A 57,671-nucleotide genomic window follows, 5' to 3' on the forward strand; every position below is an offset into this window, starting at 1 on the left:
GGCTGCCCTGGTCCTCGCGGATGGTGTAGTGGTAGTCGCCGGGCTGGTCCAGGGTCAGGTCGTTGAAGGCGATCCTGCCCTGGGCGTCGTTGGATGCCGAGCCCGCTTCATGGCCGGTCTGCCCGTCGTACAGGTGGAAGGTGAACTCCCCGGCTTTCAGGTCCCGGCCCTGCAGGTGCTTGGTGGCGGTGATGACGGGCTTGGCCGGCTTGGCCTGGTAGGTGTTGGTGAAGGTGGGGTTGTTGCCGTCGATGGTGGCTTGGAGCTGGCCTTGCTGGTCGTCGGTGACGTGGACGGTGATCCGGTGCGTCTTCTGGTCGTAGGTGATGCCGGGCAGGCTGCCCTGGGCCTCGCTCACGGAGTACGTGTAGTCGCCGGCCTCGGTCAGGGTCTGGTCGGGGAATGCGACGGTCCCGTCGGCCTTGTTGGATGCCTGGGCCGGCTTCCCGCCCTTGGTGTTCTGCAGGAGGAAGTCGAACTCCCCGGCTTTCAGGCCCCGGCCTTCCAGGTGCTTGAAGGCGGTGAGCCTGACCGTGGCCGGCTTGGCCTGGTAGGTGTTGGTGAAGGTGGTGTCCTTGCTGGTGACGGTGGCCTGGAGCTGGCCGTTGAGGTCGTCGGTGACGTGGACGTCGACCGTGGCCGCGTGCCGGTCGTAGGTGATGCCGGGCAGGCTGCCCTGGTCCTCGCGGATGGTGTAGTGGTAGTCGCCGGGCTGGTCCAGGGTCAGGTCGTTGAAGGCGATCCTGCCCTGGGCGTCGTTGGATGCCGAGCCCGCTTCATGGCCGGTCTGCCCGTCGTACAGGTGGAAGGTGAACTCCCCGGCTTTCAGGTCCCGGCCCTGCAGGTGCTTGGTGGCGGTGATGACGGGCTTGGCCGGCTTGGCCTGGTAGGTGTTGGTGAAGGTGGGGTTGTTGCCGTCGATGGTGGCTTGGAGCTGGCCTTGCTGGTCGTCGGTGACGTGGACGGTGATCCGGTGCGTCTTCTGGTCGTAGGTGATGCCGGGCAGGCTGCCCTGGGCCTCGCTCACGGAGTACGTGTAGTCGCCGGCCTCGGTCAGGGTCTGGTCGGGGAATGCGACGGTCCCGTCGGCCTTGTTGGATGCCTGGGCCGGCTTCCCGCCCTTGGTGTTCTGCAGGAGGAAGTCGAACTCCCCGGCTTTCAGGCCCCGGCCTTCCAGGTGCTTGAAGGCGGTGAGCCTGACCGTGGCCGGCTTGGCCTGGTAGGTGTTGGTGAAGGTGGTGTCCTTGCTGGTGACGGTGGCCTGGAGCTGGCCGTTGAGGTCGTCGGTGACGTGGACGTCGACCGTGGCCGCGTGCCGGTCGTAGGTGATGCCGGGCAGGCTGCCCTGGTCCTCGCGGATGGTGTAGTGGTAGTCGCCGGGCTGGTCCAGGGTCAGGTCGTTGAAGGCGATCCTGCCCTGGGCGTCGTTGGATGCCGAGCCCGCTTCATGGCCGGTCTGCCCGTCGTACAGGTGGAAGGTGAACTCCCCGGCTTTCAGGTCCCGGCCCTGCAGGTGCTTGGTGGCGGTGATGACGGGCTTGGCCGGCTTGGCCTGGTAGGTGTTGGTGAAGGCCGCCGTGTCTATCTTCTTGCCCTTGCTGTCAGTCCACTGCGCCTTGGCGGTACGTTGTAACTGAGCTGCATCGGTTGTCAAAGTGATGGTCAGGATTGCAGTGCTCTGATCATACGTCAGGCCAGGAATGGAGCCGGTTTCCTGGTGTATACGATACTCGTAGCTGCCATCGTCGGGCAGAGCAGACACGTTGACAGGCACCTGGGCATTTTTGTTGTCAGCGTCTATGGTGATTTGGCTGGGCAACGCTGCGGACGGTGCGCCATTCAGGGGCTCGGCAGTTAACGTGAATGAGTCTGAGTTGAGCCAGTTCCTGCCTTGGATCTGTACTTTGACTCCTGCAGACACTTCATTGGTGTCCATTGTTCCTGTCAAGCCACAGTTGTTGAAATCCAGGGATTGGCTGGCTGTGTCCACCATATCCTCGGCCTTCTGGAACTTAATATCCTTGATGACGGCGCCTTTCATGGCTCCGTCCTCCAGTATGTCGCTGGCTGAGGAGTTTTCGCTCGGGCTGGCTCCGCTGGCCTTTTGGATTGTCGTAGACAGGTGGGTCCAGTTCGTATTCGGAGCGGGGTCGAACCGCAGGTGAAATTGACCTGCCGGTATATTGGTCAGTTCGTACTTGCCCTGGGAATCAGATTTTGTGCTCAGATCATCATGTGGGGTGATGACCGACTTGGCGGGCTTGTCGTCAGTATCGTTGAGCAGGGTCACTTTGACATCTTTAAGCAGGATATCGTCCGAAGAGCGGGTGCCGTCCCCATCGACGTCGTACCATACGATGCCACTGATGGAACGTTGAACAACCATGGCCTGAGCTGGCATTTGGTTCAGTGCATTGCCCCAGCGATTCCGATAGAGGTCGCCGGAGGAGTTGTTTCCGGGATTTATATGGAAAGCAATGTCATAGCGGAATTGGTTGGGCTGCCCATCGATGATGAAGGCCCAGGCCACCACGTTTGCAGGCATTTTCACTTCGCCACTTGTTGTGTTGAAGTCAGCCTCGTCCCAAGAGAGGTATTCCTGGGATTGTATGGAACTCGTGTCATTGACCCGCCATCGAGAATCTGTGGTGTAGCGGATGGTGATTCCGCTCAGACTAGCCCCCGCCGAAGCTTTTACGTTCATATCGGCAAAAGTAGGTTCCCCGTGGAAGTCGGGTTTACCGCTTGTCTGTTTGTACGGCATGATGTCGATGGCATAGTGATGCTGCTTGCCACTGCCTGAGGTGCTGCTCAGCATGTTGGTGAAGCCGATTGGTGCACCGACTTCATTAGTGTCCTGTACGGCCGAGGTGGAAAGGGTGGTTGTGTTGGTCCGCCAAGCGTGGATGGTGAAGGAGTCGGCAGTCTTCAAGTATGTGTTGGGCTGGGACATATTCTGTTTTGACTGAACTGTGGCAGAGGTCGTCAGGTCTTCGTTGGAGCCGATGTCTTTGTTAGGGTCAGTCAGGTCACCCAGGGAGGTGGAGAAGTGGATGACGCGGTTGTTGCCGTCCACAGGGATGTTGGTCAATGTCCAGGACAGAGTGGTGATTCCGGTTCCGGGGTCCGTGCTCACTGATGGCTCACAGGCGGTTCCGCCCTCTATGTGGCCCATTTCAGGCGTGGCTTCCGTATATGTGCCACCCAATCGGGCGCTGCCGGGGATGTAGTGGAGCTTTGCCGGCAGTTTGTCGGTGATGTAGAGTTCGGTTTTGGCGCCCTTGTTGGCTTGGGAAGCTGAAGTGCCGGTGTTGATGGTTAGCCGCCAGTCAACGAACCGTTGATCGCTGTCTATGTCAAAGTATTCTTTGGGTTTGGAATTGGTGCTTGTTTGTGCCACGGCGTTGGAGATGGTGTTGGTTTCGCCGGCTACATAGAGGCTGTCCCCGTGTTCATTGCCGCCGGTGTCTCCGCCCAGGTAACCGTTTATTTGGTCATAGCTGGCCTTGGTATAGCCTCCGACCGACGTGGCTAAGACGGGAGGTTTGATTTTGGCCAGCTCGTAGGGGTTCTGCTGCTTGGCCCAGTCCTCCCATTCCTGATCGCTGGAGTTCTCGGGGCTTAACCCGGCCATAGCTGCTAATTGGCTGCGGGTGAAAGTGCGCGAAACTGATGTCAGCTGGGCTACCGAACTTACTTTGGCATCGGGGAGGACGTTGATCACAAATCCGCCGAAGCCGAATCGGGAATTCTCTTCGGCAAACTTGGAGGGCGCGGCGGTGTGCCCGCCCAGCAGCATGCCTACAACCGTGCCATGCTCCTTTGCATCCTTCTGCGTGCTATAAAAGTTCAGATCCTCTATGTCGGCATTGGCTTGCTCAGTGTCGTTTTTCCAGTCCTTTCCGTCGGGTTTGGTGGCGTACATGACCAGTTCCTGTGACGGGTGTTGATCGCTCGTTGGCTCGTATTTATCGTATTTGCCGTTCTGCCAGATGCCATTGACCCAGGGAATATTCAGACCTGCGGGGTCCGGCAGTCTAATGACCTTTGGGTCGATCTTGACCAAGGACATTCCCAGCAGAGGCAGATCGGCCTTACTGGTTTTGAAGTTGAAGCCGGCCGTTACCCGCACTTGGGTCCCTGCGACTGCTGAGTCGGTCCCCCGTCGGTTGTCAGGAGCATTCCACCACCCGCAGTCCACGCCGTCATCAAAATAGTTAGGAGCCGTCATGCAACTGTACTGAATGATGTTGCTGATGCCTGCCTTTATTGTGCTGGAGCCTAGCGTGAAGATGACGTTGTGCCACATGTCATCGTACTGGTCTGGTTGGTTTGACGTGTCCGTGGGGCCGGTGGCAGAGGGTAAAGACTGGTTTGATAGCGATTTCGCACTCAGGTTGCCGTCGTCGACCTTGCTCTGCAGGCTGAGACCGGTCTGTCCATAGTAGTTGGCCACGTCCTTGCCGCCGACAGTGGAGGGGTTGAAGACATACAGGTAACCAGTGGAGATTTCGGCCACTTCCTGTCGCGTGCAGTCAGTCGAGGCCAGGGCAGGCGTGCACTTGGCGTCTAGTGCATAGGTGTGTCCTAGGTAGGGGAAGGGGTCGTTGGTTTTATAGTCCTTCAAAGTCAGGTCCAGCCTGAGGCCCTGGCTGTTGCGCTGTTCAGCCACGGTGTATTGACCATTGCCTTGGACTTGGTCCTTCCCAGCCGTGCCACCCGTGGATCGGGCATAGCCATAGTTGCTGAGAGTGGGTCTCCAGCCCTGATCGCCGGTGTTGCGTCCGCTGTTGTTGAAGTCGCCGTCGATGGTGCCGATGTCCCAGAAGTAGGGTTGCAGATCCGCTATCTTCGGGTAGGCATCTCCGCCAGCGGTCTGCCACAAATTGCTCAGTGACAGGGAAAAGGTAATGGGGCCAGTGGGAACATCCAGACCCTTGAGGCCCTTGGTCCGATCGGGCCAACGCATGTCAACGGCCCAGTTGAACTTGCTGATGATCCCCTTGCGCTTACCCAGCTCATGGTTGGGGTAATTGCTGGCGGCTGGGGTGTTGAAGTCGAATGTTTGGTTGCCGGAGCCTTCATTGGTCCCGCCAGTGATTCGCAGGTTCAGATTAAGCTTGGCCGACACGGTGACCTGATCGGATGTGGCTGAAGCAGGATCGGTCTTGGTGGTGGTATTCGGAGCGCCCCAGGCTTGGACCTCGGGGGCGAATTTGCTGCCATTGGGCATGCTTCGGACCCGAAGGACCAGAGTGACGCTGGAGGATCCCGGAATAACGGTAGGCACATTCTGTGGGGCGGTGAGTAGCCTGTAAACGGTAAGCACCTGTGTCGGATGACCGTCGATAGTCTCTGTAGTTTGCTTTGGCTGGTATTCCGGTGTAGTGTCCACCCAGCCCATGGAATTCACATCAAAGGTGACCTGGTCCTCAGGCTGGCTCAGTCTGAATTGGAAGCCTATTCGGCCTCGGCGATAGCTGGTTGTCTCGCTTCGGGTATTTACGGCAAAAGAGTAGGTGTAGGACACCTTATCGAAAGTGCGCACTATGTCATTGTCTGCATCGTGGTCGTCGCCGGGATTGTTGTCGTTGTCGAAAGGAGCCGTGCCAGTGGAGCGGGATGCTTGGGACAGTGTGGTGACCACGGCGTCGTCGGTGTCCAGCATGTCCTTGATTGCCGATTTGGTGGTCGGCCCTGTGCTGGGTTGTATGGGCGCGGCCTGGTTCGGGGTGGTCGACTCCGACTTCTGAGTGGTTTGGGCTGCCCCGGACGCGGCGGTGCCTGACTGTGGAGTCGAGGTTTGGGTCGACGTGGACGATGTCTGCTGTGCTTGTGTCGTTGCAGATGTTGATGTGGAGGCGGTGGTCTGGGCATCAGCTGTCTGTCCACCATTGGCTATGGCCATAGTGGGTATTAACGTGGCCATAGCCAACAGGCCGGCCAGGACTTTTCCGCTCAAATTACCCTTTGCCACGTTTCTCCTTTTGAGCGCTGACGACCGACTGGGGCGTCGGGCCGGGGCATCCCCTTCAGATCATCCGGTCGACTGTCTACGATGGTTCTCGAGTCATTCGATACTAGCTTTACAGAATAGTATACAAAGTCATTGATTATAATTCCGCTATTGATATGCGCCTCCGGAGTAAAGGGTCAACTATGGACAGAACAGGGAGGTCTGCATGAGTGAACGGGATCATCGCGGGCGCTCGGTTGCCGATTTTCCGGGTCACGGAATGCGCGAGCGGTTGGCTGTCTACGGGTTCTTCATCATCATGGGCATCGGTACCTCGGCTTGGATTTCTCGACTGCCAACAGTCAAGGCCAGCCTCGGTCTGCAGCCCTCGGGCCTGGCTCTGATGACCATTCTGGGTGGCTGCGGCGCTCTGGTCGGCATGCTGATCTCGGGTGTATTGACTGATCGGCTGGGCGTGCGCCGGGCCATGCTGCTGGCAGCCTCCACCTGGTGCCTGGGCATGGTAATCGCGGCACTGGCTGTCACTCTGCGCTCAGTGCCCGGGGTGGTTTTGGGACTGCTCTTCAATTCGGCGGGGATCAGCCTCTGGGGAACGGTCAACACGGTCGAGGCGGGTGCAGTGGAGCGCTTCTCCTCTCGGTCCATAATGCCGCGGTTTCATGCCTCATATAGTTTGGGCATGTTTCTTGCCTTGGGACTGGGCTCGCTCCTGTCTCATCTGGGTGTGGCCATAGGTACGCACCTAGCAGTCAATGCGCTAGTCAGCCTGGCTCTGGTGATCGCCTGCGTTCTGCTCTGCCCGGCTCAGCCTCTAGGGGATTACAAGGGCGGCGCTGACGACCAACGTTCGGATCAGCAGGCGGGGTCGGAGTCAAAGCAATCGTCCGCCTTCGGCAAGCAGTTGGCTGCTTGGGGCGATGCACTGGTTCTTATGCTTGCTCTGATTAATGTGGCCCTGGAGGCCAGCGAGGGTGCTGTCAATGATTGGACTGGGATCGGCCTGGTCGATGCCTTCGGCGTCCCTGAGTCCCAAGCCGGTCTTGCTCCCACGATCTTCGCTGCAGCCATGATCGTCTCAAGGTTGCTGGGTACGCATCTGATCGAACGACTGGGGAACATGCGTTCGCTGGTCCTGACCCTTCTGGTCTCGGCTCTGGGCATCCTGGTCTATGCTCTTGCTCCCTCTTTCGTGTTGAGCCTTGTGGGCACTGGAATTTGGGGCGTCGGAGCTGCTCTGGGTGTACCTATCGTCACCACGCTGGCAACCAAGGATCCAGCTGTGGCAGCCCAGCGTGCTTCGGTCATCTCCACTGCCTACTACGGGGTCTCTTGGATCATTCCCCCGGCTATCGGGTTTCTGGCCGACCATACCGGTGTCAGGCCTGCTCTGTTGCCCTTGGCGCTCTTGCTGGCGGCGGTTACCCTCATGGTGCCCACGGTGTCCAGGCTCACTCGGGAATAACACCCTTTGGTTGGCAAAACTCTGCCAACCGGTTGTCGGGCGAAGCACAATCTTTGGGCAGATACTCGGATTCAAACAGCCGTTCCCAGATATTGCCGTACACGTCTGTGAATTTTATGGCCACAGCAGCCAGTCGACACCGGCCCTGAGGGTCGTCATCAGGTCAAATGGATGCCCTTCCCTGCTAGATTCTCCAGGCATTCCTGCAGATAGGCTACATCGTGTTCGGGGTAGATGGGATCTGTCAGCGGCTCTGCAGTTAAATCCTTATATGGCGGGCAATGCCTGCCGCGGTAGAGCGGGTCATACCAGGCAGGATCAGGATGGTAGCCGCGCTCGCGCATCGTTGCCATGACCAGCAGATGAAATTGAAAGAGCTTGTATGGAGAGTGGAGAAAGACATAGTCAACGGTGGCATGCCGTCGACCCCAGCCCAGTCCACGCAGGGCGGTGATCTCCCGATGCTGACCCAGCAGCTGCTGTCTGGGAAGCAGCCGAATCAGATCCTGATGCCACAGTCGCATGACGCCCCCCTCGTTGAGGGCATAAGTGAACCCCTCCTTCAGCCTAGCCGTTTGCATTGCTGTGAGGCGGACTGGCAGAAGAAGGGGGTTGGGCAATTCCTTACTGGAATTCCTTACTGGGCGATGAATCCACCGTCCACAACGAATTCGGCACCCAGCGCGAACTTGGATTCGTCGCTGGCCAGGTAGACGCAGATCTCGCCGATGTCCTGGGGCTCGCCGATGTGGCCCAGAGGTGTCAGCTTGCTCATCCTGTCTTCAAGGCTCTGGCTGATCAGAGGGGTCTTGATGAATCCAGGATGGACCGAGTTGATGCGAACACCGTAGTTGTTGTTGGCAGAATCCAGAGCGGCAGACTTGGTCAGCAGCCTGGTGCCGCCCTTGCTGGCGTTGTAGGCTCCAGCCCGGCTCAGGCCCACGAAGCCCTCGATGGAGGAGATGTTGATAATGGATCCGCCACGGCCTTTCATGACCCGCATGCCATGCTTGGTGCCCAGGAAGGTTCCGTTCAGGTTGATAGCGATGATCTTCTTCCAGTCATCGTAGCTTTCCTCGTCCATGGTGACGCCCTTGTCGCCGACGCCGGCGTTGTTGACCACGGTGGTCAGCTGGCCCAGCTCCTTTTCAACGGTGTCGATGGTGGAGACCCACTGGTCCTCGTCCGTCACGTCCAAGGTGTGGAAGACGACCTGCCCGGGGTGCTCCTGCATGAAGCTGCGGGAGGCATCGGTCTCCTTGATGTCGGTAAGGGCCACCTTGGCTCCCTCGCGGACGAAGCATTCGGCGATGCCTACGCCCATGCCGCCGGTTCCTCCGGTGATGATGGCTACCTTACCTTGTAGACGATCAGTCATATCCACTCCTTTATAGAGATGTGCTGTCATATTCCATCTTATGGGATGCCATGCCCATACTGATGGCTGCTGAATGTGCAATCTCAGGATGACACGTCTTCTACGCTAGGTATGTGGATCTGTGTTATTGCTTCGTTAAGTCTGCGGCCTGTATCTCGATGAGATTTTTTGACTACAAAGTGATGATTTATGACGCAAATCAAAATAATGGCAATTGTATTGTTCGCGAATTAGTTAAGAAAAAGGGCAGATATGTTTAGTTAATAATATATCAGCACCTATCTGCCTTTGTAGCTGTGAGCCATATGCTTGAAAACCGGCAATACGGAAATTACTAAAAATGGTTTCATGCGTACAGGCTGCCTTTCCTACGGCCATCAACCAATGGAAGAGAGCCAGTTGCCAGAGCTACTACCATGATCAGCGCGCTTAAGGTGAACAGTATGGCATATCCATGTGGCCGGTCAATAATTATTCCCCAGAGGATCGCTGCGACGGCTGAGGCTGCGGAACCGGCCATCTGTATGCGGGCATAAATCTCCGTATAATCCAAGGTGCCGAAGACCGATCGCGCCAACAGAGGTGTTTCGACCGTCGTGCAGGCATATACGAATCCAAATCCGAAAGAACCGAGCAGCAGCAGGATGCGGTGGGTGGGGAAAGCCCACATCAAAAAGATGCCTATTAGTCCGCTACTGATCCCAACTCCTAAACCAAGGACCACATTCCGGTCGTTGATGAATCCAAGTGTGATCTTGCCAATTGCTTGTCCGATCATGCAGGAGGAGGCGATCAGACCTGCCATGGCTGCCATGGAGGGAATGGATGCCGCATAGGAGGGCAGGAATTGGTAGACAGTCTGGTTCATGGTGATAAGTGCGCAGAATATCACCAAGGACCAGAAAGCCGGGGTACGCAGGGCCTGATGTGCTGTTATGCCCTTGTCCGTGGGTTTGGCTGCAGACTTATCTTCTTCTTCTTTGTTAATCGCCTTATCCGTTTGAGTATTGACTGGGGAGCGATCAGCCCCATATGGTTGCAGACCCAGATCCGATGGGTGTGAGCGAACGATGAATATGGTAAATGGAAGAGTGACGACCAGGATAATAATTCCAAAGGTCAAGTATCCACGTCGCCAACCGTCAGGTGCGGATTGGATGATCGAGTTGCCTAATTGGTTGAAAATAGCACCGCCTATACCTGTGAAGGCCATGCACAAACCTATATTGAATCCGATGCGCTTGCAGAACCATGCGTTGATCAAGGTGGGCACGGCTAGGTAAAGTACGGCCGGCATGCCCACGCCCATGACGAATCCACAGACGTAGAACTGCCAGATGGCTGTGGTACGGGACATTGCCAGACAGCCTAGACCCACCAAAAGAATGCTTGCGCTTAGCACAGCGCGCAGGTCAAATTTGCTCATCAGCCGTCCTGCTATAGGCAGGAAGAACACCATAGTGATGCTAAACAGGCTGAAGTAACCGGTGAACACAGCTTTAGGCACGTGGAAATATTGGCTGACAGGTGTGAAATATATTCCTGCGCAACTGCAAATCAGCGAGACTGGTACAGCGTTGAGTATGATGCCGGTCAAAACGATGAAGTACGGGTAGACGGCCTGCATCCGGGCAGATGATCGTGATGGTCGAGGCATGACCGCTGACCTTTCTTTCGCAGATAAGGGAAGAACAAATTACCAGGGATGATACCAGTATGTTGTTGCGGAATCTGCGATGAGGATGCCAATATGGGCACGAATTATCCTAATAGGATTTGTGGATGTCGAAGAGTGGCGAGAACTCAATAATCACCGTTTTGACGGCGGTATTGTATAGGAGTCATACCTACTTGATGTTTGAAGGTGTTGCATAGGATTGATATCGAGGAGAATCCGCACTGTTTGCGGATTTCGTCCAGGGAAAGATCGCTGTTCACAAGTAGGAATTTGGCCACATCGATACGTGAAGCCGTGATATATGCGTGAGGTGTCAGACCTGTTTGTTTTTTGAAGATACGGATGAAGTGGTACTCGCTCATATATGCCCGTTCGGCCAGTGAGCTCACCGTGAGCGACTGATTGAGATTATCGGCGATGTATGCTATCGAGTCATCGATGGTATGTGAGCGCTTTGCTGTGACTCCGGGCTTGTTCTCTACAGCAAATTCCGTAAGCAGATCAGTAATATGACGAGCCATCTCCGGTTCGGAGTATCCACCCTGATCCGTGGCCATATCGTGGATCTCACGCAACTGAGTCCGAGCATATGAAGGGTTGCGAAGGGTGATTACATTTCCAAGTTTAGCTGTAATCAAGTCATAATACGGTCGTGCTGTTATTCCGTCGAAGTGCATCCACAATACATCCGTTTTGGTGTCAGTCCCATAACGATGACGGGAATAGCAGTCAACGAGAACGAATTGATCAGCCACGGCCCGCAAATGACCTACAGGCAGATCCAAATCCATGGATCCTGAGAGCACTAGCATGACGAGAAAACTGTCAAAGGAGCGGCGATCAAGGCGATAGCCGGGCTGGTAGCTGAATAGGCCAGACCTAAGCAGGTAAAGAAATGTACGCCGAGCTGTGGCCGAAGGAATCCGCATGACGAAGTCCGACTTGGCCAAGTCGATGAAGTGCTCGGCGGGTTTCATGATTACTGTTCCTCTTTGTCCATATTCCTTAACGATATGCTATAAGTCCAGCCGCTAGGTGGGTAAGGATGATGGCAGGAACCGTGCGGCATGGTCCCTGCCATCGTCAAAATGCCCGTGTAGGGTCCCAGTTTCAGTTCTCGCTCATGTCTTCTAGCGCCACGCCACTGGTCTCAGGCAGGGCCTTGGTGACCAGAAGGAAACCTACGACGCCGAAAAGGGCGAAGATCACATAGGACCAGCCCAAGCCAATCCCGTCACGCATGGAGGGGAACACCCAGTTGCAGGCGGCTGAAGCTATCCAGCAGAAGAAAGTCGCCACTGACACTCCTATGGCACGGATAGAGTTTGGCAGCACTTCGGAGATGACGACCCACATGCCTGGTGCCCAGGTAGCGGAATAGCAGAACCAGAATACATTGGCTACGATCAGCAAGAACCAGGCCCAGCCCGTGGTCACATTCACTTCACCGTTGACCACCTTGCCGGTGAAGAACCCTACGGCCATAAGCGCCAGACCAATGGTCATGGTTACGGAGCCAATGGTTAGCAGCTTGCGCCGACCGATCTTGTCGATGTAGGCCATGCCGATCATGGTGGCAATCAGAGCGAAGATCGTGCGAATGAACGACATATGCAATGCGCTTTGCTCGGAGAATCCGACCATCTGCCACATGGACGAATCGTAGAACATGATAACGTTCGTCCCTTGGAGTTGCTGTAGCATGGCTACTCCGATTGCCACCCACATAACCTTGCGCAATCCGAAGCAATCGCCCCTCAGATCAGACAAGCGTGCCGGACGTTCGAGCATGGTTCCACGTATTTCCCGAACCTTGTCGTCGGGATCGGGCTCGCCTGTGATTTCGGAGAGGATAGTCCTGGCTTTCTCGTTCTGCCCTTTCATCACCAGATATCTCGGGGACTCCGGGAGCATCAGTGCCACCACGAACATAAGTATGCCCGGCAGAGCCATAGTCATCAGCATCCATCGCCAAGCCGCCAGACCCAGCCACCAGGTCTTTTCGGCACCGCCTGCGCCCATGGCATACAGATCATTGAGGCCTAAAGCTGCAATTTGTCCAAGAACGATGGCGAACTGTTGCATGGAACCTAGCATGCCGCGCAGATTCTGAGGAGCGATTTCCGAGATGTACGAAGGGCCGATGACAGAGGTGAAGCCGACTCCGATTCCTCCTAGGAATCTGAATATGAAGAACACCCAAACGTTGCTTGTCAGGCCCGATACCAGGGCGCAGGCCACGAAAAGTATGGATGCGCCGATAAGAACCTTGGTGCGACCGTAGCGATCGGCGAGTTTGCCGGCAAACCAAGCTCCTACAGCGCAGCCGACGAGCGCCGATGAAACAGTGAATCCGGACATGAAGCCTGTGACGCCGAATCCGGAATCCGGACTGGTCAGTGCCTTGACGGCGCTGTTGATGACGGATGTGTCGTAGCCGAACATAAATCCGCCGACGGCAGCGGCAGCGCAAACGATAATGAGTTTGATCTTATTGCCGTTGGATAAGCCTTTTGCCGGCGGTATACCGGTTTTAGTTGGATGAGACATGTGAGAAACTTCTTTCTATCTTGTTGACGGGTCTCTGTTGTTTCAGGAGATGATGCTCGTTCGGTAGCAGATCCTGGCGGCAAAAATGTCGCCTGCTCTTAAGATGGGTTTTATGGGGTTGTCGCTGTTGATGGCGTTGGGTACAAATTCGCATTCAAGCGCTATGCCCTCCCTGGGCCCATAGCAGTGGCCATCCCTAGCTCGGGTGTTGCTCAGATAGTCACCGGTGTACATCTGGATTGCGGGCAGATCGGAAAAGACGTCGAGCCGAATGCCGGTTTTCGCGCTGGTTAGCGTGGCCATATGGTCGAACTCTCGAGGGCTTTTGTTGATCGGGTAGGCATGGTTGTAGCCGTGCCCAAGCCTGATCTGATCGAAAGTCGGATCGCGACGCTTACCGATGTTGCAGGATTTCCTGAAATCCATCGGAGTATCGGCCACGGCCTGTCGAGAGCCTGTTGGGATGGCATCCTCACTGATGATGGGGCAGAACGTATCTGCATTTATCTGCAGTGTGTGATCCAGAATATTGCCAGATCCGTCGCCATCCAGGTTGAAGTAGGCATGATTGGTGAGATTGCATATGGTGTCTGCATCCGTGGCGCCTTCGAAGGTTATTTCGAGTCCGTCATCCTGAAGCCTGTAGCATACCGTGATCGACATGGCTCCTGGAAAGCCTTGATCGCCGTCTGGGGTATCCATCCTCAAGGTGACATGCCGGTCGTCGTACGAATCAGTCGTCCAAAGTCGGTGCTCGTAACCATCGGGGCCGCTGTGGTTGTTATTTTTGCCGTCGTTCGCTGCTAATCGGTATGTGCGTCCATTCAGCTGGAACTGAGCATTAGATATCCTGTTGGCATTGCGTCCGATGATGGCACCCAGACAACAGGTGTCAGCGCAATAGCTCGCTAAATCCGAGCACCCCAAGACGATTTGTCTAAGATCTCCGGCACTGTCCGGGGTGAGGAAAGAGACAAGCCGCGCTCCGTAATCGGTGATTGTTGCCGATTGTCCCTGTCCATTTTGGAGCCTAAATAGGTGTGCGGCTCTATCATCGTCTAATCTGCCGAATTCGTCGGCCGACATGTCCGCTGCCTTCATGCTGTCGCCTTAGTTGCAGCAGAACTGTTCATCAATATATGCCGATGGGACAGTTCGTCGCTAAATAGGTTGACCTGGATGTGGCTAGGATCTTCGGACATAGCTTTGGCAAGCAGATCCGACGCCTTTTGCGCCTTGCCCAATCCGATGTTGGCTAAAGCCATGACATACAAGCAATGAATGTGGTTCATTCTTGTGTAATCTTTGTCATAGATTACGAAGTCGGGAAGGGATACTGCGAAGTATTCTATAGCTGCTTGATCGTTCAGGTGCTGTTCGCCGAAGTCCAGCAGGCGGTAGAACCTGGCATTGGCAGGTCCGTGTTCACCCAGTGCATCATGTGCCAGACCCTGGTACAGGATCATTTCTGCAGGCTGGTCGTTATAGAACATTGCCCCCTTGACTTCGTCCGGTCCGATGGTCGCCTGACGGAATTGAGCCTTTGCCGCTTCATCATGACCCATGTGTGCTTCGACCAGGCCCAAGAGATAATGCAGATCGTTGTCTTTCTGCCCTTCGAGCTTGCCCTCGCCCAGATTTTCTGGATAGGACTGGGCCTTGGTCAGCAGATCCTTAGCTGTTTGCCAGTCTTTGGCGTTCATTGCGTCCTTTGCCATGAGCATCAGACTGATGCGGTATTGAGCTGTGATCTTTCCTTCTCCGCCTTCCCAAGGATGGAAATGCCGTTTGCCCATCAGTTCATAGGCTTCGCGATAATTGCCGGTCATGTTGAGCACTGTCAGATACTCGATGTACAAGTCATCGCGCTCCTGAACGGCGTTGAGATTGCGGCGGTATTCGACCAGACGCTGGCTGTAGGTCCATCCAAGCATCCGGCGGAGTTGATCCAGTTCCAGGAAGATGCTGGAATCGGTCGGATCGAGGCTGAAGGCCTTTTCCATCTGCTCTAGGGCGCCGGCTTCATCATGTCGCTTGTTATAGTATGCCAAGGATAAATTGCGGTGGACAGTGGGGAAGTTCGGATCGTTCTGAGCACTGGTCTGCCATAGCTCGATAGCCCTGTCTGATTGGAGCTTGTCGTAATAAAGGCATCCCAGATAGTAAGGTGCCTTGGCGTTAGCGCCCATCTTCATCGCGGCCTGAAGGACCTGAATATCGTCCAAGGTGTTAGGGAAGCAGCAGTAGCTGTCGTCTTCCTCGCCTTTCAGAACAGCTTCCTTGGCTTGGTCGGGACGATCCATGGCTGCCAGATAATAGCCTTTGTAGTAGTCCAGCATCGGATCCTGGCCTTTGGCTTGGTTCAGCATGGCCAAGGCTTCATCATAGGCTCCGAAAGACGCATATTCGCGAGCTGCCTTGATGTGGTTCTTTGTGAATCCTCGGGTCAGATCCAAATCGTGTTTATTGCCTGTGGTCAGGTAGTGTTCGTAGCGTGAGACGAAGTCGAATGCATCCAAGGTGAGGTTCTTCTCCACCTGGCTGGCGGCCTCGTCTGTTCTGCCCAACTTGCGCAACAAGTAGGCTTTGAGCCCTCTAGCCCTGATGTTCTCAGAGTTCTTCACCAGGCTTCTATTGACGAAGTCCAAGGATTGAGACCAGTTGCCGCGGCGTGCGCTGATTGCGGCGAGATAGAAGAAGCCCATTTCTTGTTGGGAATCATCCCAGGTCGACTTGTAAAAGGCATCGTAGGCCTGATCTTCCAGTCCCAGATACCAATTAGCCAGGCCGAGATTGAAGTACGGTTCTGAATCATAGGGGTTGGGGTTACGGCTGGTTATGCGGTCGATGGCCTTTTGGAAATGTTCCTTTGCTTTTTCGAACACGCCGCGTCGTAGCAGAAGCAGGCCATAGGCATTGTTGATCCTGGCATCGCCGGGATCGCGTTGCAGTCCTTCCAGATAGTAGGGATCGGGACGATATGTGGCATGGCGGTATTGTTCAAGATGGGTGCCGATGAGGAATAGCTCCTCATTGGTGGCGACATCGCTCGGTTTGGGTGCAGCTTTTGCGGGGCTGGGCAGTTTGTCGATAGTATCCGGTTCCGGAGTGTAAGAGACGAGTTCCTTACCGGTGTCTTGGTCGGTGACCGATACGGTCATGTCTGTGGGAGCCGTCCCGTGAGTGTCGAACTCTTCAGTGAGGATATTGACGGGGCTCAGTAGAGTGGTTCGTTCGAGTAGGGTTTCGCCTTTACGATTCGTGACCTTGACCAGACCATGATCTATACGGTGCGTGGCGTACACGGTTACCCGGCCCTGCCCATCCGACAAGCCGCTGCCGTCGACGCCTTCGGTTTCTCCCGCGGCTTTCGCAGGATCAACAGGGCCAAACTCCATGTTCACAGCAGCATCTAATGTGGCGTTTTTAACCAGACCACAGGCTTTATACGGCATGAAATACTGGGTGAAACGTTTGGTTTCGAAAGGCTTGAGCCAGCTGAAATCCGGCTGGTTGTCAGTGAATACACCGGTCATGAGTTCGGCATAGGGCCCATTGTCATCGGTCAGGTTCCGATCCCAGGCATGTCCAAAATCACCGCTACCCCAGACCCACTGCTTCTTGCCGGGACTGATGTGGTGGTCGGCATAATGCAGGATGCCGGCTTGAGCTGCGTAATCGTATCCGCCAACGAAGTCGTACTTGCTTCCAGCAGCCATGTAGGAGGTAGGAACGGGGACGTTCTTGTACCTACCAATGTCCACGCCTTCCGAATAGTCATGCTTGTAATAAGTGCCCGTGGCGATAGGATATCTGCTCACGTCGCGTTTGCCGTGATCCATCACCGCTGTTACATCCGGAGGCATGACCGTCTTGGTGTGGGCGTTGACAGATACGGCCGGGTTAGCCCACCAAAGGAAAGTCTGGGGAAGGCTTGTGCCATTGTAGAGATCTCCTGTGATGGCTATGTACGCCTTACCTGGATAGAGGGCGATTGTAGTGACGACCTCGGTGCCGTACATCTGGTCGACATCATGGCATTGGACTCCCTTGCCGCCATTGGCGAGGTCGACAAGACGGTAATCGACTGGACTGAAAGTAGTGGGGCGATGGTGCTGAGGCCAGTTAAATTCGATGCCTCCCGAGATCCACGGTCCCGTAAGGCCGACCAGTGCAGGCTTTATAACATCGTTTCGGTAGACGAAATCGTACCCGTTGGTCTTATCCTGGGCATATTGGATTCTGCCCCCTAGTTCGGGGAGCACCGTTACCTTGATATATTCATTCTCAATGATGACAGCTTTGTATGACTTGTCTTCCTTGGTGTCTTTGATAGAAGTGATTACCGGGTATGGATAGACCTTGCCCGAGGATCCCTGATAGACGCGTTTTTCAATAAATTGAGGATTCTTATCCGGTTTGCCGACTCCGTAGGTGGGAATGACCAAGGTGGTGTCCGAAATTTTGACCTGTCCGGTTGACGACATTACCTGCTCCTTTGTCTTTTAAGGTTATGTCTGGGGGAGTCGAGCGGCCCGAAGCAGCTCCGATGCTGTCTCCTTACGTCTCACACTAAGGCTGGATATTTGGGTTGCGACCAGTAAAATTGTCCTCTTATTTCGGATTCTTGCTCTTACTAGGAGGATTTGTGGCCTCGTGCCGGTTCGGTCTGTCGATTCTGAAATCACAGACTCTGATAGGTAAGTCACAGGCGGCCCACTTTTAACTTGCACTTCCAGCGGCTCGAGGTTGTACCATCAGGCCGATTGAAGATCAAGGAAAGGTGGGACTGCTATGACAGTTGCAGATAAGACAGTGTTGATTACCGGAGCTTCGTCCGGTATCGGGGAGGCCACAGCGAGGCTGTTGGCGCAGCGAGGGGCCAAGGTGGTGCTGGGCGCTCGCCGCAAGGATCGGCTGGATACAATCGTCAACGACATCGTTCAGGCCGGTGGCCAGGCGGTCGCCATGGCTCTGGATGTGACCGATCGACGGGCCAACAAGGACTTCGTGGCTTTCGCCAAGAAGCAGTTCGGCGGGGTGGACGTGGTATTCCTCAACGCTGGGCTCATGCCTAACTCGCCCTTGTCGGCTCTGCATGTGGACGAGTGGGACAGGACCATTGACGTCAACCTGAAAGGTGCACTGTACGGCATTGCTGCGGCCCTGCCGGAGTTCATCGGGCAGCGACATGGTCAGTTCATCGCCACCTCTTCGGTGGCTGGACTCAAAGCCTATACTGGCGGGGCGGTCTATGGGGCAACCAAGTGGGGTCTGCGTGATCTGATGGAGGTGCTCAGGATGGAGTCCGCCCAGGAGAGGACGCATATTCGTACCTCTACCATTTATCCGGCGGCCATTAAGACTGAACTACTGGAGACCATCACAGACAAGCAAACCCTGGCTGATATGAACAAGACCTACGACAGCTACCAGATTGATCCCGAGCGGGTGGCTCAGGTGGTGGCCTTTGCCATTGATCAGCCTGAGGATACCAATGTATCGGAATTCACCGTAGGCCCCACCATCCAGCCCTGGTGAATTCCTCTGTCGTTGCCTTCAGTCGCCGTTGGAGGGAATAAGACGAATGCCGGCTTGGGCCATGGCCTTTCGAGCCTCAACGCCCTGATCCTCGCTGACCGGGACTGTCAGATCCTCGAAGACCGTGACTTGGTAGCCCAGATTCGCGGCATCCAAGGCCGTTTCCTTGACGCAGTGCGATTCGGCGATGCCGACTACATCCACTTGGTCGACGCCAGCTTGCGCCAAGGCATCGGCCAGGGTAACCCCTGATGACTTGGCCGCAGCGAATTCCTCCCTGCTCTGGATCCGATCAGTGTTGTCTTCGATGCCTTCGAATCCAGAGTAAGCGGCGGAATACTGACCTTTTTTGAAGTGATGGGCGATGCCCAGCTCCCGAATTCTGGGATGCAGCTCCGCCCCGGGCGAGCCCGCTACGCCGTGTTTGGGCCAGGTGTCCACGAAATCCGGGTGATCGGACCAGTGAGATCCAGGCTCGATGTGCCAATCCTGGGTGGTGGCCATGTAGGCGTAGTCCCTGGCATGGTCGTGGACATAGTCAGCGATTTTGCCAGCTGTGGCGTTGCCTCCCTCGACTCCCAGTTCACCTCCTTCGCAGAAGGTCGGTTGAACATCCACGACAATCAAAGCCTTGGACATGGTGATCACTCCCTTGGTCGATGCTGACGGTAGGCAGAGGGAATACCGGTTGAAGCTCTACATGTATTCCTCTTATATACCAGTCTAATTCCCGCAAATACATCGCTCCTTCCGCTTGAGTGGATGTGGACAAATACGGCGGCAAATCAGCATCTTGTGGACATGATGATAAAGGAGGCAGCAAGGGTGATCAGACGTGGTTGTGCGAGGCGGATTCATACGGACTTTTGGGGTGTTTGCTTGGTATCCTAAATGCCAGGATTGTACGGGGTGATAGCTGGTGCTTACCGGCTGTTCCTTCCGTACGATAACGGAGCGAGCATCGTTCCAAGTGAGGAGATGCGGGTATGAGGATCAATGAGTTCGGACAGCCCGTTGGTGATGCGGTTTCGTTTGCAGGGGCCATGATGCCGGAGCCTGTCAACTTGACTGGCAGGACCGTTCTGGTAGTGCCCTTGGAAGAAAACCAAAGTGATGCCTTCTATGAGCGGATTTTCGGTCCGGATTGTGACGAAGCCATCATGACCTATAGCACCCACGACCTCTACCCTGATAGGCCAGCATTCGACTCAGACTTCGCATCTATGATCGCAAGCCGGGATCCACTCTTCTTTGCTATTCTCCGCAAGCCGTCTGCACCTGAATTTGGTGTCGGTCAGTCTGCAGGTGGGAAGGACGCTGATATGAGCCAACATATCAAGCTTCATGATTCGTCGGATCTGTTGGGCATGTATGCTTTGATGCGGATTCGGGCGGATATGGGAAGCGTCGAGATGGGACACGTTATCTATACCCCAGAGTTGCAAAAAAGCAGGCAGGCTACCGAGGCCCAGTATCTGATGGCTCGGCATGTCTTTGAGGACCTGGGCTATCGCCGATACGAGTGGAAGTGCGACAGCCTCAATGCGCCCTCCCGGGCGGCAGCGCTGAGGCTGGGATTCAAGGCTGAAGGCCGGTTCAGAAACGATATGGTCTACAAGGGTCGAACTCGGGATACGGATTGGTTTTCCATAACTGATAGTGAATGGCCGGCCGTAAAAGAGCGGTTGGAGACCTGGCTGGATGATGACAATTTCGACCAGCAGGGCAGGCAGAAGCGCCGCCTGCAGGACTGCTGAACCATTGCTGATCTGAATGCAGCCGCTTATAATCGCAGTGCTGCATCCTTGGTAAAGCCGAAATAGGTATTCATGGCTCGGGCTGTGGGAGTGTCATTGCGGCGCATCAGTGCAAGCGGAGCCCCTTCAAACAGCACCTTGCCGCCCGCGCTCCCGGCTCCTGGGCCCATATCGATCACCCAGTCGGCCTGACCAATGAAGCGCAGGTTATGTTCTATGGCGATAATAGTGAGGCTTTTGTTGGCGATGAGTTTACGTAGGAGCGCAAGCTGCTGCAGGATATTGGATTCGTGCAGGCCACTGGTGGGCTCATCCAAAATCAGGGTCTCATGAATTCCGTCCTTGAGCAGCTTAGCCAGCTTGAGACGTTGCAGCTCACCGCCCGAGAGCGTATCGAGGGCCTGCCCAACGGATAGGTACGACAGCCCGACGTCTTCTAGGACCTGCATGGCTGGCCCCAGCACCTCGCGATATTGGCGCATAGCCTCGTCGGCAGTCAGTTTCAGCACCTGAGCGATGCTGAGACCGCGATATCTGGCAGACAGAGCCTGCGTTGAATACCTGGTTCCGTGGCAGCTTTCGCAGACAGTGCTGGTGTCGCCCATGTAGGCAATATCCAGAGTGACGACCCCCTTGCCCTTGCAGACTGGACAGGCTCCCGCAGCATTGAATGAGAAGAGTGAAGGGGATTCGCCGGTAGCCTTGGCGAAGGCCTTGCGCAGCGGGTCGAAGACGCCCAAGTAGGTCAACAGGTTGGAGCGTCCGCTGGCCTTGATTGGCTTCTGATCCAGGAGTATGGCATCATGCTGTGCCATGAAGCCTTCCCGGATCAGTGTGCTCTTACCCGAGCCGGCCACTCCGGTCACCACAGTCAGCATATGCCGGGGTATTTTGGCGTGGGCTTCTCTGACGTTGTGGGCAGTGACTTTGCCTATTGCATAGAAGCCTTGCGAAGGCGCCGCCGGTTCGTTCACTGTGCCTGGATCTGACAGGGATCTGCCAGTGGCTGTGCCGCTTGCCAACAGAGACTGATAGCTCCCCTCGAAGACGATCTGTCCCCCTTGCCTGCCTGCTCCTGGCCCCATGTCGACGATATGGTCAGCAATGGCGATGAGCTGGGGGTCATGATCCACGATCACTACCGTATTGCCCTTGTCCCGTAAGCCCTTGAAGATTTTCCTGATCCCGGTCAGGTCATGGGGATGCAAGCCAACGCTTGGCTCGTCGAAGATGTAGAGAATGTCATTTAAGGGGCTATTCAGGCAGTTGGCGATTTTCAGACGCTGCGCCTCTCCACCGGAAAGCGTAGAGGTGCCACGCTCCAGACTCAAGTAGCCCAGACCAACCGTTATCAGGTTGGCTATCTTTCGCCTTAGGTCCTGCAGAATGATCTTAGCCTGATTGTTATGAATCTTCCCGAGCCAGTCCTTGAGGTCAGCCACGCTCATGGCGGAGCAGTCAGCTATGTTCAGTCCACCGATCCTGGCTGAGCGCACCTTGGCGTTGACCCGAGCCCCTTGACAGTCGGGGCATTGGGCGATTTGTGTAACCTCCTCCAGCTCATGCTGGTATTTGTCGTTGCTCTGGTTGATGAAGGTCTTGGTGATTCTGGGCACCAATCCCTCATACATGGCCGTTTTATGCCACTTGGGGCCAGGGTTTGCCGGTTTTTGCCTCTTGCCGTGGAGCAGGAAGTCGAGGTCATCTCTGGTCCACTCCCGTAGGGGCAGATCGTTGTCAAAATAGCCTGAATCCGTATACCTGGTCAGTCTCCAGCCGCCCGGCTGGAAGGTGGGAAAGTTGATAGCTCCCTGGTTCAGTGAGAGATCCATGTTCAGCAGGCGATCAAGCACTAGACTGCGTACAGTTCCCAGACCCTGGCAGGTTGGGCACATTCCCGCAGGATTGTTGAAGGAATACGTCATGGAGTACCCGATGAAAGGCCGGGCCATACGGGAGAACAGCAGGCGCAGGGCGGTATAGATATCGGTGTAGGTGCCCACGGTGGAGCGGGCATTGCCCGAGAGCTGCTTCTGGGTTACGACAATGGAGAAGGGCAGGTTGTCGATGCGGGCGACTTCCGCAGGCTCATACTTGGGTAGGAGCTGTTGAATGTAGGAGCTATAGCTGCGGTTGATCATGCGCTGTGACTCGGCTGCCAACGTGGAAAATACCAGAGACGACTTTCCTGAACCCGACAGACCGGTGACCACGGTGATGGCCCGCTTTGGTATGGCCAGCGAGACCTGCTTGAGGTTGTGTGTGGAGGCCCGATCAATAAGAATGCACTCGGTCTTCATCGGTCGACTCGCTCCTGGCGCAGCTTGGTGATAAGCCTGTTGGCAAGAGCCGTGAACTCTTCCTGCTCGTCTTCGGACCAGACCTGTCGGGCATCCTCCTCAAGGGTCTTATGTTGTTGATCGATGGTGTTGAGCATGTCCCGGCCATCCTGGGTCAGACTGGTCTTCAGCTCTCGCCGGTCGTGGGCGTCAGGCACCTGCCTGATGTATCCGAGATCGCGCAGCGTGCTGAGGTTCTTGGAGACCTTGGATCGGGTTATGCCGAGTAGCTGACCAATCTGTGAGGGCATGAACGCTCCGGTGCGTAGAACAGTCAGGATGTCGAACTGCTGCCAGGTGATATTTCCCGGGTTGACCCTGTTGCGCTCTGCCACGAATTCGCACTGCAGATACATAAGAGCGTTATAAAGAGGGGACGGCTCATTTGATTTCATAATAGAAACTATATCATATTGGAAACCATATTAAGTAGGGCGCTGTGTACTTTTTAGGTAGCTTTAGACGTGCTCCGATTTCTGTCATGTCTGGCTGTATTGGACCGGTGAAGCCTGGCAGGGGGAGGGGGATAGGTCCATTGAGCTCTCAAATGTGGAGTACCGCATATCAGGCACGATTACAGTGACCAGTTGCTATCGGAAAGGTGTGCCCACCCAATTGGTCCGTCTCCATTCATCTGCAGATTCATTCTCCATGCCTATGCGTTGGCTCGAGGAACGATCTCTTCTGTTTGTATAGCGACTTTCATGTGCCTGGCAGCCCTTTTCGGATCCAGACTGCTTCCCGGGCGCAGACCAGCAACATCCTGAATAACTCAAGCCCGAAAAGATACCGGAATCCGTCAAGCAGGGAAATGCTGAGGACGTAGAAAACGATTATTGTGCATGGCAAGGCCAGGAATTCGACAAGGAAGAGAAAAGCGTTATCCAATACGGGGCGCAGGAAGCCCTCGGTAATCGAATCAGTTATACTCTTGCAGGCGATATATCCTAAAAAGGGCAGAACGATTGCATGCACTTGCGACCATACTCTTGTGCTGATGCCCGGTTGCATCAAAGGTATGACACTTATATAGATATACGAAATGCAAACCGATATGATGCCGATCATCACATTTGCAGATCGCATAATCTGCAGTCTGCTATGGACGTACTCCGAGCCGAGCCAGGAAGAGGCGCCTATCAGCCTGGCCACCAGAATTGCCAGTGACTTCGTATATGCCTCGGTGGGAATAAGGATGATGTACACGGCATTGTTCAACAGCGCGTATGCAGTATATGCGGAGATATCGAGTCTGCCGAAGCTTGAAGAGATGATGATGGTGGATATGTTCCACAGCAATATCGAAAGGCCAAGTGGTACGCATTGCTTCGTATAGGATTGCCACGAGTATTCATAGGCATGTCCCCTGGCGGAGACCAATCTACGCATCTTATGAAAGAGCGTGAAAAGCAACATCACGACTCTTGCCATTTTTGATAGCAGCATTCCTAAAATGATGGCAAAAATGCCGAGATGCATATAGAAAAGGAAGAAGACCGAAGCCGACAGTTTAATTGCGAATTCGAAGATGTAGATAGATAATACTTTTCTCTGCTCTTTCATATTCTGAAGGGCATATTCCGCCACTGTACCCAAGGTGCTTAAGGCATATGCGACAGTGGCCCATCTGACATAGGTGGTCATCATATTTGCGGCATCCGAATTATGAATCATCACAAAAGACACGGTTTGCGATGTTATGAAGAGTCCTGAGCCAGCGATCAAAACGAGAATAGCGGTGAAGGCGAAACATCTCGATACGGCAGTGCGTATCTCTGATCTTCGACTTGCTCCTTCAAGCCTGCCGACTATAGTCCCGCAGACGTAGGCCGGACACGTTATCAAGGCTTCATACAGCCAGATGACTTGAGAGCCTGCCGAGACGGCTGACACCTCGCGTTCGCCGACAAAGCCGAGTAGGAAGGAGTCGCAATAAAACATGACGTTAAAGAGAATGCTCTGGAATAACAGGGGGACCCCAATGGCCGCATTGCGCAGGCACGTTTTGATAGTGTCACTCACGGGTCGAGTCACCGCTCCACCCCGATCTCGAACCTCATAGGGAAGCGATGGGTGATCCGCTTAAGTAAGCTCGCCTGCTGCAAAGACGCATGGGTGCTAACTTGTAACTGGTGACGGGCCTGAGCGTATCTTCGCATGCATTTGCCGTAAGTCTTCAAAGGCATGGCCCTGAACTTTCTTCGTCTCGCCCTTGCTCGTAGCGTCTGGTCGCCTCCGGACATCCCTGTCTTGCGCGGCACTTAGGCGATGAGGCCCCGTATGGCGATAAGACCGCTTAGCTCACTATATTAAACGACCTGCAAAGACCAAACAAAGTGGGAGAGAGCGGGATCGACAGCGCAACGCATGGCAATGCCGATATTCTGCATACAAAAAGAGTCTTGGGCCATTGTCCAAGACTCTACTGGCGGAGGATACGAGATTCGAACTCGTGAGGGCGTGAACCCAACACGCTTTCCAAGCGTGCGCCATAGACCACTAGGCGAATCCTCCAAGGCTGCAATGAATGGGGCCGTAGCCTACGTGACCCTGATCAAGGCAACTAGGAAATAATAACACAGGGCGGGGATTGCAGACCAGTCCAGACGTGTCGCCAGCAGTTCCCGCCCTGTTCTTGTATTACTTGATCTGATCCATGGAAAGGCCAAGAGCCTCAGCCACGCGCTGGCCGTAGTCGGGGTCGGCCTGGTAGAACTGCCTGGTCTCGAGAACCTGGATCTCCTGGTCATCGACAGAGCCCAGATTGTTCTTGATGGTCTGGATCAGGCGGTTCTTCTCTTCCGGGCTCATCAGCCTGTAGAGACGGCCGGCTGCGGAGTAGTAGTCCTCGTCATAGGGGCGGGAGTACTCGGTTTCCCCTTGGACGGCATCGCCGTGCATACGGGCATCGTTGTCCTCCACAGGACCACCCTTGCTATTGGGCTCGTAGTTGACCGATCCATCCTGCCCCTGGGACATGAACCCATCGCGCTCGTAGTTGTGGACCTCATTGACCGGGCGGTTGATGGGCAGCTGCTCGTAGTTGGCGCCCAGGCGATAACGCTCTGCGTCCTTGTATCCGAACAGGCGGCCCTGCAGCAGCTTATCGGGCGAAGGCTCGATGCCGGGGACGAAGTTGGCGGGGGAGAAGGCCGCCTCTTCCACATCATCGAAATAGTTGGTCGGGTTGGTGTCCAGCACGAACTCGCCTATCTCAATGCGCGGATAGTCCTTCTTGGAGACGACCTTGGTCACGTCGAAGATATCGTCCTTGTAGTCCATGCCCTCCTGGTAGGGCAGGATCTGCACGCAGACCTTCCACTTGGGGTAGTCGCCCCGGTCAATGGCATCGTAGAGATCATGCAGGAGGAAGTCCGTGTCCTCGGAGGCGACCTTGGCGGCGGTCTCGTCGGTCATGTTCTTCACGCCCTGCTCGCTCAGGAAGTGGTACTTGACCCAGAACTGCTCGCCTTTCGCGTTGACCCACTTGAAGGTGTGGCTTCCGTAGCCGTTCATATTCCGGTAGCTGGCAGGGTTGCCCCTGTCGCCCATCAGATAAGTCACCTGGTGTACCGACTCGGGGGAGTGCGACCAGAAGTCCCACTGCATCTCCTGGCTGCGCAGGTGGGTGGCCGGGTCACGCTTCTGCGAGTGGATGAAGTCGGGGAACTTCAGGGGGTCATTGACGAAGAAAATGGGGGTGTTGTTGCCCACTACGTCGTAGTTGCCCTCCTGAGTGTAGAAGCGCAGGGCGAAACCGCGCACGTCGCGCAGGGTGTCGGGATAGCCGGATTCGCCGGCCACCTGGGAGAAGCGCAGCAGGATGGGTGTGGTCTTGCCTGCACCGTTGAATACGTCGGCCTTGGTGTAGGCGCTCATGTCCTTGGTCAAGGTGAAGGTTCCCTTGGCTCCGGCACCCTTGGCGTGGACTACACGCTCTGGTATGCGCTCGCGGTTGAAGTGGGCCAGCTTTTCGAGGAGCTGGTAGTCCTGCATGAGGATAGGTCCGCGGGTGCCTGCCGTCTGGCTATGGTTGTTATCTGCCCAAGGCTGCCCTTCGTTGGTAGTGAGTTTGTCGTTCATGTCTGCTCGATTCCTCTCACATCTTTGATTTTTGCGATTGACGGTCCTAAGCTGGCCAGGTCTGCGACCCAGCTCCTGGTTAACCACTCGATCGCTGATAGCAGAACTCTTGATAAAATCCTGCTATTCTCCACCGTATCTGACAGGGGATGAAGTTGGTGGATATGCGCGCTAAGCGAGAGTCAGATATGTCACTAATCGAGCAAGACGTTGATGACATCGTAGACAGCATTGCAAGAAAGCCGCCGCCACTGCCTCATTCATTGGGCAAGTGGCGGCGGCTCCCATTAGAGCACTGGTGCTCAGAGCATCTGTATCAGTTCGCCCACATCCTGGATGACCAGCTGAAGGTTGAGCCCGGTCAGGACAGCTACGACAATCCAGGCCAGGAAGGCCATCCATCGAGGGTTGGCGTACTTGCCCATGATCTTCTTGGAGGAGGTGAACCAGACCAGGGGAATCATGGATATGGGCAGGGCCACGCACAGGAAGACCTGGGAGTAGACCAGCAGGCTATCCAGAGCGGACTCCTTGCCGCCGAAGGCGATGGTGCAGATCAGCACAGGGATGATGGAGATCACACGGGTGACCAGTCTGCGCAGCCAGAGGGGGATCCTCATGCGGATGAAGCCCTCCATGACGATCTGTCCGGTCAGGGTGCCGGTGATGGTCGAGTTCTGACCGGAGGCCAGCAGGGCTACGGCGAAGAGGGTGGAGAGCAGTCCGGAGGCGACCGGGCCGGCGATGGTCTTGTCGCCGAGAGCGTTGTAGAGGGCGGTGAAGGTGTCCAGCCCTTCGCCGTGTCCGAAGAACATGGCCGCACCCAGCACCAGCAGCAGGCAGTTGACCACGAAGGCGGCGGACAGCTGGATGTTGGAATCCCAGGTGGCGAAGCGGACCGCGTTGGCAACCTGGCGGTCGTCGCTCCGGTCGAAGTCGCGGGTCTGGACGATGGATGAGTGCAGGTAGAGGTTGTGAGGCATGACCGTGGCGCCCACGATGCCCAGAGCCATGGTCAGCTGGCCGTTGCCCAAGATGGCCTTGTCGGGGATGAAGCCGCGGAAGACCGCAGGTACATCCGGCCTGGCCAGGAAGACCTCGTAGAGAAAGACCGCCATGATGACCAGGATCAGCGTGGCTACGATGGCCTCAATGCGTCGGAAGCCGATCTTGGTCAGCAGCAGAAGGATGAGCACATCCAGGACGGTCAGCGTCACCCCTAGGATCAATGGAATGCCGAAGAGCAGCTTCAGGGCGATGGCCCCGCCGATCACCTCGGCGATGTCGGTGGCCATCACAGCCAGTTCCGTGCAGATCCAGAGGGCGAAGCTGAGCCGACGGCTGGTGTGCTGGCGGGTGGCCTGGGCCAGGTCCAGACCAGTCACGATTCCCAGTTTGGCCGACATGTACTGCAGCATCATGGCGATCAGGCTGGAGATGAGGATGACACTCATGAGCAGGTAGCCATACTGGGCGCCGCCGCCGATGGAGGTGATCCAGTTGCCAGGATCCATGTAGCCGACTGCCACCAAGGCGCCCGGGCCGGAGAAGGCTGCCAGGTTCTTCCAGAAGGAGGAGGTCGAGTTGGGTACGGAGACCGTGGCATTGATCTCCTCCAGGGAGCGTCCGTTGGCCGTCTCGATGATGGTATGGGATTGGTGCTGCCGACTGGACGGCGGGGTCCTGACTTCGGATCCGGCTGGACTGGCGGACCCTGAGGCGGGTCGGGTCTGAGTGTTCGGCATGTCACCTTCCTTGATTATGGACCGTAGCGGTCGTGTGGCTGTCTATAGACTTCGACCCTTCGAAGTCTAATGGCGCTTGATGAAGAATACCAGAGGTGATCTGTGACAATGTCGAAATATGCCCGGAGGGCTGCTCGCGGGTCTTGCTGTGGAGCTGTGCTATAGACTGTGGAACATGGGAATTGCCGAATTGTCTTCCAGCGCCCAGGATTATCTCAAGGTCATCTGGGATCTTCAGGAATGGGACAAGGGCCCTGTACAGCCCACTGCGGTGGCCGAAAGGACGGGCATGAAGCAGTCGACGGTTTCGGGCGCGCTGGGCCGTCTGGTCGATGCTGGTCTGGTCACTCACAGGCCTTACGGTAAGGTGGAACTGACTGAGACCGGTCGTCGCTATGCGGTCACCATGGTCCGACGTCACAGGCTGCTGGAGACCTTCCTAGTGCAGGTCCTCGGCTACGGCTGGGATGAGGTGCATGAGGAAGCGGACAGCCTTGAGCACGCTGTCTCCGACAAGATGGTGGACCGCATCGACGAATATCTCGGACACCCTACTGCGGATCCACATGGGGATGCCATACCATCGGCTGACGGAGATCTGCCCGATATACCGGCTACCAGTCTTCTATCCGAGGTGCCGATAGGCTCAAAGGTCTGCATTCAACGAGTCAGCGACGAGGATTCGGACATCCTTAGGTATCTAGTTCGTCTCGGCCTAGTGCCTGGGAGTATTCTGCGTGTGGAAAGCAGAGGAAACAAGGATGGGATTGCGAAGTTTCAGGTGAGTATTCTTGCGCCTGCTGCTGCAGCGTCTTCTCCCACGGAATTGGGTAGTAATCCGGCGGCGAACTTGGAAGCACAGAATGAGGATGCGTGGGATGTTGTCGATGTGGACTTAAAAGCCGCTGATCTGATTCAGGTCAGTATGGCATGATGGTGATGGCTCTAGTCAGATGCCAAGAATCTGTGCGGGTCAAGTCCATTGCCAAGGAACAGCCAGTCGGGCAGATTCCGGCGTAATCCTTAAGGGTGCAGGTATGGATGCGGATATGAGAAAAAATCGCGAACTGGGCCAAGGAAAAGTGGTTGGCTCATCTGCCTTGGTAACATGCCCGCTGGCACGTGATCAAGGCAGTTGCAGATCGGCAGATTCAGGTTCCTCTTCGGTTTCTCGGCTGCGTAGACATGCCCATATCTATGCGGGACTGTTCGGAATTCTGATCGCCTTGACATTGGTGCTGGTTTGGTACTCTCGCACTGGAGATATTTGGTCGTCTCCGATTCAGGAAATCGATGCCCCTTCTCATTATTATTTCATTCGTAAGCTGCTTAGGAATGGTCTATCGGTTGCGCTGACTCTGAATCCCAATGACTCGTTTTATCCGCCTTTGTTTCACCTTCTGGTTTACGGGATCATGCGGTTGTGCGCATTATTTGGCATCGACATCACTATATTTGCTGGTGTCAATCTGATTTGGATTGCTTATGCCGGTTTGATTTTTCCTATGGGCATGCTGCTTTGGACTTCGTATTTCCTGGACGGGCTGTGCACTTGGCAATGTTGTCTGCTTTCTGCCGCTGTGCCCATATTGTCGGTCATCTCAGCGGCTTTTCCATATTGGACTCTGAGTGCTGGTCCCCTCCTTGCCTATGGTCTGGGGACTGCTTTGCTGCCTTTCGCGCTTTATGCCGGTTTACGACTGATGGATGCTGTGACTGCTGAACGTGCAGATGGCTCTCGTCATATATTGCAGTGGGCGATCGTCAACATCCTTTTTGGATTGCTCATCATACTGGCTCATCCACGGGTTGCCTTCACCTACCTAGTACTGATAGGGTTTTTCGTTCTCTTCAGATTGCCCTGGCGTTGGATTCTCGCGGCTCTGGGAGGTCTGGGAGTCGCAGTTCTGCTTTTTGCCTTGTATGTGATGCGCCGTGATCATGGGAAGGACTTCCTGCATCCGTCCAATTGGTTTCACACTTATCAGCCTACGCGTAGCCTGTCTGAAGCCTTCCGGATTGTCATTACTGATTTTCTGCCTGGTATTTCCGGCCTGGCAATGGCTGTCTGCCTGGTGCTTTCCATTGTGTCTGCACTGGCTCTGAGCGGCAGACGGTTCAAGGATGGTTTGGCACTTGTTCTCTCATATGTACTGATAGGGGTGATTTTCGTATGTGCGGCTGCGGTAAAGGGGCCACTGGCTAATGTGCTTACCGCTGCTTGGTACCGAGGAGAGACTCGGCCATTAACAATGATCCCGCTTGGCGTTGTGCCTCTGTTGGTTTTCGGTATGCGATGCCTATTCCAATACAGACCGGACACAAATAAGAGGTCTTTCGTGTCGACTCTCTATAGAGAGTCCGGCTCGAATTTTGTAGTAGTTCTTCTCTTGGTCTGTTTGACAGCTACGGCCTGCTTCTTTAACCCTACTCGGGAGGCGGTAGCATCAAGCGTGGCTCGAAACACGGGTTTTACTAAGACTGACCAGTCGGAGCAGCTTACCGATCGGAAACGTCAAGTGCTTTCTCAAGTCAACCAACTGGTGGGGCCGCATTCCACCGTGATTGCTGATCCGCTCAACGGATCCATGTATGGGATGACACTGTATGGCATGGACATGCTGTACCCGGTATATAACCCCATGGACACCAAGAATGGCAAGGTCTTTGGTCAGGTTGAACACGCGTTCGCTTCCAGGGATCCCGAGCTCATGTTGAGCACGACTTGTCCGGTTACTACCAGCTATGACAAAGGGGCCGAAAACGGGACTGCAACTCCAACAAACAAATACTTACTCGCGATGGGTGATCAGGCAGCTGACCTGCAAATGTTCACTTATAAAGCACAGTATTATCCATTCCATAATCAAGCACTTGTCGATAGCTACATAAAATCGGGGGCTCTTCAGAAGGTCAAAGACTTCGGACCATCCTCCGAAGGTAGTCAGCCTTGGGCGCTTTACCGTTTATCGTGCAGCTAACAAATACTAATACCAAGCGATGTGCGTTCACTGATGAAGGCGATGAGTGCGCAAGATAGCTGTTGTTTATTCCGGGATATGTCTGGATCAACAATTGGGCTTCTGAGAAAAAGACAGCAATACTAGTTAGTGCCACTTCGATAATGTACAATGTCCATTTATGTTGTCAGTTAATAAAAGTGCAGGATATGCTACGTCATAATCAGTTAATTCACGAACAAGGTCGTTAGCAGATGTCGGCAAGTGTATTTTATCATTCCGTATACTTTTCGAGAGTAGGCGAAGTAGGGATGAATTGTTGACCGGGCAAAAGCCATGTAACGTTTCCGGTCGGTCAGGCTGAGACAGTGCTTCATCCCTGTAAAGGATAGACTATGATAGTTAAAGTAAAGTTGCCTTGTTTTTGTGCTGTTATTAGCAGCTTCCCTTGCAGGGCGAAGAGAAGATGCGAAGGAGTAACAAGCGATGCTTTACGGTTTGACAATATCTCTGGTCATGCCATGCCGTAATGAGGCAAAGCACCTGGCCCGGATGGTCGCCGCTATTCCCGATTTCTACGACGAGATAATCTGCGTCAGCAATAAATCCACTGATAATACGGTTGCAATAGGTCGGCAGCTTGAAAGCTTGTATCCACGTTTCCATTTGATTGTTGATGATCGTGTAGTCTCTGGAATCGGTTACGGGTTTGCTCATATGACTGGAATCAGCAGGGCCAAGAGTTCGATTATCGTGTGTGCAGATTCCGACGGCACTTATCCTATCGAAGATCTTCCGCGTATCTTAGGTATTATGAAAGACCGTAGTCTGGTCTTTGCCTCTTGCTCACGGTATCCAGATAAAAACATTCCTTTCACCCTGCAGCTGGGGGTGAAAGTCCTGAACCTTGAAATTTTCTTTCTTTATGCAATCATCATTCATGACTCTCTGTCTGGGATGTGGGTATTCGAACGTAGTGCTGTCCCTTTCCTGCATTTGACGGAGGGCGACTGGAACCTTTCTCCCCAGATCAAACTTAATGCTCATAAATATCTGGGCGATCGTTCCGGTGAAATCAAAGTTACTCAGCGAACTAGGCTTGGAGAGACGAAACAATCATACGTAAAAACCGGGCTGGGTCATCTGAAATGGATCTTCAAAAACCGCTTTACTCAGCGTGAAAGTATCCAATCTGCCGATTAAAACTGTAATGTAACTACTCATATCTACATCAAAATTATAGGACACAATCTTCTACTTCTACGAAGCAGGACACCTTGGGTTATTATTTTAGATCGCCTCAGTATTGTGACTTTTCTTCCTAGTTTCCTCTCCTGTATCCTTTATTTCCGGCGGCTGTGACTTAGTGGATTCTGCTTCGGATTCTTTTGTTACGCTAATGTCTTCTCCAGAGGCATGGAAGACTATGCTGACCAGGAGGGGAAGGAAAGGTTCAAAGTACCTGAACTGAATTCCCTTGATGTAATCACCAATCCTCATCAGCGGCAGTGTATTCCAAGTGAGCATCATTGATGCATAGACCATATAGATAAGGATGAGGAAAACCAAAGCCGAGGTGATCTGGTATCGATAAAGACTTATAAATTCTCGGGCCGAAGTAACTTTGTATTGGGGTCGGGGGGAGTTGCGGATGAGCAATACCAAGGCCAGCCCAATTATGACTACCAGGAGGATTGAGGGAGCACCTAGTCTCAGCAGCTGCATGGATTCTCTCATGAAGTTCCACGCCACAGCTATGAACATCCTGAATGGGTGGCGAAGCATGAAGACTAAATTCTGAGAGACGGAAGCTTCAGCCCAAACCGTTGAGTACAAGGAAGACCAGGTACCATACACTGCTAGAATTATGAGGGAGGAGAAACCCAAATAAAGAGCCTTCCGTTTGGCCGAGAGAATCCGTCGAGGTAGGACGAGAATCAATATAGCCAGACTTGCATAGACTGTTTTGCACATAAACAAGAGCACTGTCAGCGCCGACATGGCTATCATCTCCTTCCTCGTGGCTGGCTGGTTACGTGTGGTAACAGCCATGAAGAGGGCGATGAATACAGCGCAGAGGCTGATGAAAAGAGAATCTGCCATGAGGCTTGATGCGATGAACATGCCATGTGGCAGAGCACCAATGATAGCTAAGAATATTTTTCCCCTCGGGACTATAGTAATGGCCAGGCAGAACAGGATGATGTAAACCAACAGGTTGCTCAACCTACCTAATTGCCAAGTCCGGTAAGGGGGTTGATGCGTATGCAAGCCTACCCAGATGCCCATGGCCTGCGGCAGAAATATCGCAGGGAAATATTGATTGGAGCGGTTCGCGAGCTTAAGGGAATCCGTGGTGATTTCCTTGCTTGGTGCTGAGTTATTAACAGTTTTTTGAGCCTCGATTGTGGGATCATAGTCCGATGTCTGATTTAGAAGAGTCACTACTAATGCACTCTGGCATCCTTGAAGGTTCAGAAAACGGGAATCGCCGTGGAGCTGCTGGATTCTGATCGTATTACCATAGTTATCTATCTGTAAATCGGGTTTGTTGAGAATCTGTCCCGTGGCAGCGGCATACGAGGCATAGGCATGAATATTTGGGTCGGGAAAGGACAGCGCACCCATTGTCGTGATGTAGAAGCTGCCTTGGAGCAGGGCGAATACAAGAAAGAACAGGATGGCCCCCATACTTTTTTTTAGGGCTCTTATTGGTTGCTTTCCCACGTTTGGACTCCTGCCGATAGATATGTTAGAAGATAATGCGTATGAGCTGATGCTGGACGATAAAAGTAGGCAATACCGATGCCGAGAACTATAGCTATGGCATTGGAGAAGAATTCTCTACATTGGAAGTTTCCTCAATAGAATTGATCGCTGTATGTTGAGCTTGGGCGGTTGCCGTCTTCTCGGGCGGGAAGAAGCAAATGCTAGTCATGAGAGGTAGAAGCGGGGTGAGGTACCTCCCCTGAAATCCCTGTATCGCATGGACGGTCCTCATGACAGTCATATCGTTCCAGGTGAGATCAACGAAGAGGAAGACCAGGAAAGCCGCGCAGAAGAATGCAACGAAGGAAACCCAGACGTACCGATATCGACGTATGGAAGTGGACGGAGAGTTTTGATCCTCTACCACAAACCTGTTGGATGTGAGCAGAATGATCCAAGCCGTCAGTGCGAGGAGTGTCGGGACCAAGGCGGTTGGACCAATTTTCATGAGTTTTATAGGAAATTCCATGAGATTCCAAAAAATAGTGAATATGACCTTTAAGGGGTGCTTGAACATGAAATGGGTGTTGTCGGCAATACTGGTGATTGCCGGTACATTCTGATAGAACGAACTCCACAAGCCATAAATCGGGAGTGCAATCAGGGCTGATATGCCTGTGAATGTGGCCTTGCGTTTCGTTGTCATTAGTGACATGGGCAGGGCCCATACTAACAGAGCCAGTGCTACGTACACCGTCTTAAATAAGAAAAGGCAAACGGCTAGTCCTATAAGGATTCCCATCTGACCTCGGGTTACAGGTCTATCACGGGTTGAGAGGGAGAAGAAATAGGCGATGAAGCATGTACAGATACTGATGAACATGGCATCTGCCATGAGGCTGGATGCTATGAATATGGTTGGATATAGCGAACTCAGTATGGCTATGAGATACTTCCCTTTGGGAATCATTATGATGGCCAGGCTGATTAGGAAGAGGTAGAAGGCAAAATTTGCTATTCTCCCGCATTGCCAGACGTTGTAGGGACTAAGGCCCGTGTGGAGTCCGATCCATACACCTATCCCCTGTGGCAAGTAGACCAGAGGGAAGTATTGGTTTGCACGCGAAGGAAATGTCTTGTCAGGGAGAGTGACTTGGGCAGGCGGCCTCTGATCGGCCAAGCGTTGATTACCTATGTAAGGGTCAGTGGCCATGGGGTCACCGATGATGTCCATCACTAACGCGTTGTTCATGCCCTTGTTGTGGAGGAATCGGGAGTCACCTGAAATATGCTGGCGCTTTATTGTGTTTCCGAATCCGTCCGTATGGCGCTCTGGCAAATTCATTATTTGCCCGGTTGCCATGGCATACGAGGCGTTGGCATGCATGTCACCGTCTGGCAGGGTCAGGGCTCCGACATTGGTCAGAAAGACCATGCCCTCGAATATAGAAATAATGAGGAAGAACAATACCGCAAAGGTGCTGTGACTGTTCAATCGTTTAGCTTGCAGTTTCACGCAGGCCCCCTTGCTTAGCGGCCATAGAGGCTCGTAGCTGAATACAACAGAGGTACATTAGCACACCTAAAAAAGGAAGTAGCATTATCGTATAATAGTTCGCATGGCAGATTTCTTTTCACCCAGTAACATCCTTGTGACCGGCGGCTGTGGATTTATCGGCTCCAACTTTGTTCACTATGTAGTTGATCATCATCCTGATGTGCACGTCACCGTATTGGATGCGCTTACCTATGCCGGCAACCTAAAGAATATAGAGGGGCTACCGAAAGACAGGGTCGAGTTTGTTCATGGCAATATCTGCGATGAAGAACTGTTAAATAAAATCGTACCCGACCATGATGCTATCGTGCATTATGCTGCAGAGTCCCATAACGACAACTCGATAATGAATCCCGAACCCTTTGTACAGACAAATGTTGTGGGTACTTTTAGGCTTCTCGAAGCTGCTCGCAAGTACGATGTCCGTTATCATCATGTGAGCACAGACGAAGTTTATGGCGACCTGGCCCTTGATGATCCATCTAGGTTCACAGAAGAGACACCCTATCGTCCTTCAAGCCCATATTCGTCAACGAAAGCTTCTTCGGATCTTCTGGTCCGTGCCTGGTACAGAACCTTTGGGGTTCGAATGACCATTTCCAACTGCAGCAACAACTACGGTCCTTACCAGCACGTGGAGAAGTTCATTCCCCGTCAGATCACCAATATTCTGGATGGAATTCGCCCAAAACTCTACGGCGACGGTCTCAACGTCAGGGATTGGATTCATACCGAAGACCATTCAAGTGCTGTCTGGACTATTCTGACCAAGGGTCGTCTGGGGGAGACCTACTTGATTGGAGCAGACGGGGAACGCAACAACATCAATGTTCTCCGCGACATCCTTAGGGTAATGGGCCAGCCTGAGGATGCCTTCGACAAAGTCAAGGATCGCCCGGGGCATGACCGCCGTTATGCAATTGACTCCACCAAGCTTCGTACCGAGCTTGGGTGGAAGCCTGTGCATACAGATTTTGAAAGTGGCTTAGAGCAGACAATAGATTGGTATAGGAATAACCGGGATTGGTGGGAGCCCGCTAAGGCAGCCACCGAAGAGAAATATCGTCGCAACGGACAGTGACCGTGAGGACAACGCGTCGGGATGCGAAGTTGCTTTCTGCGTTGCTCGAGCGTTATCCGCTTCCCCTAGTGATGAAAGATGATCGATCCCGTAAGAAAGTGACTAAATAGTAACCATGTCTTTTGATTTCGAAAAAGTGTTGAAGGTCACCAAGACCAACATTCCCGGGCTTTTGGTCTTTGACCTGCCAGTGCACGGAGACAACCGAGGCTGGTTCAAGGAGAACTGGCAACGGGCCAAGATGACGGAACTCGGTCTGCCTGATTTCCACCCGGTACAAAACAACATCAGCTTCAATGCCAGTCGTGGCGTTACTCGCGGTATCCATGCCGAGCCCTGGGACAAGTTCATTTCCATCGGGAGCGGTGAGATTTTCGGTGCCTGGGTAGACCTCCGCCCAGGCGAAGGGTTCGGACAGGTGTTCACCACCCGGCTGGATCCCTCCAAGGCCATCTATGTACCTAGGGGAGTGGGCAACAGTTTCCAGGCCCTGGCCGATAATACAGTCTACACCTATCTGGTCAACGCCCACTGGTCCCTGGAGCAGAAGAAGACCTATACCTTCGTCAACCTCGCTGACCCCCGGCTAGGCATTGAGTGGCCCATACCGCTTGATCAGTGCGAACTGAGTGAAGCGGATAAGAACCACCCCATGCTGGCCCAGGCCAAGCCCATGGCTCCGCGCCGAACCCTGGTGACCGGTGCTAGCGGCCAGCTGGGGCAGGCCATCCGTCAGTATGTGCAGGACCACGATCTTCAAGGGTTCGAATTCACGAACATCGAGGACTTCGATTTCTCCGATCCTGAGGCTTACGACCGGTTTGACTGGAGTCTGTACGGCACCATCATCAATGCCGGTGCCTATACTGCAGTCGATATGGCTGAAACGGACCAGGGGCGGCAGGATGCTTGGAAGTCCAACGCCGTAGGTCCGGCAATGCTGGCCAAGGTCGCGGAAGAACACAACATGACCTTGGTGCATGTCTCCAGTGATTACGTTTTCGACGGGCATCAGAAGGAACACACTGAGTCCGAGCCTTTCGCCCCTCTCGGCGTGTACGGTCAGACCAAGGCCGCGGGGGACATAGCGGTTTCGAATATATCTCGCCATTACATTCTCCGTTCCAGTTGGGTGATTGGTCAGGGGCATAATTTCGTCAAGACCATGATGGGGCTTTCCGACCGAGTGGCTAATCCTGATGACGGTCTCGACTTGGTTACCGTCGTGGACGACCAAGTTGGCAGGCTGACCTTCACCGATGATATGGCCGCAGCTATCTTCCACCTCCTGGATTCGCGGGCGCCATACGGTACCTACAACCTGACCGGCTCGGGGTCCATCGCCTCCTGGGCCGAAATTGCAAGTCGCGTCTTCGAGCAGACCAATGGCAACGGCGACAAGGTGAAACCGGTATCGACCGAGGACTACTATGCGGGAGCCACCGGCCCTATTTCCCCGCGTCCGACCAACAGTGCCCTCTCTCTGGATAAAATCAGAGCCGTCGGCTTCCATCCCGGAAATTGGGAGGGCGCCCTGGAGGATTACGTCCAATCCATTATTGACTCCCGCTGAGTGGTCAGCTTCCGACCCGACCGCTATGCGGGGGAACCGCAGAGATTTTGTCACTCATCAATTCCTGCTGGCGACCGGCAGTAAGCTATCTTAAGTTTGACACGGATGTAAAAGTCATGAGAAAGGCGTCACGTAATGAGAGGCATCATTCTTGCAGGCGGTTCGGGCACGCGGCTGTATCCGCTGACCACCGTCACTTCCAAGCAGCTGCTTCCGGTGTATGACAAGCCTATGATCTATTACCCACTGAGCGTGCTTATGATGGCAGGCATCAATGAGATACTGATCATCTCAACGCCAATGGATATCGGCAATTTCCAGCGTCTCTTGGGCGATGGGAGCCGGTATGGCATCAGCCTATCCTACAAGATCCAGCCCAGCCCGGATGGTCTGGCCCAGGCATTCATCCTGGGCGAGGATTTCATCGCTGGCGAACCTTGCGCTTTAGTGCTTGGCGACAATATTTTCTATGGGAACGGTCTTGGCCGTACTCTGCGGAATGCGGCGGGCACCCAGCATGGGGCAACGGTGTTCGGCTATTATGTGGACGATCCACAGAGGTATGGCGTAGTCGAATTCGACAAAGACAACAAGGTCGTCAGCATCGAGGAGAAGCCCGAGCATCCGGCCAGCAACTACGCGGTTACCGGACTTTACTTCTATGATGAGCGAGTCACTGAGTTTGCCAAGCAGGTCAAACCTTCCGCACGTGGCGAACTGGAAATCACCGATCTGAATCGTCTTTACCTTCAAGACGGATCCCTGCGCGTTCAGACTCTGGGGCGCGGTTATGCCTGGTTGGATACGGGGACCATGGATTCCCTCTACGAGGCAGGGGAGTTCGTTAGAACCGTTCAGAGGGCCCAGGGTCTGCCCATCGCCGTTGTGGAAGAGGTGGCTTACGAGAATGGCTGGATTACCCGTGAAGAGCTGCTAGAAGCAGGTCAAAGGTATGGCAAGTCTCCATATGGACAGCATCTGCTGGATGTTGCCAACAACAAGATCATCTTCAAGAAGCATGTGGATCAAGCCTGATGTTTCAGGAATCCGTGCCGTCAGGCGCGGGTTCCCTTGTCGGGTGCGACCAAGGAGAGGAAATTGAAGATATTAGAGATTTTCAGCAAGAAGAACTGGCTCCTGCTCAAGGCCATGGTCTCCACGGATTTCAAACTGAGATATAAGGAATCAGTCTTGGGGTACCTGTGGTCGGTTCTCAAGCCCCTTATGCTCTTTGCCATTATGTATGTCGTCTTCGTGCGCTTCATGCGGTTTGGAGCGGATGTTCCGCACTTCGCTGTAGCCCTCTTGCTTGGCATCATTCTGTGGAACCTTTTTAACGAAACAACCACTGGCGGTATGCTCTCGATTGTGGGGCATGGAGATCTGTTGCGGAAGATACACTTCTCCAAGTATGTGATAGTCGTTGCTTCGTCAATGAGCGCCTTGATCAATTTCGGCTTCAATTTTATCGTCGTCATTGTCTTCGCCCTGATCAACGGAGTCAGGCCGGCATGGTCGAATCTACTCATTCTGCCGATAGTCTTTGAGCTCTACCTGCTGGCCTTGGGGATTTCTTTCTTCCTCAGCGCGCTCTATGTCAACCTGCGCGATCTAAACCCCATCTGGGAGGTCGTGACCCAAGCCGGCTTTTATGCTACACCCATCATCTATCCAATAAGCATGATCTCTTCTAGGGCCGGTCAGTACGGACCTATTTTCGCCAAGTTGGATCTCATGCTTAACCCTATGGCCCAGATTGTACAGGATGCACGTCATGTGCTGATATCCCCTGCCAATCCGACCTTATGGGGATGGACAAGCAATTTCTTCGTCGCTTGCTGGCCTGTTGTCTTCTCCCTGCTGATCTTCCTGTTGGGCTTGAGGTTCTTTACTGTCAAATCCAAGTACTTCGCGGAGCTGGTATAAATGAAACTTTCCAATAAAACCGATAATCTGCCTGATGACGTGGCGCTTAGGGTATCCCATGTGTCAAAGGATTTTAAATTGCCTTATGAGAAGACCAACAGCCTTAAGGGCTTCGTCTTCAACACCATTCGACGACAGAATGGGTATACCATCCAGCACGTGCTCAAGGATATTTCCTTTGAGATAAAGAAAGGCGATTTCTTTGGCATTGTGGGCAAGAACGGTTCCGGTAAGTCCACGCTTCTGAAGATTATCTCCCGCATATACTCTCCCAACAGCGGCAAGGTTCAAGTCAATGGGAAACTGGTGCCTTTCATCGAGCTGGGGGTGGGTTTCAATCCTGAGCTTACGGGTAGGGAAAACGTATATCTGAACGGTGCCATGCTCGGGTTTACCAGGGAGGAGATCGACAATATGTATGATGATATCGTTGATTTCGCCGAGCTGGGTGACTTCATGGAGCAGAAGCTGAAGAACTACTCCAGTGGCATGCAGGTGCGGTTGGCTTTCTCAGTAGCCATCAAGTCGCAGGGAGACATTCTCGTCCTGGATGAGGTGCTGGCAGTGGGGGACGAGGCTTTTCAGAAGAAATGCCGGGATTATTTCTTTGAGGCCAAGCGCGAGAAGAAGACGATTATACTGGTTACCCATTCCATGGGCGATGTTAGACAGTTCTGCAATAAAGCCATGCTGATACAGGATGGCATCATTGCCAAGTTCGGCGAGCCGGACGAAGTAGCCAGTGCCTATTCCGACTACTTCCTTGAGAAGGAGCAGAAGGCAGTTCAGAAAGATAATGAGGCGGTCCGACTGGAGCAAGGTGACGGTGTTCGGATGGTAGACATACAAGTCGCAGCCGACGGGAAGAACACCCAACTTCTCGACATCAACCAGAACTTTATCATCAGGATTGCTTTCGAGTGCGATAGGAACGTTCCACATGGCGTCTTCGAGATCAATCTGGTAGACCAGCAGGGCAGGGTGGCTCTCGCTACCTCGAACCTGGTTAATTCCGACAAGGACACTTTCACGAAGGGTCGTCATGAGATCATATTCAAGATCGAGAATGTTCTGGCCTCAGGTGATTATAACGTTAACATCACTGCTGCTTCGGGAGACGACCTTCTGCTCAAGCAATCAGCGGTGTACCACTTCCAGGTTCGCAAGGCTAAGCTCTACGATCAGAGTTTGACTCACCCGAAAATCAGTGTGAAACTAACCTGATGACGGCTTCCAAACGCATGTTGGATACGCATGTTTTATCGCTAGGAGTTTCTTAGGATGTATCTGCTATTTCGGATCTGATCCCGCTCCAAGAAGGAGCGGTGACACATATTCAGAAGTCAGCCACACGTGGCCTTGTTGATGATAGTGCGAAAACGAGGAAGAAAAAGGATGATCGTTCATAGCGCCATAAATTATGAGGTTGCCATCGAGGATCTGATGAGGAACCCCATAGACGGCACCGTAACGGTATCCGGCTGGGCTGTAGATACCTATCGTAAGACTGAAATACGCATTCGCCCAAAAGATGAAGATGTAACCGTTGAACGGCAAGACCGGAAAGACATCGCCACGGTCTTCGATCTGGAATCTTCTGCCCGGCCTGGATTTACCGCTGCAATGCCTTCCAGCAAGAATTCATTCAAACTTCTTTTCATGATCAACGGTACTGAACGGCCGGTTCGGATCGACTTGGACCGTTTGGAGCGTAGACTCAGCAATGACAGGAAGAAGCAGCGCTTGAGCCAAATCGGCTACCGTCTTCTCCACGATTCTATCTCGTCTAACTTTAGATCCTTGGTGAAGCGTGTGAAGAGGACCGTCACTAAACGGCAGAAGTCCTATGACCGATGGATACGGACTCATGAGGTTACTGATCCCGCGTATGCCATGCAGGCCATAGAGGGCTTCGCTCATAAGCCCTTGATCTCCATAGTGGTTCCCGTGTACAACGTGGATGAGCAGTGGTTGCGAAAGTGTGTGGAGTCCATGGCCGCCCAGTGGTACCCGAACTGGGAGCTCTGTCTGGCCGACGACCACTCTCCAGATGAGTCGGTGAGGACCCTGCTGAAGGAAATCTCCGCCGGCGATTCCCGAATCCATACTGTGTACAGGGATGAAAACGGTGGTATAGCTGCAGCCACGAACTCTGCGATAGAGCTGGCCAAGGGGCAGTACATCGGCTTCATGGACAATGATGATGAGCTGGCTCCCAGCGCACTCTATGAGGTGGTTTCGGCAATCAACTCCGATCCATCAATTGACTTCATCTATACCGATGAGGACAAAATCACGGAGAGGGGGATCAGATTCGATCCCTTCTTCAAGCCTGATTTCTCGCCGCACCTTCTGCTGGGCCATAACTACATCACCCACTTCGTGACCGTCTCAAGGGACCTGCTGCAGAAGGTGGGAGATCTGGATTCCGCCTTCGACGGTAGTCAGGATTATGACTTCGTCTTGAGGGCGACCGAGCAGGCGCAGAAGGTACATCACATTCCCCGGATCATGTATCACTGGAGGACCCTCTCCAGTTCAGTGGCCGGTGATCCCCGCAGCAAGATGTACGCCTATGAGGCAGGCAAGGCTGCACTTGAAGCCGCCCTTAAGCGCCGGGGAATAGATGGCAGCGTCCGCATGCTCGATAACCTCGGTACCTACAAGATCGACTACCATGGAGAAGTGCCCTCGGTGGCTGTTATTGCTTCCGGGTATACGGGTGAGAAGCTCCATGATCTTGAGCTCGAAACAGACTACCCTCAGGTGAGGTTTGTGTCCGTCGGCGAGGCCGGGTTCGACGCAGCAGCACGAGAATGCGATGAGGACCTTCTGGTCTTCCTGGATGGGAAGAACCCCAGGAGGGCGGACTGGCTGACCGAAATGGTCAACTATATTCGCGACGATCAGGTTGGGGTTGTCGGAGGCAAAATCCTGGATGACCGTGGACGAGTTGCGAATGTGGGCGTGACCCTGCGAGCGATGAAGACGGGCCAGCCTTTCGAGATGCGCGGAGACTGGGACCAGGGCATCGGATACTACTTCCGTGATCTCCTGCCTCGTGATATATTCGCCGTCACGGAGGATTGCCTGCTTACTCGTCGCCGTGATTTTGAGAGGATAAAGGGGTTCGATCAGTCTCTTTCTTCCGGTCTTCAAGGCATTGACTACTGTGTCAGGTTGCAGGAGGAATGCGGTCTTACCACCCTCTGGCAACCATATTCCCTCTTCGTTGACCAGGTGAAAAACCCTGCGAAGATACCCCAGGAAGACCTGGACCGGTACTTGGCTTCCCACCAGGGCATTGTGGATCCCTTCGCTTCGGCCTTCTTCCCCTCCGAGAAACCGGACCATGCTCCTGTAGAGGGATCCATCGATCAGGTACTAGTTTCATCGGATTCCTCCGTTATCACAGTGACGGGTTGGGCAGCCGATCTGGAGGGTCATGAGCCGGCTTCTGTAGGTATATCTCCCTGCAAGCATGCCCGCTTGAATGATGTGAAGCGAATCCTTCGGCCGGATGTGAACATGGCCAAGGCCATGCCCATTAATTCCGAGCTTGGATTCAAGCTGCGGATCAGTCTGCCGGACGGGCTGGCGGCTTTCCGTGCCGAGCATCCGGCCTTGGTTTTCTCTGGGCCGTCCGGGCAGGTTTCCATGACTTTGAAGGTGCCCCGTTCCCAAGCCGTGTCCAGGTTCGAAGTACTGCTCAGAAGGGCTACCGCCATCAGGCATCCACGTAGTTTTGCCAGGCGTATTTTCAACCGATATCTAGTGCCACGTCGGCAGAAGGCGGCATACAGGAAGCTCATCGCGCGTACTGAGCAGTATGACAAAGCAGCTGTTGAATCTAAGGTTGATGGATTTACATACAGGCCCATGATCTCCGTTCTGGTGCCTGTCTACAACGTTGAGCCGCAGTGGCTACGAGCCTGTATAGATTCCATCCGCAACCAGTACTATTCCAACTGGGAGCTTTGCCTGGCCGATGATTGTTCCACAGATCCCCGTGTAGCTGAAGTCCTAAAGCAAATGAGTGCAGAGGATGACCGGATCAAGGTCGTATTCAGAGAGGAAAATGGGCATATATCGAGGGCGACCAATTCGGCTCTCGAGATCGCAACCGGTGAGTTCGTGGCTCTGGTTGACAACGATGATGAATTGCCTCCCCAGGCCTTCTTCGAAGTGGTCAAGCGACTCAACGAGAAGCCTGAAACCGACTTGGTCTACAGCGATGAGGACAAGGAAGACGAGCAGGGTCATCGATTCGACCCGCACTTCAAGCCCGACTATGAGCCTGATCTTCTCCTGAGTACCAACTACATCAGTCATCTTGGTGTTTATCGTAGATCCATCGTTAATGAAATCGGTGGTTTCCGGGTGGGATATGAGGGGTCCCAGGACTATGACATGCTCCTGCGGTTCATGGAGCATACCGAGCCATCAAGAGTCCAGCACATAGCCAAGATCCTCTACCACTGGAGGACTCTGCCCACATCGACTGCCTCTAGCGGCGGTGCTAAGAACTACGCTTCGGACGCGGGGTTGCGCGCCCTCAGCTCGGCCATGGAACGCAGGGGGATTGACGCTGAGGTGGTCTCTGCCGGTCCGAGTGGCAGCTACAACGTTCACTACGGTATTCACGACGCCGACCTTGTGTCAGTGATTATCCCTACCAAGAATGGCTATGACAACATCGAGCGGTGCATGGACTCGGTGATCGAAAAAACCAAGTACCCCAACTATGAGGTGCTCATTGCCGATAACGGCAGTACCAACCCGGCCATGAAAAAGCTGTATGCCAGGTACAAGGAGCGCTTGGGGGATCGGTTCAGGGTGCTTGATCTCGACATCCCCTTCAACTTCTCCCGCATCAACAACCTGGCTGCCAAGGAGGCCAAGGGCAAGTACCTTCTCTTCCTTAACGACGACACTCAAGTCATCAGCCCGCTCTGGATGACGCGCTTGGTCTCTTTCGCTCAGCTGCAACGGATAGGAGTGGTTGGCGCCAAGCTCTATTATCCGATCAACACCATTCAGCACGCTGGTATTGTTCTGGGGCTTGGAGGCGTGGCCGGGCATATCATGGTAGGCACGCCACGAACCTACCTTGGCTATTTCGGCAGACTCATCGAGAACGTCAACTACTACGCTATGACGGCGGCATGCTGCATGGTCAAATCCGAGGATTTCCAGGCTGTTTCCGGATTTGATGAGACTCTGGCAGTCGCATATAACGATGTCGACCTTTGCGCACGAATCCACGATGAGCTGGGCAGGGACAACGTTTGGGCTCATGAGGTCGAGCTCTATCACTTCGAGTCGGTGACTCGCGGGAAGGATGCCAAAGATAAAAAGAAAAGGGCGAGATTGGAAAGGGAATCTGAGGAATTCAGGAGCAGACATGCGGAGGCAGTCAAGAATGACCCCTACTACAATCCCAATCTCTCCAGAACTTCAGGTAACTTTTGGATCCGAGAGGACTGAACATCCAGCCGGCTAGGCCATATTTTTGATCCGGGCGTCATAGACCAGCTTTTCTAGATGCCTGACCCAGGTCGAGATGGTGCAACGGATTCTCTGGAAAAGCCCCATGCTCTGGAAGAGGGCATCGGCTCGCTTCCGGTCTAGACGCAGTTTCTGCTGGTTTTTCGGGTCTGACCCTGCTGCAGCGGTTTCCGACCGGAGTCCATCCCAAATAGAGTAGTAGCTACGCATAGGGGTGATCCCATTGTCAAGAGCTAGTTTGAAATTTGTCAGGCCTGCAGCGACGTTATCTCGGTAGAAGTTCATACTGCGGAGGGCATGCGTTACGGACGAGGGAGACTGCAGCCAGTAGTACAGAACCGTATCAATGTCTGCTACCTTAGACATTCGTCGGTATAGCGGGCCAGCCACCATGATGTCCTGCGCATAGCGGCCGGGGGGGAAGCGGATGCCTTCCCACAGCCCAGCTTTGTAGAGTCTGCACCAATTGGCCTCGTTGAAATACCTTGCCTCACCAGATTTGCCCGTCATGTCCATAAAGATCCGAAGACTCTTGCAGAAATAGGTTTGATAGGCCTTGAGGGGGTTAGTGAAAACCTTGATGCTCCTGGGTGTAGCAGCACCGTGAGCAGCTTCATTGACAATAAATCCCATTTGGGAAGAGCCAAATTGCTGCCATCTGGCTTTGCTCATGTCGGCATCAGTAGATTTCAGGGCGTGGAGAAGTAGCTCGATGTTTCTCCTGTCAAGGACATCGTCGTTGTCAGCAAAAGCCAAATAGCGGCCCTTGCTGGCATCAAGCCCTGCGTTTTGGGCTATGGAGATGCCTTGGTTTTCCTGGTGTATCACCTGGATGCGATGATCTCGGGCCGCATATCGGTCACAAATGTCGCTGGATCCGTCTGTGGATCCATCGTCCACGAGAATAATCTGCAGGTGTTGGTAGGTCTGCCCGCAGATGGAATCAAGGCAGTATGGCAAGTACTGGGCCGAGTTGTATACAGGGATGATGATGGATACCAGGTCTTGGCTAACTGTCATAGCAGCCAGTCTAGTGGAGCCTTCTCATGATCATGTACTGTGCGGAGAACCGACCGGTATTTAATGCTTGTAAGCCTCCTCCTTCTCTATACCGATTTGTCTGTGTTTTACAGCGGCAACGGCAAATCGTAGACAGATGGTTTCTAATGGGATGTGAAGCAAATGATTTTTTGTTCAGCATCCCTGCCATGGTTCAGTCCGGCTAGCGGTATATTATAGAAACATTGTTTGGTGGTTCCGGCGTTACATACAAGCCGGTCCGCCGGCTTTAAACACCCTCCTGTCACGGAAGGTCCGTGACCTGTAAGTCCAAAGGAGGTGGGTGATGTCTGCGCACAAGTATGAATTGATGTTCATTGCCGATCCGGCCATGGATGAGCGCTCGCTGAAGAAGCTGACCGACCAGTATCTCGAGGTGGTCACCAAGGAAGGCGGCTCTGTCGACAACATCGACGTCTGGGGCCGTCGCAAGCTGGCCTACGAGATCGACAAGCACAAGGAAGGCAACTACGTGGTGGTCGAATACACCTGCGAGCCTGCCGTCAGCGCTGAGCTCGATCGTGTGCTCAACCTGAACGAGTCCGTCATCCGCACCAAGATTCTTCGTAAGGATGACAAGTAAGCAAACAGCAAAAGGACATCGAAGCGTCGGCTGACCTCCAGTTCTCGCGTCGAAGGTCCAAGGGTGCGGGATTCGCCCCAGTAGGCCCATTCCCAAGTCCTCATTCCGAGGAAAGGTCGTGACATGGCGGGAGATACATACATCACCGTGGTGGGCAATCTCACTGCGGATCCGGAGGTGCGTACGACCTCCAACGGAGGCACGGTGGCCAACCTGACCATCGCGTCCACGCCCAGACAGTTCAACAGGAACTCTGGGCAGTGGGAGGACGGCGATTCGCTCTTCATGCGTTGCTCGGCTTGGGATTCCACCTACAGTCCCATGGCTTCCAACATTCAGGCCAGCCTGACCAAGGGCATGAGGGTGATCGCCCAGGGTCGTCTGGTGCAGCGCTCTTATCAGGATCGTGAGGGCAACAACCGCACGGTTGTGGAGCTGCGTCTGGATGAGATCGGACCTGCACTGACACGGAACACCGCTCAGGTCACCAGGAACGCCAATACCGGTGGCGGAGGATCTCGCGGCGGTTTCGCTGGATCCAACAACGGCGGCTACCAGGGTGGGGCATCCTACCAGGGCGGCGCCGGCGCGGCATCGACCCCTATGGGTCGTCAGCAGCCAGCGCAGAGCCAGCAGGCCCCAGCCCAGGATCCTTGGTCATCGACCGGATCCGGCGATTCCTTCGGATCCTTTGGGTCCACCGGCGAGTTCGGTGGTTCTGGAGACGATCCCGAGTTCTGAAGTTTCATAGCGTCATCATTCATTTAAGGAGTACCAATGTCACGTAAAAGGCCGCAACCGCCGGTCAAGCCCTTCAAGAAGAAGCCGAATCCTCTGAGGGCTGCCAAGATTCATACCATCGATTACAAGGATGTGGCTCTGCTGCGCAAGTTCATCTCTGACCGCGGCAAGATCCGTTCCCGCCGCATCACCGGTGTCACCGTCCAGGAGCAGCGCGAGATCTCCAAGGCTATCAAGAACGCCCGCGAGATGGCCCTGCTGCCTTACGCCACCAACGGTCGCTGAGGGAGGTCCGGATTATGGCAAAGGAAACCAAGGTAATTCTGACCGATACCGTGACCGATCTGGGTCATAAGGGCGACGTTGTCGGGGTCAAGCCCGGCTATGCGCGCAATTTTCTGATTCCCCAGGGTCTGGCTTTCGCCTGGTCCAAGGGCGCCGCTGCGCAGATTGAATCCCTGCAGCGGGCACGTCGGGCCAAGTCCATGGCTACCCGTGAGGATGCCGTGGCAGCCAAGACCGCCATCGATGGCCAGACCGTCGAGATCGCAGCCAAGGTGTCCGATTCGGGCAAGCTCTTCGGCGGCATCTCCAATGATGCCATCGCCCAGGCTCTTCGCCCCCTGGCCGATGTGGATCCCCGCTCCATCTCCGTGGAGACCATCAAGACCACCGGAGAGTTCCCGGCCACCGTGGCCCTGCACCCCGAGATTTCGGCCGCTTTCACGGTCAAGGTCGTCGCAGAGTAGTAAATCTGACCTATCCCATAACGATCCTTTTTGAAATAGGGATCTGGGCTTAAGCAGGAGGCCTTCCCGCAGCAGGTATATGCGCGGGGAGGCCTCCTTATGCGTTACAGGGGATTACTCGCCTAGAAATTGCCGCCGTTCCAACCCCAGTCGGTAGTGGCCGTATAGCGGATGTAGGTGCGGTCCTTGGGAATGGACAGCTCGGATTCCAATGTGTCCATGATGGTCTTGGTCAGGCTTTCCCAGGCAGACTTGGGTACGTCACTGCCGAAGACGTTGACCTCAACATAGGCGGCAGGCTTGCTGTCATTACCCCCGAAGTAGATGGGCATGTCCGACTCGAAGGGGCACATGAGCCAGCCCTCGGACTTTCCGGGGACGGCGGTGATGGCCTTGCCGTAGGCGGTCTTGATCCGTTCGCGCTGTTCGGCGGTGATGGGTGTGCTTACATGGGTGTGGATGACGGGCATGGTGCTTCCTTTCCGGTCCGTCCGGCATGACCAATCAGGATGACTCGATCCGTATGCCGGATGGCTGACTATTCCCGTCCCATAGTAGCCTCGACCGGGCAGGCTGGCTTAGCGCCAGCCGAAGGGACGATGACTCAGGGACCATGCCCCCAGACGGTGGGCCACAGAACGGGGGTTGACCGGCTTGTCGGGTGCTGGCGCGTCCAGCAGCCACTTGCGGATCAGGAAGTTCCAGATGGCCACCACCACGGTGGCTGTGATCTTGGCGATGTTGGCGTAGAGCAGGTAACGGGCGTGCATGGTGGTGATGGCGTCCGGCGGCAGCATGGCAGTGCCCATCCACAGGATCACCTCGTTGATCCCCAGGCCGATCACCGAGGAGACCAGGAAGACTACCATCTCCATCCACCGGGCCATGTCCTCCCGGTGTTTGAAGACATAGCGCATGCTGGCGAGATAGTTGAAGACCAGGGAGATCAGGAAGGAGATGGCCCCTGCCAGGACATTGTTCAGGTGCGGCCCCATGATCAGCAGGTTCATGATGCCGATGTCAATCAGGAAGGCTATGACGCCCACGATGCCGAACTTGAGCAGCTGTCCGATTAATCTACGCACGATAGCCCATTCAATCATTCATCCTGTGCTCACGGGGTAGCGGGAGCCGCTTGTGCGCAAAAGCCTTACGTTGCGCCCTCAGGCGGGTAGCTCGGTCAGTATGGGGTCCTCGGTGCTGTTGCGGATTTGGCGGAAGCCTACAAAGGCGATGGCCAGCGAGGTCAGAGCCAGAGTAGTGACCACCCCGAACCCGCCTTGGGATCCGTAACGGTCGATGAACTGCCCTGCCACAGCCGAACCCGCCGAGGATCCGATCGAATTCATGGCGCTCAGCCAAGCCATGCCTTCGGTGAAGCGGATGGGCGGCACCAGGTGGAGCATGAGCTGGTTGCCGTTGATCCAGGTGGGTGCCTGACAGACGCCGATGATCAGGTAGATGATCATGATGGTCCACAGATTCCTGGCGAACATGAAGGTTCCGATGCCCAAGTTGACCACCAGCAGGCAGAAGTAGAAACGCTTCCAGAGGGGGATTGTCCAGTTCTTGGCCCCGTAAAGCAGGGCGCCGACCAGGGAGCTGAAGGAGAAGCAGGCAAAGACGAACCCGGTCATCTGTTTCATCCCCTGCTCGGTGGCGAAGGCGATGATGGAGATGGATGCGGCGCTCTGGAAGGCTCCCAGGCCGAACCAGGTGGCGCAGACGGCGATCATGCCGGAGCTCCAGAAGGCGCCACTACGGCCGTTACCGCCCTCTTGGTCCCGCAGACGTGCCACCTGCTGAGCCTGCCGCTCCCGGTACTCCTTACGGGTGATGCCCTGGGCGCGGGCCATGTCCGTCTGCGAAGGCGGCTCGGTTTCCCGGCAGGAGAGAAACATAAAGGCTCCCACCAGCACGCAGATCCCGGTGAAGGAGAAAGCCAGCACGCCTGAGATGACCGCCAGGATGGAGGCCAGGGGATTGCCGATTACCCACATGGCCTCGTCGAAAACCCCTGACAGAGATAGGGCCTGGTTGGTGGCTCGGTGGTCGCCGCGCAGCAGATGCGTCCACCGGCTACGGCTCATGGCTCCCCAGGGCGGAATGGCCGCCATGAAGGGGGTGACCAGGTAGAGCACCCAGGTGGGAGCGTGGGCGGTGATGGCTGTGATCAGAACCGTGGCTGCGACGATCCATACCAGAACTGTGGGGATGGAGACCTGTCGCTGGCCGAACTTGTCGACCATCTTGCCCAGCATGGGGCTGACCAGGGCCAGTGCCACGGCCTGGATGGCGGTCAGGGCTCCGGCCAAGGAGTAGCTGCCATAGTAGTGCTGCACCGAGATGGTGATGGTCATGCCCACCATGGGGAAGGGCATGGAGGCGATAACCGACCCCACTGCGAACCGCGCCGTATGAGGCAGTCGCAGGAGCGCCGAGTAACCTCCGAATACCCTGTGACCGGCTTCGATCAAAGCCGCCTTCAATTGCCGTGGCATGGGCTGTTCGTCTCGCTTTCCTTGGGTGTTTTCACGGTCCCGAAGCATGTTTTTCCGCAGGGCCTTCCAGACGCATGAAGGGATGTGGGGCTACTGGGGGGACTGCTACAGTGGTAACCATATCGGCGCCTGATCGGTGCCATTCGGATAGTAGTAATTCTATCCTCCGCTATGGTCACTTATGGGGCCCGCCGGGGAGCATGGGAGGTAGGTTGTGCCTGCGACGACCATTCACTTCGTCCGTCATGGCCAGGTTGATAATCCCGATCATATTCTCTATGAGCGATTGCCGGGATTCCATTTATCTGACAGAGGCAGGGCCATGGTCGAGGCGACGGCACGCTTTATGGCCGAAGCTCCTGGTATGCGTGATCTGGAAGCCGTTTACTCCTCTCCGCTGGACAGGACCAGGGAGACCACGGCCATCCTGCTTGAGCAGATCAACCCCGCTCGTGTCCATCACGGCTTGAAACCATTGGAGCCCATCTACGACCGTCGTCTGATCGAGGCTGGCAACGAATTCCGCGGCAAGCGCATCGGTCACGGGCAGGGGGCCCTCTGGCGACCCTCCAACCTGCGGCTGATTCTGGATCTGCGCCGTCCCAGCTGGGGGGAGTCCTATCGGCAGATCGCCCGACGAGTGGGGGATTTCGTCCGGCAGGTGGTCCGCAGCCATCCTGACGCACAGGTCCTGGCTGTCTCGCATGAGTCGCCCATCTGGTCGTACCGTCATCTTTTGGAGACTGGTCACCCCGAGCACAATATGCTCCTTCGAGCCACTGCCCTGGCATCGGTGACTTCCATTACCCTGGACTGTGATACCGGTAAAGTGCTGGGAATCACCTATGCGGATCCGGCGGCAGGCGTGTGAAGACCGCTTGAGCGTCCTAGGATGGCTGAGGATGCTGTCGTGGATGACTGTCCGAGAACCCGATGAAGGAGCGTGATGATCATGGTGGATGTACAGGCAAGCACGGAGGCGGTAGCCGGGCGGCCCTCCGTGGCCCAGGCGGCTGAGCAGGGGGCCGGGCTGGTGGACCTTTGGCCCTTGACGAATGCCGAGCATATGGCCAACGACGCCAAATATGCGGAGGATCTGCAGGTGCGCATCAGCATGGTGCTGGCGCAACTGATGACGGGAGAGGATGTGACCATCCCCGACGCTGAATACGTCTATGAGGGCGCTGAGGATATCCCTGGCCGTCCCCAGGATTTGGTGGATGCACTCATGGCGGCCAACGATGCCATTGAGGCTGCCGCACAGGCGCAGGGCGACCAGTCCAAGATGCTTGCGGATTTGGCTGAAACCTTGGGCAGTGGATGGGATCAGGCCCGGCAGCAGGAGGTGGCTGCTGGCGTGGCCAAGGCCGAGCAATCCGTGGATGACCAGGGCACATCCCCCAAATCTCCGCAGGACAAGGAGGGAGTGGCCCGGGCCCTGGCCACTAGCCTGATGATTTGCCGTGATCTGCTTCAGCGTGCAGGTGCTGACCCTGACCATGCGGCGACCGCCGCGCCAATTTTGGTCTATGCCAATGAGCTCAACGAGCGACTGGGCATTCCCCGGGCCTTCCTGTCTGACGAGGATGTCATCCGCGCCCTGGGATTACTAGATGATCCCGAGGCTTTCGCTGACCTGCTGGCCCCTCTGGTGGGCGCTGAGTGGGACCACCATCGTCAGGAGGTGCTCTGGGACCCCGAGGAAGCCAAGCGCAAGGCCAAGGAGGATGACGAACGCAAGAGTCGCGAAGCCCTGCAGGCCAAGTTCGCCCATGTGCCTGAGGACCCCAATAAGCCTCCTGTGGAGCTTTAAGATTTTAAGACCGTCAGCCCTTCGTCTTGGCATCGGTCAAGGCGAAGGGCAGGGTGGATTCAGCGGTCGAAACGGGCTCCTCGTGGATCGCTAGGCCGGGCCAGCAGAATGACCCAGGCGACAATTCCGGCAATCATGATCAATGCACCCAAGCCAAGCAGAGAGAGGGCGGATCCTGGATGCCCGTCTGCAATAGCCACGATGGCGAAGACCATAGGGATGCTACCCACCAGCTCGCTTACGAAGGGTAGGAGTATCCAGAAGCCAGACATATTGGTGTCATGAAGTCGCCGTATGTTCACGGTCAGATTGGGTATGAAAAGTCCTAGGGTGACCACGAAGGACACGACCCGTCCCGCAAAGATGGATTCTGAGGTGATGATCGGAATCGCAAGGTTGATGAGGAAGATCATGAGAAAAGCCCACCAGAATTCCCCACGGGAGGCCCTCCCGGAGAAGACGGCGTATTTGACGAAGAAACGCTTGCAGGCGTTTACGAAGTCAATGCCGTACCAGGGTGCGTTCAGTGGCGGCTCGCCGTTGAAACCGGCATTTGCATAGGGGTAGGCCGGATACTGCGGGACTTGGGGTCCGGGCTGGTAGCCTGCCTGCGTCCAACCCTCGGGTGCTTGATAAGAGTTGTTCGATGCATAGCCAGCTGACGGGGTTGTGCCATTGGGCTGGCCGGGATTCGGATCTTGACCGTAAGGCGCCTGCTGCTGTCCGTAGTATTGCTGACCATAGGGCTGTTGCTGGTTGTAGCCTGGCTGTTGACCCTGCGGCTGTTCCTGGCGATAATCGTTGACAGGTGTTTGGGCTTCGCTGATTGGATGGTAGACGTCGCTCTGGTCAGAAGCTGCTTGTGCATAGCCGGGTTGGTCTGGTTGCGGCTGGTTCGGGTAGGCTGCGGGTTCTGAATCGGTTCCCTTTGTGCGATTGTTCTGGGGCCAGCCGTTGGCGAAGCCCTGGTCATTGGGGGGCTGGTTCCCGTTGTTCGTATCATCTGGATGGTTCATGGATGTCGTCCCTCTCATCTTCGATTGATATCCGGAATCTGACTTTTCCGTATATCCCTATTATGGCAGGCCGGTTTTTCTGCCGGCCAGTCATGGATAGTAAAGGGAATGTGGGGCTCGTCCCACTTACTTGGGCCAAGCCGTCAGATTCGGTAGGTAATTGCTGTCGCAGTACTCTTCACTCGTCGTCCGGATTGACCATATGATCATCGCCGGCATCGCCCAGCAGTAGCCGCTCGGTCAGGGTGATCAGGCCCAGCAAGAGGGCGGTCAGCAGGATGATGACCAGGGTGGCCGAGAAGATCAGTGGGGTTCTGAAGGAGTTGAAGGCCGACTGCAGCCATATGCCCAGGCCGTTCCTGGCACCCAGATACTCCGAAGTGGCCGCGGTGGCGAAGACATAGGCGGCGCTGATACGCAGACCGCCGAAGATCTGCCCGGCCGCCACCCTCAGTTTGACGTGCCAGAGTGTCCATGTACGGGTTGCTCCGCAGTTCAGCGCCACGTCCTGGTAGAAGCGGGGCACGGACTTGAGCCCCCGGTAGGTCTGGACCACGATGGGGAAGAGCGCGAAAACGGCCACGATGACCACCTTGCCCAGGGGTTCGAACCCGAACCAGATCACGAACAGGGGGGCGATGGTGATCAGCGGGATCATCTGAGCGCCGGCGATCAAGGGGTAGAGGGCATCATGCAGGGTGCGCCAGCTGTAGAGAGCCAGGCCGACCACTATTCCCAGGACCGAGGCCAGGAGGAAGCCCAGCAGGCCTTCAAGGGCGGTGATGGCGGTGGCGGGCAGCAGATCCTCTCGGGACTGCACTGTGGCAACCAGGATTCGGCTGGGCGCCGGTAGGGCCTGTTCGCTGACTCCGCCCAGGCGGGATGCCAGCTCCCAGATGATCAAGAGCGCCAGCAGAGTGAGGGTCGGAGGCAGCGCCCGAGTTCTGCTCTGCTTCCCTACCTTCATCGACCGGCTGCTTCCCGAACGTAACGATCGGTCCACAGGTCAGTAGCCTGAGGGGCTTTATTGGGATCGCCCTTCTTGGCACCCTTGTAGGTGCCCGCTTTGAACTGGAAGTCCAGATAGTCCTGGGCATCCTTGACATTGATCAGTCCGCTGATGCTCTTTTGATTCGGGCTGTCAACCCAGTACCCCTCCTTGACGATGCTCTCCATGGAGCGTTTGGCCAGGGTTGGGTCGATGGCAGACCCCTTGGTCTCCTTGACCAGGATGTCCGCCGCCTGGTCGGGATGGCTCAGGGCGTAGTTATAGCCCTTCAGGCAGGCCTTGACGAATGCCGTCAGGGCGTGACGGTGGCCGGCCTGCTGCAGCCAGGAATTCTTGACAACGAAGCCCAGCTGGTCGGGGTTGCCGGGCACGCCCCAGTCGGCCTGGGTGAAGCAGTGCAGGGCCGGGCCCTTGAGCTCGCTCTCCACGCCCTCCCAATTGGCGTAGAAACCCGCGAAGTCGCCCTTGCCGCTGGTCAGGGTGGCGAAGGTGTTGGTGCCGCTGGTCACCCGCTTGAAGTCGCCCTTGCCGCCTGCATAGCGGATCATCTGCTTGACTACGGCCGTCTGCTCGGCCGAGCCGAAACTGACGAAGGTCTTACCGTCGAAGTCCTTGGGTGTCTGGATGTCGGTGCGCGAAGCCAGCGAGCACCAACGCGCCACGGAATGCTGGCCTATGTTGAAGACCTGCCGCAGGTCGGCTCCCTGGGAGTTGAAGGTGGCCAGGTTGCTCAGCTTGGAGAAGCCTACGTCGGCGACCCCGTTCTGGACGGAGGTCTCGGCTCCTGCCTGGGCCGTCGGCAGGATGGTCAGCTTCAGGCCAGCCTTGTCGAAGTAGCCCAGGTGCCGAGCCACGTAGATGCCCACATGATTGGTGTTGGGCGTCCAATCCAGCATGAAGGACAGTTTGGAGCCGTCATCGGCCTTGTCGTCGGCCCCCTTGGCCCCGCAGGCTGCGCTCGTAGCTGCCATGCAGAGCGCCGCTGCCAGGGCGAGCGCCCGCACGATCAGTTTGTGGCCGGGAACTCTCCGGAAGCTACTGTTCCTCGACATGCTCATCACTGTCACCTTGCCTCTCCGGCACCCTTGGTGCCCATCCGCATCGGGGCCGCTACGGGAAGGTGAGGAGCCCGCGCGACGATCCGGTACGGTCTTGACCGATGGAATTCTGCGATATGTGCCACGGCTGCTGCCACCAGCCGCGCGAACAAGACCACTCTAGTCCAAGACCGCCAGTCCTGCCTCGCCGTGATGAAAGGTTGCATCGTATGCCTCTATACTGGAAACTCACGAGAGGTCCGCGCGGGCCGGCCGCTGTCGGTCTCGTTCGGAGCAAGACAACCGATCTCGGTAGGGGTCGACGGAGGTTCCCATGTCGGTGACCATCAGTGATGTGGCCAAGCAGGCGGGTATGTCCGTGTCCACGGTCTCCCAGGCGCTCAACGACAAGGGGCGCATTTCGCCGCCCACCAAGGACAGGGTTCGCAGGGCGGCCATGGAGCTGGGCTATATCCCCGACAGCCGAGCCCGTTCCATGCGTTCCTCGCGATCGCATGCCGTTGGCCTGCTGGTCCCCGATATCCGCAATCCGTATTTCTCTGAGCTGGTCTACGCCGTCCAGGACCAGCTCTACTCGGCAGGCTACGCGCCCCTGCTCGGCGTGTCCTCGTGCCAGGCCAGCAGGCAGGAGGACTATTACCGCATCCTTCTGTCTCGGCATATGGACGGTGTCCTGGTCGTGCCTGACGGACCCACCTCACCAATGTTGCGCACCATGTTGGCAAGGGAATTCCCTGTGGTTTTTGTGGATCGTCCCGACCGGACCCTGCCCGGTGTCCCTTTGGTCGATTCCGATCCTGTGCCCGGCCTGGAGGCGGCCCTGAACGCTCTGGTAGCGAGGGGATGCAGACGAGTGGCCTTTGTTCCGGGCCCAGAGAGCCGCTCCTATACTTTCCGCGAGCGCGAGCAGGCATTCCTGTCTGGCGTAGAGACCCGTCAGGGGCTGACGGGATTGGTGGTTCGCCAAGGGTTCGAGGATCGCCCCCGCGCGGCCGCGACCATGCGCCACCTGCTCGGTCAGGGGGTGGATGCCGTCATCTTCGGCTACTCTGCCGATGCCATCAAGGCCGTTGCCATGGAGTGGGACGGCGACCAGCGCTCGCGAGTGCCCTTGGTCTCTTTCGACGACCTGGAGGTTTTTCAACTGATCAGTCCTCAGGTGTCAGTCATCTCCCAGCAGGTGGATCGCATGGGTCGCCAAGGCGTTGACATGCTCCTGTCCATGATTGAGCCGGGGCGGCAGGCTCCGGAGGGCATGAGTGTGGATCGCCGTCTGCGCACCCAAACCCTCTTTGTGCCCCGGGGTCTGTTGGCTTA

At 55.2% G+C, this 57,671-nt stretch carries 42 protein-coding genes and 1 tRNA gene (1 of these 43 running past the window's edge); 19 read left to right on the plus strand and 24 right to left on the minus strand.

Annotation, left to right across the window (positions count from 1 at the left end; all coding sequences use genetic code 11):
- On the minus strand, positions 1 to 5,977 hold a 5,977-nt coding region (locus tag CI601_RS03510; protein ID WP_147437934.1), incomplete at its 3' end, for a Spy0128 family protein.
- 205 nt (positions 5,978 to 6,182) lie between these two features.
- Here CI601_RS03510 and CI601_RS03515 point away from each other — a divergent pair.
- Complete coding sequence (locus CI601_RS03515; RefSeq protein ID WP_121914315.1) at positions 6,183 to 7,439, plus strand: sugar MFS transporter; 1,257 nt, start codon at positions 6,183 to 6,185, stop codon at positions 7,437 to 7,439.
- A gap of 158 nt (positions 7,440 to 7,597) precedes the next feature.
- Here CI601_RS03515 and CI601_RS03520 read toward each other — a convergent pair whose 3' ends face one another.
- The 7 genes from CI601_RS03520 to CI601_RS03550 form a co-directional block, all read right to left on the minus strand.
- Positions 7,598 to 7,963 (minus strand): TIGR02328 family protein, encoded by a 366-nt coding sequence (locus CI601_RS03520; RefSeq protein WP_121914316.1) that lies wholly within the window; start codon positions 7,961 to 7,963, stop codon positions 7,598 to 7,600.
- Between the two features lie 113 nt (positions 7,964 to 8,076).
- Positions 8,077 to 8,817, minus strand: a complete 741-nt coding sequence (locus CI601_RS03525) for an SDR family oxidoreductase (RefSeq protein WP_121914317.1) — start codon at positions 8,815 to 8,817, stop codon at positions 8,077 to 8,079.
- A gap of 346 nt (positions 8,818 to 9,163) precedes the next feature.
- The gene (locus tag CI601_RS03530; protein WP_259465299.1) at positions 9,164 to 10,444 is read right to left on the minus strand and encodes an MFS transporter; all 1,281 of its coding nucleotides are present in this window, start codon (positions 10,442 to 10,444) and stop codon (positions 9,164 to 9,166) included.
- Positions 10,445 to 10,620: 176 nt separating this feature from the next.
- Positions 10,621 to 11,472, minus strand: a complete 852-nt coding sequence (locus CI601_RS03535; protein ID WP_121914319.1) for an AraC family transcriptional regulator — start codon at positions 11,470 to 11,472, stop codon at positions 10,621 to 10,623.
- 133 nt (positions 11,473 to 11,605) lie between these two features.
- Entirely contained in the window at positions 11,606 to 13,045 is a 1,440-nt protein-coding gene (locus CI601_RS03540; protein ID WP_121914320.1) for a sugar porter family MFS transporter, read from the minus strand.
- Positions 13,046 to 13,087: 42 nt separating this feature from the next.
- Positions 13,088 to 14,146, minus strand: coding sequence for an aldose epimerase family protein (locus CI601_RS03545; RefSeq protein WP_121914321.1), 1,059 nt, complete (start codon positions 14,144 to 14,146; stop codon positions 13,088 to 13,090).
- On the minus strand, positions 14,143 to 17,532 hold the full coding sequence (locus tag CI601_RS03550) for a DUF5107 domain-containing protein (protein WP_121914322.1): 3,390 nt from the start codon (positions 17,530 to 17,532) through the stop codon (positions 14,143 to 14,145). Before CI601_RS03550 ends, CI601_RS03545 begins: the two co-directional genes overlap by 4 nt.
- Positions 17,533 to 17,839: 307 nt before the next feature.
- On the opposite strand from CI601_RS03550, the gene CI601_RS03555 reads away from it, so the two are divergent.
- Positions 17,840 to 18,586 carry an SDR family oxidoreductase gene (locus CI601_RS03555; protein WP_121914323.1) on the plus strand — a complete coding sequence of 249 codons (747 nt, stop codon included), beginning with the start codon at positions 17,840 to 17,842 and terminating at the stop codon, positions 18,584 to 18,586.
- Positions 18,587 to 18,604: 18 nt separating this feature from the next.
- On the opposite strand, the gene CI601_RS03560 is transcribed toward CI601_RS03555, so the two are convergent.
- Positions 18,605 to 19,225, minus strand: a complete 621-nt coding sequence (locus tag CI601_RS03560) for an isochorismatase family protein (protein ID WP_121914324.1) — start codon at positions 19,223 to 19,225, stop codon at positions 18,605 to 18,607.
- A 347-nt stretch (positions 19,226 to 19,572) separates the two neighbouring features.
- On the opposite strand from CI601_RS03560, the gene CI601_RS03565 reads away from it, so the two are divergent.
- Positions 19,573 to 20,343 (plus strand): GNAT family N-acetyltransferase, encoded by a 771-nt coding sequence (locus CI601_RS03565; RefSeq protein WP_121914325.1) that lies wholly within the window; start codon positions 19,573 to 19,575, stop codon positions 20,341 to 20,343.
- Positions 20,344 to 20,369: 26 nt separating this feature from the next.
- On the opposite strand, the gene CI601_RS03570 is transcribed toward CI601_RS03565, so the two are convergent.
- The 6 genes from CI601_RS03570 to CI601_RS03595 all read right to left on the minus strand — a co-directional run bounded on the left by CI601_RS03570 (position 20,370) and on the right by CI601_RS03595 (position 28,510).
- On the minus strand, positions 20,370 to 22,643 hold the full coding sequence (locus CI601_RS03570; protein ID WP_121914326.1) for an ATP-binding cassette domain-containing protein: 2,274 nt from the start codon (positions 22,641 to 22,643) through the stop codon (positions 20,370 to 20,372).
- Positions 22,640 to 23,017 carry a MarR family winged helix-turn-helix transcriptional regulator gene (locus CI601_RS03575; RefSeq protein WP_259465300.1) on the minus strand — a complete coding sequence of 126 codons (378 nt, stop codon included), beginning with the start codon at positions 23,015 to 23,017 and terminating at the stop codon, positions 22,640 to 22,642. Before CI601_RS03575 ends, CI601_RS03570 begins: the two co-directional genes overlap by 4 nt.
- Before the next feature lie 367 nt (positions 23,018 to 23,384).
- Positions 23,385 to 24,704 (minus strand): MATE family efflux transporter, encoded by a 1,320-nt coding sequence (locus CI601_RS03580; RefSeq protein ID WP_121914328.1) that lies wholly within the window; start codon positions 24,702 to 24,704, stop codon positions 23,385 to 23,387.
- A gap of 404 nt (positions 24,705 to 25,108) precedes the next feature.
- Positions 25,109 to 25,196: transfer RNA gene (locus CI601_RS03585), tRNA-Ser, on the minus strand.
- A 126-nt stretch (positions 25,197 to 25,322) separates the two neighbouring features.
- A complete protein-coding gene (locus CI601_RS03590; protein WP_121914329.1) occupies positions 25,323 to 26,765 on the minus strand; it encodes a catalase in 1,443 nt (480 codons plus the stop codon).
- Positions 26,766 to 27,067: 302 nt separating this feature from the next.
- The gene (locus tag CI601_RS03595) at positions 27,068 to 28,510 is read right to left on the minus strand and encodes an Nramp family divalent metal transporter (protein WP_220702622.1); all 1,443 of its coding nucleotides are present in this window, start codon (positions 28,508 to 28,510) and stop codon (positions 27,068 to 27,070) included.
- 175 nt (positions 28,511 to 28,685) lie between these two features.
- Between CI601_RS03595 and CI601_RS03600 the strand changes: the two genes are divergently transcribed.
- The 3 genes from CI601_RS03600 (at position 28,686) to CI601_RS03610 (ending at position 32,673) form a co-directional block, all read left to right on the plus strand.
- The gene (locus CI601_RS03600) at positions 28,686 to 29,444 is read left to right on the plus strand and encodes a metal-dependent transcriptional regulator (protein WP_121914483.1); all 759 of its coding nucleotides are present in this window, start codon (positions 28,686 to 28,688) and stop codon (positions 29,442 to 29,444) included.
- 103 nt (positions 29,445 to 29,547) lie between these two features.
- A complete protein-coding gene (locus CI601_RS03605; RefSeq protein WP_147437935.1) occupies positions 29,548 to 31,491 on the plus strand; it encodes a DUF6541 family protein in 1,944 nt (647 codons plus the stop codon).
- A gap of 465 nt (positions 31,492 to 31,956) precedes the next feature.
- A complete protein-coding gene (locus tag CI601_RS03610) occupies positions 31,957 to 32,673 on the plus strand; it encodes a glycosyltransferase family 2 protein (RefSeq protein WP_121914331.1) in 717 nt (238 codons plus the stop codon).
- 87 nt (positions 32,674 to 32,760) lie between these two features.
- Here CI601_RS03610 and CI601_RS03615 read toward each other — a convergent pair whose 3' ends face one another.
- Positions 32,761 to 34,197, minus strand: coding sequence for a DUF2142 domain-containing protein (locus CI601_RS03615; RefSeq protein ID WP_147437936.1), 1,437 nt, complete (start codon positions 34,195 to 34,197; stop codon positions 32,761 to 32,763).
- 94 nt (positions 34,198 to 34,291) lie between these two features.
- Positions 34,292 to 35,695: a DUF2142 domain-containing protein gene (locus CI601_RS03620; RefSeq protein ID WP_121914333.1), complete on the minus strand. Its 1,404-nt coding sequence runs from the start codon at positions 35,693 to 35,695 to the stop codon at positions 34,292 to 34,294.
- A 103-nt stretch (positions 35,696 to 35,798) separates the two neighbouring features.
- Between CI601_RS03620 and rfbB the strand changes: the two genes are divergently transcribed.
- From rfbB to CI601_RS03650, 6 genes are all read left to right on the plus strand, one after another.
- The gene (rfbB, locus tag CI601_RS03625; RefSeq protein WP_045923906.1) at positions 35,799 to 36,818 is read left to right on the plus strand and encodes a dTDP-glucose 4,6-dehydratase; all 1,020 of its coding nucleotides are present in this window, start codon (positions 35,799 to 35,801) and stop codon (positions 36,816 to 36,818) included.
- A 115-nt stretch (positions 36,819 to 36,933) separates the two neighbouring features.
- Positions 36,934 to 38,391 (plus strand): bifunctional dTDP-4-dehydrorhamnose 3,5-epimerase family protein/NAD(P)-dependent oxidoreductase, encoded by a 1,458-nt coding sequence (locus CI601_RS03630; protein ID WP_121914334.1) that lies wholly within the window; start codon positions 36,934 to 36,936, stop codon positions 38,389 to 38,391.
- A 135-nt stretch (positions 38,392 to 38,526) separates the two neighbouring features.
- On the plus strand, positions 38,527 to 39,426 hold the full coding sequence (gene rfbA / locus CI601_RS03635; protein WP_121914335.1) for a glucose-1-phosphate thymidylyltransferase RfbA: 900 nt from the start codon (positions 38,527 to 38,529) through the stop codon (positions 39,424 to 39,426).
- Between the two features lie 63 nt (positions 39,427 to 39,489).
- Positions 39,490 to 40,317 (plus strand): ABC transporter permease, encoded by an 828-nt coding sequence (locus CI601_RS03640; RefSeq protein WP_121914336.1) that lies wholly within the window; start codon positions 39,490 to 39,492, stop codon positions 40,315 to 40,317.
- Positions 40,318 to 41,541, plus strand: coding sequence for an ABC transporter ATP-binding protein (locus tag CI601_RS03645; protein ID WP_121914337.1), 1,224 nt, complete (start codon positions 40,318 to 40,320; stop codon positions 41,539 to 41,541).
- A 171-nt stretch (positions 41,542 to 41,712) separates the two neighbouring features.
- Entirely contained in the window at positions 41,713 to 45,804 is a 4,092-nt protein-coding gene (locus CI601_RS03650; protein ID WP_121914338.1) for a glycosyltransferase, read from the plus strand.
- Positions 45,805 to 45,816: 12 nt separating this feature from the next.
- Here CI601_RS03650 and CI601_RS03655 read toward each other — a convergent pair whose 3' ends face one another.
- A complete protein-coding gene (locus CI601_RS03655; RefSeq protein ID WP_121914339.1) occupies positions 45,817 to 46,845 on the minus strand; it encodes a glycosyltransferase in 1,029 nt (342 codons plus the stop codon).
- A 325-nt stretch (positions 46,846 to 47,170) separates the two neighbouring features.
- On the opposite strand from CI601_RS03655, the gene rpsF reads away from it, so the two are divergent.
- The 4 genes from rpsF to rplI all read left to right on the plus strand — a co-directional run bounded on the left by rpsF (position 47,171) and on the right by rplI (position 48,957).
- Positions 47,171 to 47,467, plus strand: coding sequence for a 30S ribosomal protein S6 (rpsF, locus tag CI601_RS03660; RefSeq protein ID WP_121914340.1), 297 nt, complete (start codon positions 47,171 to 47,173; stop codon positions 47,465 to 47,467).
- A 123-nt stretch (positions 47,468 to 47,590) separates the two neighbouring features.
- The gene (locus CI601_RS03665) at positions 47,591 to 48,208 is read left to right on the plus strand and encodes a single-stranded DNA-binding protein (protein WP_121914341.1); all 618 of its coding nucleotides are present in this window, start codon (positions 47,591 to 47,593) and stop codon (positions 48,206 to 48,208) included.
- Between the two features lie 36 nt (positions 48,209 to 48,244).
- Positions 48,245 to 48,493 (plus strand): 30S ribosomal protein S18, encoded by a 249-nt coding sequence (gene rpsR / locus CI601_RS03670; protein WP_015021310.1) that lies wholly within the window; start codon positions 48,245 to 48,247, stop codon positions 48,491 to 48,493.
- A gap of 14 nt (positions 48,494 to 48,507) precedes the next feature.
- A complete protein-coding gene (gene rplI, locus CI601_RS03675; RefSeq protein ID WP_024627583.1) occupies positions 48,508 to 48,957 on the plus strand; it encodes a 50S ribosomal protein L9 in 450 nt (149 codons plus the stop codon).
- A 122-nt stretch (positions 48,958 to 49,079) separates the two neighbouring features.
- Here rplI and CI601_RS03680 read toward each other — a convergent pair whose 3' ends face one another.
- The 3 genes from CI601_RS03680 to CI601_RS03690 all read right to left on the minus strand — a co-directional run bounded on the left by CI601_RS03680 (position 49,080) and on the right by CI601_RS03690 (position 51,458).
- Positions 49,080 to 49,427 (minus strand): phenylpyruvate tautomerase MIF-related protein, encoded by a 348-nt coding sequence (locus CI601_RS03680; protein ID WP_121914342.1) that lies wholly within the window; start codon positions 49,425 to 49,427, stop codon positions 49,080 to 49,082.
- A 108-nt stretch (positions 49,428 to 49,535) separates the two neighbouring features.
- On the minus strand, positions 49,536 to 50,042 hold the full coding sequence (locus CI601_RS03685; RefSeq protein ID WP_024627585.1) for a GtrA family protein: 507 nt from the start codon (positions 50,040 to 50,042) through the stop codon (positions 49,536 to 49,538).
- Positions 50,043 to 50,120: 78 nt separating this feature from the next.
- Positions 50,121 to 51,458: an MFS transporter gene (locus CI601_RS03690; RefSeq protein WP_121914343.1), complete on the minus strand. Its 1,338-nt coding sequence runs from the start codon at positions 51,456 to 51,458 to the stop codon at positions 50,121 to 50,123.
- 214 nt (positions 51,459 to 51,672) lie between these two features.
- Between CI601_RS03690 and CI601_RS03695 the strand changes: the two genes are divergently transcribed.
- Positions 51,673 to 52,329, plus strand: a complete 657-nt coding sequence (locus CI601_RS03695; RefSeq protein WP_024627587.1) for a histidine phosphatase family protein — start codon at positions 51,673 to 51,675, stop codon at positions 52,327 to 52,329.
- 81 nt (positions 52,330 to 52,410) lie between these two features.
- Positions 52,411 to 53,271 (plus strand): hypothetical protein, encoded by an 861-nt coding sequence (locus CI601_RS03700; RefSeq protein ID WP_147437937.1) that lies wholly within the window; start codon positions 52,411 to 52,413, stop codon positions 53,269 to 53,271.
- A gap of 59 nt (positions 53,272 to 53,330) precedes the next feature.
- On the opposite strand, the gene CI601_RS03705 is transcribed toward CI601_RS03700, so the two are convergent.
- The 3 genes from CI601_RS03705 to CI601_RS03715 all read right to left on the minus strand — a co-directional run bounded on the left by CI601_RS03705 (position 53,331) and on the right by CI601_RS03715 (position 56,348).
- Positions 53,331 to 54,287 (minus strand): DUF805 domain-containing protein, encoded by a 957-nt coding sequence (locus CI601_RS03705; RefSeq protein ID WP_183129737.1) that lies wholly within the window; start codon positions 54,285 to 54,287, stop codon positions 53,331 to 53,333.
- Positions 54,288 to 54,465: 178 nt separating this feature from the next.
- On the minus strand, positions 54,466 to 55,254 hold the full coding sequence (locus CI601_RS03710) for an ABC transporter permease (RefSeq protein WP_024627590.1): 789 nt from the start codon (positions 55,252 to 55,254) through the stop codon (positions 54,466 to 54,468).
- Positions 55,251 to 56,348, minus strand: coding sequence for an ABC transporter substrate-binding protein (locus tag CI601_RS03715; RefSeq protein WP_183129738.1), 1,098 nt, complete (start codon positions 56,346 to 56,348; stop codon positions 55,251 to 55,253). The genes CI601_RS03710 and CI601_RS03715 overlap by 4 nt, the downstream gene beginning before the upstream one ends.
- 319 nt (positions 56,349 to 56,667) lie before the next feature.
- On the opposite strand from CI601_RS03715, the gene CI601_RS03720 reads away from it, so the two are divergent.
- A protein-coding gene (locus CI601_RS03720) for a LacI family DNA-binding transcriptional regulator (RefSeq protein WP_121914347.1) crosses the window boundary here: on the plus strand, positions 56,668 to 57,671 show its 5' portion. Its footprint extends 1 nt past the window's final position; 1,004 of the gene's 1,005 nt are visible here — the first part of the coding sequence; the start codon lies at positions 56,668 to 56,670; only part of the stop codon is in view: it crosses the right edge, with 2 bases visible at positions 57,670 to 57,671.

Origin of the sequence: Bifidobacterium sp. wkB344 (genome assembly GCF_003688305.1) — a bacterium.
GTDB classification, from domain to species: Bacteria; Actinomycetota; Actinomycetes; order Actinomycetales; family Bifidobacteriaceae; genus Bombiscardovia; species Bombiscardovia mizhiensis.

Coding starts and splice junctions, on each gene's coding strand:
- CI601_RS03515 (WP_121914315.1), top strand. CDS start 6,183: ATGAGTGAACGGGATCATCGCGGGCGCTCGGTTGCCGATTTTCCGGGT.
- CI601_RS03520 (WP_121914316.1), bottom strand. CDS start 7,963: ATGCGACTGTGGCATCAGGATCTGATTCGGCTGCTTCCCAGACAGCAG.
- CI601_RS03525 (WP_121914317.1), bottom strand. CDS start 8,817: ATGACTGATCGTCTACAAGGTAAGGTAGCCATCATCACCGGAGGAACC.
- CI601_RS03530 (WP_259465299.1), bottom strand. CDS start 10,444: ATGCAGGCCGTCTACCCGTACTTCATCGTTTTGACCGGCATCATACTC.
- CI601_RS03535 (WP_121914319.1), bottom strand. CDS start 11,472: ATGAAACCCGCCGAGCACTTCATCGACTTGGCCAAGTCGGACTTCGTC.
- CI601_RS03540 (WP_121914320.1), bottom strand. CDS start 13,045: ATGTCTCATCCAACTAAAACCGGTATACCGCCGGCAAAAGGCTTATCC.
- CI601_RS03545 (WP_121914321.1), bottom strand. CDS start 14,146: ATGAAGGCAGCGGACATGTCGGCCGACGAATTCGGCAGATTAGACGAT.
- CI601_RS03550 (WP_121914322.1), bottom strand. CDS start 17,532: ATGTCGTCAACCGGACAGGTCAAAATTTCGGACACCACCTTGGTCATT.
- CI601_RS03555 (WP_121914323.1), top strand. CDS start 17,840: ATGACAGTTGCAGATAAGACAGTGTTGATTACCGGAGCTTCGTCCGGT.
- CI601_RS03560 (WP_121914324.1), bottom strand. CDS start 19,225: ATGTCCAAGGCTTTGATTGTCGTGGATGTTCAACCGACCTTCTGCGAA.
- CI601_RS03565 (WP_121914325.1), top strand. CDS start 19,573: ATGAGGATCAATGAGTTCGGACAGCCCGTTGGTGATGCGGTTTCGTTT.
- CI601_RS03570 (WP_121914326.1), bottom strand. CDS start 22,643: ATGAAGACCGAGTGCATTCTTATTGATCGGGCCTCCACACACAACCTC.
- CI601_RS03590 (WP_121914329.1), bottom strand. CDS start 26,765: ATGAACGACAAACTCACTACCAACGAAGGGCAGCCTTGGGCAGATAAC.
- CI601_RS03595 (WP_220702622.1), bottom strand. CDS start 28,510: ATGCCGAACACTCAGACCCGACCCGCCTCAGGGTCCGCCAGTCCAGCC.
- CI601_RS03600 (WP_121914483.1), top strand. CDS start 28,686: ATGGGAATTGCCGAATTGTCTTCCAGCGCCCAGGATTATCTCAAGGTC.
- CI601_RS03605 (WP_147437935.1), top strand. CDS start 29,548: ATGGATGCGGATATGAGAAAAAATCGCGAACTGGGCCAAGGAAAAGTG.
- CI601_RS03610 (WP_121914331.1), top strand. CDS start 31,957: ATGCTTTACGGTTTGACAATATCTCTGGTCATGCCATGCCGTAATGAG.
- rfbB (WP_045923906.1), top strand. CDS start 35,799: ATGGCAGATTTCTTTTCACCCAGTAACATCCTTGTGACCGGCGGCTGT.
- CI601_RS03630 (WP_121914334.1), top strand. CDS start 36,934: ATGTCTTTTGATTTCGAAAAAGTGTTGAAGGTCACCAAGACCAACATT.
- rfbA (WP_121914335.1), top strand. CDS start 38,527: ATGAGAGGCATCATTCTTGCAGGCGGTTCGGGCACGCGGCTGTATCCG.
- CI601_RS03645 (WP_121914337.1), top strand. CDS start 40,318: ATGAAACTTTCCAATAAAACCGATAATCTGCCTGATGACGTGGCGCTT.
- CI601_RS03650 (WP_121914338.1), top strand. CDS start 41,713: ATGATCGTTCATAGCGCCATAAATTATGAGGTTGCCATCGAGGATCTG.
- CI601_RS03655 (WP_121914339.1), bottom strand. CDS start 46,845: ATGACAGTTAGCCAAGACCTGGTATCCATCATCATCCCTGTATACAAC.
- rpsF (WP_121914340.1), top strand. CDS start 47,171: ATGTCTGCGCACAAGTATGAATTGATGTTCATTGCCGATCCGGCCATG.
- CI601_RS03665 (WP_121914341.1), top strand. CDS start 47,591: ATGGCGGGAGATACATACATCACCGTGGTGGGCAATCTCACTGCGGAT.
- rpsR (WP_015021310.1), top strand. CDS start 48,245: ATGTCACGTAAAAGGCCGCAACCGCCGGTCAAGCCCTTCAAGAAGAAG.
- rplI (WP_024627583.1), top strand. CDS start 48,508: ATGGCAAAGGAAACCAAGGTAATTCTGACCGATACCGTGACCGATCTG.
- CI601_RS03680 (WP_121914342.1), bottom strand. CDS start 49,427: ATGCCCGTCATCCACACCCATGTAAGCACACCCATCACCGCCGAACAG.
- CI601_RS03690 (WP_121914343.1), bottom strand. CDS start 51,458: ATGCCACGGCAATTGAAGGCGGCTTTGATCGAAGCCGGTCACAGGGTA.
- CI601_RS03700 (WP_147437937.1), top strand. CDS start 52,411: ATGGTGGATGTACAGGCAAGCACGGAGGCGGTAGCCGGGCGGCCCTCC.
- CI601_RS03705 (WP_183129737.1), bottom strand. CDS start 54,287: ATGAACCATCCAGATGATACGAACAACGGGAACCAGCCCCCCAATGAC.
- CI601_RS03710 (WP_024627590.1), bottom strand. CDS start 55,254: ATGAAGGTAGGGAAGCAGAGCAGAACTCGGGCGCTGCCTCCGACCCTC.
- CI601_RS03715 (WP_183129738.1), bottom strand. CDS start 56,348: ATGTCGAGGAACAGTAGCTTCCGGAGAGTTCCCGGCCACAAACTGATC.